This window comes from Desulfallas sp. Bu1-1 (assembly GCF_015594625.1).
In the GTDB taxonomy this organism is placed as follows: Bacteria; Bacillota; Desulfotomaculia; order Desulfotomaculales; family Desulfallaceae; genus JADNRQ01.
In genome coordinates this window covers 57,672-115,342 of sequence record NZ_JADNRQ010000004.1, presented here as the reverse complement: position 1 = coordinate 115,342, position 57,671 = coordinate 57,672, and the positions used below count along the sequence as shown (strand labels likewise).

Sequence of the window (57,671 nt, the reverse complement as noted above, 5' to 3'; positions counted from 1 at the left end):
GTGGCATACAGGCTGCGTAAACCATTCGGCAGGAATGTGACCAGCTTAAAACCCAAGTTCTTTTCCGATACCAGCTTATCGAATTTGTTGATAATGTCGGGGTCCGTAGCTACTTTATACAAGTGGTCCGCATCATTAAACAGGTAAGAAGTACTTAGCAGCCCCATCTGAGGCACGTGGCTGGAAGCATTTGATGTTGACGAAATGCAAAAATCAAGTGTACCCATTTTCAGGCTGTCCAGCATAGTTGATTCTTCACCCAGCTGAGCATTGGGGAACACGTCAATTTTAACCCGGCCATCAGTTCTTTTGTTCACTTCCTCGGCAAACCATACCGCCGCCTGGTGATAAGCATGTTCCGATGCCTGGTCATGTCCAAACTTTAAGACAAATTCGGGTTTATCACCGCCGCTGTTATCAGATTGCCCCGAGCCGCCATTGCTGCAAGCTACCAAACCAACTATTAAGAGCGAAACCAAAAGACCCAGCAACAATATCCTGCTCTTTTTGTTAAACATTTTTTTCCCTCCTTAGTTTAATGAGAATTATGAAGTCTACAACCTGTATTATGAAACCTGAAAAAGGGTCTTGGCATATCACCTCCAAACCACATGGAATTAACCCCCAATTAGGGTTAAAATCACATGATAGCTTCAAAATTATTAAAAATATGGATAATGTTTTTATCTATCGGTGAAAAGAGTTTTCTATCTTTAAAAACAATTGATACTTTAACTGGCCTCCGTTACCAGCACCTTCATGTAAGTTTTACCTTCCGCCACAACCTCATCGTGCTGGTTAACACAGTAAGCTTTAAAAATACAGCGCCTTTTTTCTTCTTCTTTTTCCGCCAATTCCAATTTGGCCGTAATGGTGTCGCCAATAAAAACCGGTTTGACAAATTTTATGTCATAACGATAGGAAACTGCCCCCGGCGGCGGAAACCTTCTGGCCATATAACCCATTACAGTTGAGATCAGCCCCACACTTAAGGCGCCCTGTGCGATCCGCGTCCCGTACTGAGTTTTTTTGGCAAACTCTTCATCCAGGTGCACACCATAGAAATCACCGACAATACCGGCAAAACCATAGACATCATACTCGGAGATAGTTTTGGTAAATGTCTCGGTTTCACCTATGTTAATGTAACTTAACGGGCTTTTATTTTCGGACATTATACTCACCTCGCTGAAAAGAGTTTCCGTGCCAGAATCATCCTTTGAATCTGGTTTGTTCCTTCATATATCTGAGTCAACTTGGCGTCACGGAAAAGCCGTTCCACCACGTAATCCCGGGTATAACCGTAGCCGCCGTGAATCTGAACCGCATCGGTGGCAGCCCGCATCGCCAGGTCGGTTGCCAGGAGTTTCGCCTGGGAGGCAGCTGTTGAATAATCCATACCGTTGTCCTTTTGCCAGGCTGCTTTATGGATCAACAAGCGAGTGCTGCTGATTCCAGCGTCAATATCAGCAAGCATAAACTGTACCCCCTGGAAATCAGCAATGGGCCGGCCAAATTGCTCACGCTGCCCGGCATAAACAATCGATTCCTCCAGTGCCCGCCTGGCTATTCCCAGGGCCAGTGTAGCAATCACTACCCTTCCTGTGTTCAGGGAAAGCATCGCCAGCTTAAATCCACCGTTTTCAGTTCCAATCAGTCTCTCCGCCGGCACAACACAGTCTTCCAGGACAAATTCACAGGTCCCCAAACCACGTATACCTAGTAACTGCTCTTTTTTACCCTTGCTAAAACCGGGCGTATCGGTGTCGACTAGAAATACGCTTATTCCTCTACTTCCTTTTTCCTTATCGGTTTTGGCGAAAATTAATGCCATATCGGCCATGGCCCCGGCCGTAACAAAAACTTTTTGACCATTCAGGACATATTCATCCCCCACACGGCGCGCCGTTGTCTGCAGTGCCGCCGCATCGGACCCGGCCATGGGCTCGGTAATCGCTATGGAACAAATTTTTTCTCCATTTAGTAAGGGAGGGATATACTTTTTCTTCTGTTCTTCGGTGCCAAAACGATATAAAAATTCGGCCATTTGCATGGTTAAAAGGTTTAAGTTGGCTGTAGCCGCAGAGGCAACCGCCAGCTCTTCCAGGGCCAAACAGTATGACACCATGTCAGCTTCCGGCCCGCCATATTCCGCCGGGATAGTCATGCAAAGCAAGCCAACTTCCGCCATCTTTTGATATAGCTCATCAGGGAATACATCTTCCGCATCAATTTGAGCAGCAAGAGGCTCAACCTCGTTCCGGGCAAAATCCCTTGCCATTGATTGAATCATTTTTTGCTCTTCAGTTAAAGTAAATTGCATAAGTATTACCTCCGGTTCTACATTATAAAACTACGTTTTATCATTTAAGCAAACAAGTCAATATTTTTCAAATGCACAACCAAACCCTCTAGAAATAAACTTTGCAGCTTCCTTAATCTGATCACTATACCGTAAGCATTCCCGGTTACACCGATTCACGGAACCGGTGGTGCTCAGTGCAGGTTGTTTTTTCTATAAACACCACCTCACATTTTACTTGTTTCACCCATTTGGTTTTGAATTACAAAACCGGGTTTTATTATTTTCACAAAATGCTTCTTACCTATTTCCGCTTAATCATGAGTGTCTTAATACCTTCTTGGGTGACTGTACCATCCTGCTTGATTAATTGAATTAAAACTTTAATAATTCCCCGATCTGGTTTGCTTTTACTTGGCCTTTTCTCGACGACTTTCACTCTGGCATGAATGGTGTCACCAAAAAAAACCGGTGCTTTAAATTGCCAGGATTCGATACCTAGAAACGCAATTCCAGTCCCTTCAAGAACCCCGGTGCGAAACAAAAGCCCATGTGATATCGCCAATCCCAAAAGACCATGAACAATCCTTTCCCCAAACTGGCTTTCTTTCATATATTCCCTGCTGGTGTGCAATTCATTATAGTCGCCGCTCATGGCAGCAAACATTACAACGTCGGTTTCCGTAATGGTCCGGCTGGGAGTTATATACTCATCTCCAACCTCCCACTCGTCAAAAAATTTTCCGGTCATGTTTATCCTCCCAACTTTTTATAGTTTATGTACCTGTTAAGTAGATGCTATGTTAAACTCTGCCTTACATCAGGCAGCAATAAAGACGCAGCTATGGCAGCTACCGGCAGCAGGCAAATTATTCCCATTGCTGAAACCAAACCCCAATGGTCTGCAATCACCCCCAACACGGTCACCCCTACACTGCCCATACCCACCGAAAACCCAAGGGTAAGTCCCGATGCCAATCCAAGGCTTTGGGGCATAAGATACTGCCCGAAAACAACGCCCGGACCGAAATTAGCCGCCAAACTGGCCCCGGATAATGCTGCGAAAACTGGTACGGGCCAGCCTTCAACCCAGAGAAAGGGAGCAGTGGTAAGCAGCGCTACAACCATGGAACCAATAAACAGGGATCGCGGACCCCATCGATCGGCAATTGGGCCACCTATAATAGTTCCTACAGCTCCGGCCACCAGATAAATACTTAATATACCCCCGGCGTAACCTTCGGAAACCCCCTTAACCAGCGTAAAATAAAAGGGAAGGTAGCTTAACATCACGGACTGGATCCAAGAGCGGATAGAAATATAAAATAACAGTAAAAACAATGGCAATAAATTAATTGTTTTTACATTTTGACTTTGCACCTTTGAAGCAAACGAGCCCCCGTTGCCATTGGTGGCGGAATTTATCACGGGCAAAAGGACCAGGAACAGCAAGCCGATTAAAAGTCCCGGAAATACCAGGCCCCAAGTTGACTTTAACCCGGCAATTCCAAGGACAAAGATGGCAAGCGCGGGACCAATTCCGAGGCCAAGATTACCGCCGAAGGAAAATATAGCCATACCCAGACCCTTTTGTTGTTGAGGGCTGTAACGGTTGGTAAATTTCGATCCTGCGGGATGATAGATTGCAACCCCCAAACCGCTCATTAACACAACAAACAACAACCAGTTATAGGAGGGGACCAGCCCCGTCAACGACAGGCCGGCGCCCGATAATATCAAACCCGTTGGTATCAACCAGGGAATGGAAAAACGGTCGCTTAAAACTCCAAACAAGGGCTGCACAATGGCCGAACTCAACGTAAACGCTAATGAAACCAGGCCTACCTGGAAATAACTTAAATTAAAATTTTCAGCCAGGCGCGGCATGAGAATGGAAAGAGCACCCTGGCAGAGGTCCACCACAGCGTGCCCGAGGCTGAAAAGCCAAATCAGGAAGTTAGTCATTAACGTGTTCCTCTCTGAAATTTACCTGTGGAATCCACCCCAAAAGGCTTACCGGCGTTGATTTGTCAACAATGACGAAATTTAGGGTCCCTTTTTTCCAGAAAGGCATTGATGCCTTCCCGCATATCCCAGGTTACAAATACCTTTTCATACTCTTCAACTTCCAGTTCTTTCCCCTTGGCCGGGTCCACGGCACCGGCATTCACGCACCGCTTAATTGCCTTTAACGATTGCCACGGAAGGTTAAGGAGTTGCTTGACCCAGAGTAAAACCTCATGATCCAGGTTTGCTTCAGGAACAACCTTGTTCACCAAGCCCAGCTTTTCTGCTTCTTTGGCCGTAATCTGGTTCCCCAACAAAAGCAGTTCCTTCGCTTTGCTGACCCCAACCAAACGCAACAGTCTTTGAGTCCCGCCTGAACAGGGGAACCCCCCCACCTTTACTTCCGGGAAACCAAAAACCGCATCCTCAGAAGCAATCCGCAAGTCACAGGGCATCATTAATTCACACCCGCCACCCAACACGTAACCGCGCAAAACGGCTATAGTTACCTGGGGCAAAGATTCAAGAAGGTCATGTAATTGTTGTTCAAAAATGACCTTGGCCCTCCCGCCGGCTACACCCCGTTCAAGGGGAAATTCCCGCAAATTTGACCCTACCGAAAAAGCTCTTGAACCTTCCCCCTTGATTATAAGCACCCTTACATCCTCATTCTCTTTAACCTTTTCGAACAAACGCATTAGTTCTATCCGAATAGTTTCGTCCAAAATATTCAACGGAGGATTGTCAATAATTATAGTGGCCACGGATTCATTTTGTTCATATTTAACCACCGGCTAAACATCTCCCTAAATATTATTTTGTTCTTGGTGCCCGTTTTACATTGTAAAACCAGGTTTTATTAATTAAAAAGTAAATATCAGCTTAACATTTCAAATGAACATCCCAACCTTCTTGAAATCGACCGTGCAGTTTCCTTGACCTGATTCACCATTTCCGAAATCCGTTCCCGGGTAAGCCGGTTAACGGAACCGGTTATGCTCAGAGCGGCAATCACCTGGCCCCTGTAATCCCTGATGGGAGCAGCTACGCAACGGATGCCGATCTCATGCTCTTCATCATCGATAGCAAAGCCGCATTTGCGAACCTCTTCCAAATGCTTTAAAAATTGATTTACATCCACAATAGTGCGCTCCGTTTTTGCCGCCAGCCCCTTCTTACTGATAATAAAACGCACTTCATCATTAGCAAGGGAAGATAATAGCACTTTCCCCACAGCCGTACAATGGGCGGGTGCCCGTTTTCCAATCTGGGAATACATGGGTATGGAGCTGGTACCTTCCACTTTTTCGATGTATACAACTTCGTAATCATTAATAATAGCCAGGTGAATAGCCTCTCCGGTGGTATTTGCAAGACGCCGCATGTACGGAACTGCTTCTTTCCATACATCAATACCACTAAGCATCTGATTGCTTAGTTCCAAAACTTTGATACCTAGTTTATAGCGCATCGTATGGGGCTCTTGCTGAACATAGCCCCTGGTTCCCAGGGTGGCCAACAACCTGTGGACAGTACTTTTATGAAGGCCCACCTGCTCGCTGATTTCATTGATACTCATGCTACCACCGCTATCGCCCAACGCCTCCAATATTGTTAAAGCGCGTTCTACAGACTGGACAATCCTTTCGGAAGATTTATGGGCCTTCACTTAGAAATCATCTCCGTTTTATAATATAAAACCGAGTTTTACATTGTATGTAATTCTTCAATCAACCCCAAAATCCTCCTTTAATTTTAATTTTTTTTGATAAATTTTTTTAAAAAATCCTTTGCTTCTTAATCAAGTTGATTTAATAATCCGCTACCAACCCTACCTTTACATGGCCAGTAATAAACTTGAAATTAAATGGGCCCACTGGCAATTGCTGATTACCTGGCCGTTTTGACCGTAATTTGCCGCCCGTCGGTGCTGAACATAACCGCTCCGTCCCGGTCGGTGCGGAAAATTTCCGCGCCGGTGTACAGCAAAGCATCCAGAGTCTCTTGGGCCGGGTGGCCGAACCGGTTTCTTTCCCCCACCTGGATTACGGCATATTCCGGTGACACAGCGCTAAAAAAACAGGGTTCAAAAAAGCGGCTGCCATGGTGCGGAACCTTTAGAATATCGGCCTCCAGTTCCAGGCCGGCCGCCAGCATTGCCCGCTGGGCCTCTTCCTCCACGTCACCGGTCAGGAGGAATGAAATGTCTCCATAATCCAGGCGTAACACCACCGAGGCATTGTTTAAATCCTCCCCCGCCGGTGACCGGCCGTCCGGGCCCAAAACCAGCACCTCCACGCGCCGGTCAATTTGCAGCGACTGGCCGGCCTCCACCCGGTAGACGGGTACGCGCGAAAAAGCATGGCCGGACAACAACTCTTCCAACCCGGGAGCGGGCGACGTTACCACCGCTCCCACATCCAGTTTCTCCACGACGGCCGGCACTCCGCCCGCATGGTCACCGTGGGGGTGGGTGATCACCAGCACATCAAGCTTGTTGATCCCCAGGCGGCGCAGGTAGGGCACCACTGTTGCGTCCCCCACCACCCTGCCTCCTTCCAGGTCTCCCATCTTTCCGCCGGCGTCAACCAGCATGGTTCGACCGCCGGGGAACCTCACCAGGATGCTGTCGCCCTGGCCCACGTCGATGAAGTGCACTTCCATTCGTCCCCCGGTTCCGCTCCAGGGCCATAATATAAGCAATAACAGCAGCGCACCCACGGCAGCCGGGGCGATTCTTTTTGTCCTTTCGGCTCCGGGCAGGCCGGCATTACCTTTCAGCATTTCCACCAGTAAAATTAAACCGGCATACCAGAAGAACGCGGCGTACCAGGGCGGGGTCGCCAGGTAAACCGATCCGCCCGGCAGGCGGTTGATCAAGTTCGCCAGCCCGAGGAAAAAATCAATCAACAGTCCCGTGCCGGCATTTACCATCCCCCCCAGCGGCGTGAAAACAATTCCGGCGGTGCAGCCCGTAAAACCAAACAGCATGATCAAACCCACCAGGGGCACCAGCAATAAATTGGCCAGCGGAGCCACCGGCGCCAGCAGGTTGAAATAGTAGACCAGCAGCGGAAGTGTACCCAGTTGAGCCGCAACGGTTACCTGCAGGGGCAAAGCCAGCCACCCGGGAAGCGCCCACCGCCCGTGTAACAATTCCCCCAGCGGCGGGCCCAGGTAAAGAATGCCCCATGTGGCGGCAAAGGATAGTTGAAAACCTGTTTCATACAAAATTGCGGGCCTGGCGATTAAAATCAGCAATGCCGCCAGGGCCAGGGCGCTGGGCCAGTCCCTTTCCCGGCCCAGCTGCGTCGCCGCCAGCACAACCATGGCCATGATACTGGCCCGCAATACCGCCGGTCCCGCACCGGTCATGACTGCGTAAAATATTAAAACCGGCAAGGCTACAAAGGGTATAACCCGGCGCGGCACATTCAGCGCGCCGGCCAACAACAACACCCCGGCCAGTACATAACCGACATGCAGCCCGCTGACACTTAAAACATGCGCCACACCCGTTCTGTTAAAAACCTCCTGTATATCGTCATCCAACCCGCCCCTGCCGCCAAACAACAACCCGCTCAACACCGCCGTTTGCCGGTCATCCAGGGTTCTTTCGGCCTCATGGATCAACCTTTGCTTGACCCGCAGGGCCAAGCGCACCGCCGCGTTGCCACCGCCGGTTCCCACCAGCCGCACATCCTCCGGCCTTTTCACCTTCATCAGCGCATTAATGCCGCGCCGCTCCAGGTATGCCCGGTAATCAAACGCGCCGAAATTTCCCGGGGCCCGGGGCAGGTACAAAACTCCCCGCGCCAGCAGGCGATCGCCATAGCTATAAACCGGCCCGTTTCCCTCAACTTTTACCTGCACCAGGCCCCTGGTTTCCACCCGCCGGTCGCCCAAAATTACAGCTCCCGCCGCCAGGCGGTAAACGACATCGCCCGTTCGCACCTGCGGTTCTGTGGCCACCATGCCATCCAGCGTAATGAAATGCCCCGCAAAGCGTTCCGGCCCCTCCGGAGTTCCGGCGGCATCCAGGCTCGCCACAGCCCAGCCCAGCACAAAAAAGAGCAAAATAAAAACCCGGGGGCTATCCGGCCGGGCTGCAATATAACAGCCAATGGCAATGCAAAAAATTACCAGGGCCAGGAGCAAAACAACCCCGGAGTCAAGTTTGGCAAACGGGCTGAAAACAATACCCAGAATAAAGCTTATGGTAATGGCAACCAGGGGCCTGTTCATCGATCCTCCACCAGCCGGGATGGTTTATTTTGCTAACCTGCTGGTTAAATGATAGCATCGTTGCCAGTAAAAATAAACCCGGGGAATAGTAGCGCCAGGCTCCGGGGTGGTGGAGCGGACGCAAAAAAAAACGGAACATTTGCTGCTCCGCTTTCACCCCAAAACCAGTATTAAGCACGTCATAAGCTTTTCTTTACTCGGCATCCTTGAACTTGACCATCGGGCACTTTTTGCATACATGCAGGCCGGGCCATTCCTGGCCGGGTGAACCCACCATGGACGGGCCGCCGTACTTGGCGGTGCGGCGAACCAGCTGCCTGGCTACAATGCCGATATCCCCGCCGGGAATAAACAGGTTGAGCTCTCCCTTTTCAGTCTTACCCGAGGTGTAACTGCCGGCGCACATGGTGTTCATATTGGGCTTTTGCTCGTTATAGCACCAAACCATGCCGCCGCAAACCGCCGAGTTGACGGTGTGATTGAACTGCAAGGTAGGAACTTTCTTGCCTCCAATGTAATCGTTTAAAATGTGGTAAGCCTGGAGAGCGTTGGTGACCATGAAAACAACGTCCGGGTCAACCGGGGTCTTGGCCAGCGGCGCGGTCATGAAACCCTTGAGTTTGCCCAGCGGAAGCACCGGTTTGGCCAGCAAACACTCCTTGGCAAAGTCCCAGTCGGCAGTATATTTGACGTGGCCGTCAACTTCCTCGTCGCTGGCCGCGCGCAAGCCCAGGCAGGTTTTGGCGTTACCGCACATCAAATTATCCCCGTTGGCCTTAACGATATAATTATTCATCCGGGAAGCCAGAGCGATTTGGCAGACGGTCATTTTGGGTCCGGGAACCTTTTCAGCCTTGAAATTGTTGTACTCATCCTCGTCCCAGAAGAATTTCACGGCCACGGGATGGTAATCAAGCTTGTAAAGGTACTCCAGCGCATCGGCCATCTCGGCGTAGGTCAATTGATCCTTTTCCGCCAGCTCGTAAACATTTAACAGCATTCTGATCCCCCTTAAGTTTAATAATAAAAACTAAATATGTAAAAATATTTTGGTTAATGGATTAGACCCAGTTATGTTATAAATAATTTTTAGTTATGGATAAAATATCAGATATTCGACGGCCTTAATGTCAGCACAGCGACACCCAAAATGTCAAACTAGCGACAAATAGAATGTCATTCATATGACAAAAGACCTGGAATCCGGCAAAAATAAAAAACCCTGATTCACACCCGAAAGCCCGGTCCGGAGGTGAAAATCAGGATAAAAGATAACCTGGTAACCCTGTTGTTGCCTGTCAATTAACGCAAATCATCCCTTTCAACTGTTCAAATCTTTTTTCGCCGATGCCGGAAACATTCATGATGTCCTCGATCGTAACAAACGGGCCGTTTTGATTCCTGTAATCGATAATCCGCTGGGCCAGGGACGGCCCGATGCCGGGCAGTTGTTCCAATTCGGCCGGCCCCGCCGTGTTGATATTGATCAGCCCCAAAGTTCCTCCCCCGCTGCTGGTTCCCGCAGCCTGCAAGGCCGGAGCGGGCACCGGACCCATAACGGCACCCCCCGGCACAGCACCCGCAGCCTGCTGGTTTTTCATTTCTTCCATGCTGTAAACAACAATCTGCTTTCCGTCTTCCAGCGGAGCGGCCAGGTTCAAGTAATCAAGGGCGGAATCCCCGGTAGCGCCCGCCATATTTATCGCATCCACAACCCTGGAACCGGGGGGGAGGCGATACACTCCGGGTTTTTGCACCGCCCCGGCCACATGCACAACGATCTCCTTCAACTCCTCTTTCCCCCGGGGCGCGGCCGCTTCGCTTTCCTGCCCCGTTCCGCCGGTCACCAGCGACTCCCCGCCGGCCGGAGCAGCTCCCCGTAACATGGCATATTTATAACCGGCCCCGAACAAGATCACTGCCACCACAATTAAAAGGACCAGCTGGTGTTTTCTTTCCAGTTGAAACATAAATCCACCTTCCCATATCAATATATGGAAAAATTCTACCCGGCCCGCCAAATATCCTTTTTTCCCGCCCCCGAAACATGGCCTTGACACACATAGGAATAACTGCATTCCCGTAGAAAATAATAATAACCAAATTTTATCACCGAAAGGAAGGAATGCCACATGGCCCTGTTCAGATGCCTGTTGTTTGCGCCCGGTACCGATCGCAAGAAAATAGACAAGGCCTATACCCTGCATGCCGACGCCGTAATTCTCGACCTGGAGGACGCGGTGGCCGCCGGTGAAAAGGACAGCGCCAGGCGACTGGTCAGCGAGGTGATCGGTGCCCCGGTGTTGCCTCCCACCTTTGTCCGGGTCAATGGCGTCACCACCAGCCATATCCTGGCCGACCTGCAGGCAGTGGTGCGACCGGGTATAGCCGGAATCATGCTGGCCAAAGCGGAAACCGCGGAGGAAGTGCGCCGGGTGGACTGGCTCACCGGCCTGCTGGAGGAAGAGCGGAACATGCCCCGCGGCGCCCTGGAACTGGTTCCCTTTATTGAAAGCGTCCGGGGGATCGAAAACGCCCACGAAGTGGCTGCCGCCTGCCCGCGGGTAAAAAGGCTGGCCTTTGGCGGAAACGACTACACGGCGGACACATGGACCACTTATTCCGAGGAAGGAACCGAACTTTTTTACGCCCGCGCCAAGCTGATCGCCGCATCCCGGATAGCCGGCATCGAACCGCCGCTTGATACCGTCTGCCCTTTCATTAAAAATTTGACCGCCTTGCGGGAGGATGCCCTGCGGGCCAAAAAAATGGGTTTCCAGGGCAAAATGGTGATTCACCCGGCCCAAATCGGGCCGGTGCTGGAAATTTTCAGCCCCACCCAAGAAGAAGTCGCTGCCGCGCAAAAAATAGTGGCCGCTTTTGAAGAAGCGCAAGCCAAAGGTACCGGGGTCATTCAGTTGGACGGGAAAATGGTGGAGTACCCCATCGTCAACCGGGCCCGGCAAATCCTGGCCGCCGCGGGGAAAATAAAGGAACAGCCGCCTGGTAATATAGCCGGGACTTGAAAAAGCACGGGCCGGAGTGCCCGTGCTTCAATTGAATAATTGATTTCGCTGCAAAAACCGGTACTTGTATCAGGCGCTCCGGCGGTTTCTTCCGTTCGTTTCACAATTTTACTCTTGAGGCCGGTAAAACTTGTAATTAACGCTTGCAACTTACTGCCTAACTACTTCTTCACGCCCTAAGGGGTCATGACTCTTGGGATATGACGGGCTAGGGACCGCATCCAGTGCTTCACTCACTCCAGAAATCCGCCGGATCGCCTGACACTATGGTGTTTTTGTAGTTAAATCAATAATTAAATAAAGAACTGAATAATATAACGCAACGCCAAGAATAGAATTAACGACGCCATGATGACCTTGACAATGTTCTCTTTCAGGTATTTCTGGATATACGCGCCACAGTACGTGCCCAAAAGACCGCCCACTCCGAACAGCGCCCCCAGCGCCCAGTCCGGCGCCACGCTGGTTGCCGCGCCCACGGCGGTCATAGCCAGGATGGAATAAAATACCACTCCGGCGATGGAAGTTAGAAAAGTGCCGGCCAGGGCCGCTCCGGCCACCGTATATACCGGCAACCCCAGAATGGAAACGCAAAACGGCGCAATGATGGCGCCCCCGCCGATGCCGTAAATTCCCCCAATCAGCCCCACCACCAGCGCCAGCGTAAAAATAGTCATGGTGCCGAAGGAATAAGTTTCACCCCAAAACTCGTACTCAATCCTGCGGAGCGTAAAACTTTTGGTTTTTACGATTGCATCGGCCGGCAAACCGGCGGCAACTTTTTTATTGCTTTCGGCCTTGATTTGGGCCACCCGTTCCTTGAACTTTTGCTCCAAGGCCTTGTTCTGGGCCTTTTTGTTTTTGGAGCCGCCGGTAAGCTCGGTGACCAGTTTAAGCCCGAGATACAGCAATACGCCGCCCATGAACAGCTTAAACGACCTCGGGTCGGGTAAGTAGGCTAGCCGCACCCACGACCCCAAAAAAACTCCCGGCAGCGTTCCGATGATAACAACCCATGCCAGCGGCCAGGCCATGCGCCCCTCCTTGATGAACCGGTAGATGCCGCCCGGAATGGCCACGATATTGTAAATCAAGTTGGTCGGGCTAACCGAAGGGCTGGTATAGTGCAACACGCTCACCTGAAAGGGCAGGAGCAAAAACGCGCCGGAAACCCCGGCTGATGCGGTAATTGAGGATACAATAAAAGCCACCAGTGGAGGAATGATAGGGTTCACTTCCACTCCCGAAACCGGAAAATACAATGCTATTCACCCCTTTTCATCTCGCGCCGGCTCGCCCGCCTTAACAAGGGATTAGACCGTTTTGTTCCAGAATCTCTTCCCCCCGGGGACCGGTAAGGATATCGATAAACTCCTGGGCCAATTCCTTTTGGTTGGAATTTTTCGGTATGGCCACGGCAAATTCAATGGGCGCCCCGGTAATTTCTGTTTCCAGGCCGGGATAATTCCCCTCGATAATCACTTTTGCCCGGGCGTAAAAACCGGCGAAACGGGGGTCGCTTAAATTTATTTCCGGGGGAAACAGGATATATTGCAAGTTCATTTGTTTGGCCACGGACAGGTACTCGAAGCCGTAGTCAATTTTCCCTTCCATTAAAGCAACGGCTAAATCCAGGGATTTGGGATACAGGTTGCTCCAGTTGTTTTCCAGTAAATTATACAAACCCGGCCGCCGGTAATAATCCTCCGCCAGCTGCCACAACATCAGTGTCCGGTAACCGCATGGGTCCAGGCGGTGATCGGAGCGCGCGTATTTGATGCTGTTATTACCCAGCAAAACGTCCATCCAGTTTTGTTCATTAATTTTATGACTATCCGTGGAAAATTCATCAAAGGCCAAAACCATTTGGTCAGTGGCAAAAACAAAGGAGGTATCCACGAACTTGGGGATTAAAATATCATTGAAAACCTTGTAATCCGCCAGAGCGATTACATCCACCACTTTGCCTTCCGCCACGGCCCTGGCGCAGGCGCGGGAACCGGCGTAATCCAGTTCGACTTTCAGTCCCGGGTATTTTTCCCAAAGGATGTGAATGCATTCTTTAATGGGCTTCCGTAAAGCGCCGGCGTGCAGTATCTTTAACGCATCCGGATCAGTTTTCATCAAATCCCCCCCCTTTCCGCCAATTTTTTATACTGGTCCAAAAAATCTTCTATTTGCTTTTTTTGGTGCTCCAGTTTATGTACAGCTTCTTGCAGGGCTGCCACACCCTTCCCGGTTATTTCATATTGTCTCCTGGCTGGTCCGGACTCCGACGCTTCCCATTTGGATAAAACAAACCCTTCCTTTTCCATGCGCCTTAAATTTCGGTAAATAGTCCCGGGCTCCACCATTTCGGTTGGGTCCAGGGCATTATAATTTTGAATCAATTCGTACCCGTGCGAAGGCTTTTTGTAAATAAGCAAAAGTAATGTGGGTTGGATCATTTTATCCAGGGAAATGCCGGCACCATCTTCAATTTTACCTGCGGTCATATTAACCTCCCGGATTCAAGCACCACTGTAAAAATAATAGATACATTGGTTTGAACCAACCTATGTGCACTCTGCACATAGGTTGGTTGCATATATACTAACACATCTTGGCAAGACGGGCAATATTGTTCCCGGCTTAAAACCATGATAAATTTTTCATTGCGCTACTGTTAAACTGGTATAATTATATAAAATGCATTTTATTGACCGAGAGGATAAAGGCATTAAGCGGTAAAGATCAGGTGAAGGAGGTTTGAAGCCCGGTGATCATTGTTGATATCCCCGGTAAAGGGCGGCTCAACCTGAAACATATCGTGCTTGATTACAACGGCACCATGGCCAAAGACGGCATGCTGCTGCCCGGAGTGGAAGAAAAACTGAACCTGCTTGGTGAGAGCATTGAGGTACATATTTTAACCGCTGACACCTTTGGCAAATGCCAAAGTGAATGCAAGGGGATCAAAGGTTCCGTCCGGATTCTGTCCCAGCCGGTCGGATCAAAAGAAAAGGAAGCCTTTGTGGAAAGTTTGGGTGCGGAAAACGTGGTGACGGTGGGCAACGGCACGAACGACAGCTTGATGCTGGCCCGTGCGGCCCTGGGAATCGTGGTCCTGGGCCCGGAAGGAACCTCAGTGCAAGCACTGAAAAACGCCGACGTGGTGGTCAAGGATATCAACGAAGGCCTGGATTTGCTTCTCCACCCCGGGCGCCTGACCGCCACCCTGAGGTTATAAGATGCGGATTTCCGGAGTGAGTGGAGACTGGATGCGTTCCCCAATACAAGTACCGGGTAATATTTTTCAGAGCAGGTAAATGGCCAGCCAGGCCAGCAGCAAGCCAACAGCCACACTTGAAAAAACGTAAAAAACCCCTGTCCAAGGTCTGTTTCGCCTGGCCAGTGTGAAACTCTCATACATGAACGTCGAGAAGGTGGTGAAAGACCCCATAAAGCCCAGGCCCAGCGCCATGCGAACACTACCGTTGAATAAAGAGGCGGCGAAATAGGGATGGGCCGCCAGCAGCCCCAGGGCAAAGCTGCCCAGCACATTGACGATAAAGGTGCCCAGGGGAAAATCTCCACGCCAGAACCTGGTCACCACTCTCCCCACCATATAACGCCCGGCGGCGCCCAGAAACCCGCCTGCGCCCACCGCCAACAAGTCAATCATTTCTCCTTCCCTCCCCGGCAAGCCCGGCCCATCTTTCGCCCCAACCGGTAGCCAGGATTAACAGCCCGGCGGAGTAGCCGGCCCAGGTCAACATGTACCCGCCTGCCAGAGTCAAGGTCAGGTAGGCCGGCCCCAGTAGCGCGGATGATTGAGTAAGGGAGATGCTCTCCACGCTGATTGTGGAGAATGTCGTAAATGATCCGATAAAACCAGTGGAAACGGCAAGTACAATATAAGAATGGCCACTGAATTTGTTAAGGACCAGTGTCAAAAAAAAGGCCAAAAGAAAACAGCCCGCCAGGTTTACGGCCAGCGTGCCCCAGGGAAGCACCCCCTTATCGTTCAATAACAGGCTCGCGCCGTAACGGGCCAGCGCGCCGAAAACCCCTCCCAGGCCAACCATGAAATATCGCATTATAAACCACCCAAAGCCCTTTAATTGTTATTTAACCGTAACCACCGGGCAATGCGCAATCTGGATCACCTTGGAGCTTACGCTTCCCAGCAGCATTCCTTTTATATTGCCGTGCCCCCGCGTGCCCATGACAATCAGGTCGTACCGGTTCTCACCGGCATAACCGGCTATGCTCCGGGCGACATCCCCCTGGAGCACGACCCTGTCCAGTGCCACGCCCTCGCGCCCAAACAACTCTTCGGTGCCCTCCAGCAACCGGCTGGCTTTCATTTCCAGAGCGGCGTAAAAATCGGCATCGGGCACGCCGAGATAACGGGCTTCCTCCCTGGTGAAGGAAACCACGGTGATAGCCGTACACCGGGCTCCCGGTATGCTTTTCACCAAATCCAGGGCAAACCCGGCTGCCCGGAGCGCGTTTTCCGACCCGTCAACGGCCAGCAATATTTTTTGTACCAAACTGAATCCCTCCAGCCGAAAACTCCACGCCGGTTATTTCATTGAATTAACTCCAATAGCGGTCCAACAACGACACCCAAAACCCCATATGATATCCAGGTCCCCAATAAAAGAGTTTATCTATTCTTAGATAATCTGTAAAGGGAAAATGCCCTACATTGTTCAAAATCGTTAATTTCGCACCGTTAAGTATAAAACCCGCATCCATTGCGTAAAATGTTTTCAGCGGACTGAAGCTCTTCAAAAATTTGCAAAACTCGTCATTTGTATGTAAAATACTTTCCCGGCACAAGGAGGAAGCCGTATATGAAGGAAAAGCGGAACGGGAACCGCAAACCGAAAGTAGCCCCGGGTTCGGAAGATATTTTACAACAAAAAGCCACCCGGGAGGAAATCCGCAAGGGGGACTTCACCCGGGTGACCAGGCTTTCTTATGATGAAACGGATTGATTTTAGTTAGATAATTTTAATTCCAAAGGCGGCCAGGATGTAGCCCAAGCCGATGTAAGTAAGCACCACGGCCAGGAAGACTTTCAGGTACTGGCCCTTGATATACTTGGACAGCACGGGGCCGAGGTAGGAACCAATAATCACGCCGATAACCTCAAAGCCCAGCATGGCAAAGTCCAGGTTGCTGCCCATGCGGACGTAGTTGGCAATACTGGTGGCCGAGGAAACCAGGATGGAAAGCACGGAGGTGCCGGCCACGATAAACATGGGGAAACCGAGCATGCTGCTCAAATAAGGCACCAGCAGGAAACCGCCGCCAACACCCAGCGCCGCTGAAATGATGGCCACGACCAGACCTGCCATGAACGGTGATATGGCGTTATACTTGAAAGTTTCACCGGCAAAGGTAAAGGTGTTGTTGATGCCGATTTCACTGAACTTGACGCCGATTTCCTTGAGTTCATTCATTTTACCGGCGGCTTTCAGCTCTTTAACCTTGTCTTCAAAGGCCTTGTTCGCCTTTTTTACGGACTGCTGCTTGGCCTGCGCGCCGGGCAGCATTTCGGTCCAGATTTTCACCGCGATAAACAGCGTGATGACTCCAAAAAACGGCTTGTAGCTTTTCATGTCGGGCAGGTAAGTGTGAGAAAGATACGAACCAATCAGAGCGCCCACAATGCCGCCCAGGCCCAGGGCGATGGCCGCGGGCACCACCAGGCGGCGCTCCTTGAAGTAAAGAGGGGAAGAAATAATCGGGCTGATCAGCGTCAATACCTGGTTCATAGGCTTAACTATGTTAGCATTTTTCAGGCCGAAAATGGTAATGTGACCCACACCGGCCAGAATGCCGCCGGCGGCGCCAACCGTGGAAAATACATAACCTACAAATAACGACCACAAAATCAGCAAAATTGGATTAACCGTTACTCCCGCAACTGAAAATTCCATACACTTTACCTCCTTAATTCAGACAATCAGAGTACCGCATCGTCCTCTTTTTGTAACGCTTATATAAAATATGGAGCAACATTACCAGCACAGGATACACCAGAACCACGGCAACTTCATTGCCCAGTACGGGTATACTGACAGGTAAGTAAATGAACCTGATCCGGGAAGTTATAATGGCCAGGATAAATAAATGCGGCACCAAAAAGCGCAAACCGTCAAAAAACACATAGGTGAGGTATTTCATCAACAACTCGTTTGACTCGGTTTGCAAGTTTCTATAAATTTGATGATTGCCAATTTCCAGCGCTATTTTGGATAATTCCTGCAGTTCCTGGATCCTGTTTTGCAACTGCTCCTGTTTTTCACGATTCGGGTGAAACCACCGGTCAAGCATCGTTTTAAAACCGCTCATTTACATCACCTGCTTTCCGCCCGTAATTAACAATAAAGTATGCTCATTGAAGCGCTAAACAGCTGGTCCGCTATCTATCACCTCCCGGAAGAGTTATTGGTTTTACCCGGGAAACTGAGTTAAAAAACATATCTTGTCGCCGGCTGGTAAAACCCGTTTTTAACAATCACGAATCATAATTCTTAACATAAGATTAGCAAATAATTGACAGCTTTTATGTCTCCAGCTTGACAAAAAAAAGTCGTCTCCACGACAAAAAGGTGTCATCTGCATGACACCTTTTCTTGATTCATGGATAAGTTTATGAAATATATCGCTCCAACCGCACCCGGTCCAGTATTTTAATATACCCTCCATCGATCTCGATGCAGCGTTCCTCCCGCATGGCGCTGAGCACCGAGGTTACCGTTTGCCTGGTCGCCCCGATCATGGCGGCCAGGTCTTCATGGGTAAAGCGGGGTTTGATTGTTATCCCGCCGTCCGCCTGGCAGCCGCAGCTCTCTCCAATCTTTAACAGCAGGCGGGCCAGGCGCCCCGAAACCTGCCGGCAGACGATTTCATGCACACCCGCTTCGGCGTCCCGCATGCGCAGGGCTAATAACTTGGCTATCTTGATGGCCAGGTACGGTTCGCCTTCCAGCATCTCCGTAAACTTCTCCCGGTAAACCATCACCAGCTTCACACCGGTTATTGCCCCGGCATAACAGGTCCGGGCCGTGCCATGCAATACTTCGGCCAATCCCATCAGTTCGCCCGGCTTGCGGATGGACCCGACCGTTATATATTTGCCGTCCCCGGCAATGCGAAAAATCTTGACCCAGCCGCTTTCAATCAAGTAGACCCGGTCCGCCGGGTCACCACTGCAAAATATATATTCCCCCTGTGCATAGTGCCTGGTCACACCGGCCTGCCGGATAATTTCCCTTTCATAATTTTCCAAAATAACTGGATCATGCGGAGTCAATAAAATTCCTCCCTTTCGGGCTATTGTCCATTACATTAACATTAAGCTATTTTAAACTAATATCCCGCACCCGGCAGTCCGGCAAGCGACAGCATCAATGTCCGATAAAATACAAAGACCGGCAAGTTCGCCGGTCCTTTTATACCACCCATTTGGCCAGTTTGTCAGGGTTAACGATCCTGATCGTCCTGCCCTCGTACACAATGCTTTTTTCCTGCTTAAACGTGTTGAGCAGTGAAGTCACCGTCTGGCGTGAAGTTCCCACCATGTTGGCTATTTCCTCGTGGGTCAACTGCAGGTTAATTTTAATGCCACCCTTGGTGTGCTCACCCATCCGTTCGCCCATTTTCATAAGCATTAGAGCCAGCCTGCCCGGCGCCTGCCAGCAAACCATTTCATGAATGATGGCTTCGGCCTCACGCATCCTGGCGCCCAGCAGTTTGGCCACCTTAATGGCCAGAAACGGGTGCTGGGCCATTAATTCCTCGAAATTGCTCTTAGTCATTACCACCATGGTCACGTTATTGATGGCGCCGGCAAAACAGGTTCGCTCAACACCTAAAATGGTTTCCGCCAGGCCCATCATTTCACCCGGGCTACGGATACTGCCCACGGTAACTCTCCTGCCGTCGGCTGAAAGCCTGTAAATCTTGACCCAGCCGCTCTCAATCAGATACACCCGGTCGGAGATATCCCCGGCGGCAAAAATGACATGGCCCTTGGGGTAATGAACCGTGGACCCGGCTTGCCTGATCAACATTTTTTCGGTATCGTCCAGCACCGGGTCAGCCCTGAGGATACCGGTATTGCCAGAGGTGAACTCCGATATGTCAAAATTGAAATTATTGTTATTCATATTTGAACACCTCTTTCATGACAAATAAAACCAATTAGTTAATATGTTAATAATCTACTAATACCTATTTTATAATTGTTTAAATTTTTTAGCAAGTCATACCTTGAGATCGATCATCATGGCTAAAAACAGTAAAAACAGATAGGGGCTGGATAATTTATATAAAAACCACGCCTTGTTCCGATCAGGGGCAAATAGCAGATACACGTTTCCCGCCGTAACGGCGACGCCGCAGATAATGGCTGTAGCCAGGTACAAACCGCCCATCACACCGGTAAAGTAAATGCCGATGGAAAGGGCGAACATGGCCAGCACGGTCATCAAAATGTATAACAGCGTTTTACGCGTGTCACAGACCACCGGCAACATGGGCACGCCCACGTTGCGGTAATCGTCCTTATAGAATATGGCCAGGTTCCAAATATGATTGGGTATCCAGAGCACCACCAGTAAAAAAATCAGTAGCGGCAATACTTCCACCCCGCCGGTGACCGCCGTCCAGCCGAACAGCGCCGGCAAACCGCCGCTGAACCCCCCCAGAATAATATTCCAGGCGGTCTTCCGTTTGAACAACAGGCTGTAAATGCCCACATATCCCAGCATGCCGAGGAATATGCACAAAAACGAAGCTATGTTGAGGGTTGCCGCTATTCCCAGGGCCGCAAAAAATTGAGCCAGTCCCCACACCAGCGCTTTCACCGGCGGCGCTATCCTGCCGGAAGGAATGGGGCGATGCCTTGTCCTTTCCATAATGGCGTCAATGTCCCGGTCCACGTAGCAACTGACCGCATTAACTCCGGAACAAGCCAGGGTAATGGCCAGCAATGATTTGATCAACACGGTCGTAGACATTCCATATTCGGCGGCCGCGATAAACATGGTGACCAGTGCGGTGAACACCAACAGGAACACCGACCTTGGCTTGGTCACTTCAATATAGTTTTTCGCAGAGTCAAGCCACGTTTTTAAAACGGAACCTGTCCCGAATCCGACCGGATTTCCGTACATCGTATTCCCTCCGGAATTACCTTAAACATTATTTATATATAACCAGTTATTATAATAACATAAAATCAAAAAGACGCAGTATATTTTAACATAAAATACAACAATGGTCCAAGTGGATTATACTTCCTCCCATTAAAACACGGTGCCCGGCTCGAAAATCTAAAAGTCCGGGTTCTCCCCCCCGCCCAGGCAGAACGCGGCCCGTTTGCGATAATGGCTTGCCATGCGGCCGAAATTTTCAATTTCTTCCGGTGTCAGCTCCCGCACCACTTTGGCCGGGGACCCCATGACCAGGCAATTGGGCGGAATTTCCTTGCCCTGCGGCACCAGCGACCCGGCGCCCACCACAGTGTTGGCGCCGATTTTTGCCCCGGACATGACTATGGCACCCATCCCGATTACAGCCCCGTCACCCACGTGACAACCGTGCAGTATCGCACCGTGCCCCACCGTCACATTGTCACCGATGACCAAAGGAAAGCCGCCGTCCTCATGCAGCACCGAGCCATCCTGAATATTGGTGCCACTGCCGATTTTTACATCATCAACATCGCCGCGGATCACTACATTATACCAAACGCTGCTGTGAGCGCCTATCTCGACCCGCCCAATGATCCGGGCACCGGGCGCCACAAAAACGGTTTCATGCAAAACCGGCTTGATTTCCCCAAAAGCATATAAATTTTGATCAGACATTAAAGAACCTCCTTAACCCGAATAATAACCGGATCGGTCTATTCCACCGATTCCACTTCGGCCACAATGCGCCGGAATATCTCCTTGACAGGCAGGACCTCCTTGATTTTAAATACATTTTGCCCGCAGAAAACCAGACCCTCGTCAACGCGCCCGGTACGCGAATTTTCCAGGGCATCCATAATGCAATACTTCTTGGAGCAAGATTTCAGGCAACCGCGGCATTTTTCCGGCTCCGGCTGGCCGCCCCGCTGTATTTTTTCCACAAACCGGTTGCGCAGGGCTCGCCCGGGCATGCCCACGGGACTTTCCACCACCACCACGTCTTCGGGCCTGGCCCTGAGGTACATCTCTTTAAAGGCCCGGGAAACAGCGCATTCCTGGCTGAGCACAAACCGGGTGGCCATTTGCACGCCGTCGGCGCCAAGCTTGAGCATCCGGGCAACCCCGAACCCGTCAACAATACCCCCGGCGGCGATAACGGGTATTTTCACCATTTTCTTGATTTCCGGCAGGATCTCACAAATTGACCGGTGGGTGCCCAAGTGTCCCCCGGCCTCGGCCCCCTCGGCCACTACCGCAGCCGCGCCGTATTTTTCCGCGATGGCGGCAAGCTTACCCGAAGAGACAATGGACACCACGGGAACCCCTGCCTCGCGCGCCCAACCGAAAATATCCCTGGAAAAACCCGCCCCGGAAAAGATAACGTCGACCTTTTCTTCCAGCGCCGTACGCACCATGGTGGCAAAATTACGAATGGCAAACATTATGTTAACCCCGATAATGCCGTTCGAAAGGCCGCGCGCCTTATTTATTTCCACCCGCAACTCGTCCGGTTCCATCCCGGTGGCCCCGATAACCCCGATCCCCCCGGCGTCCGCCACGGCGGCGGCCAGCGGCGCAGTGGACACCCGCAAAGCCATGCCGCCCTGGATAATGGGAAACCTGGGCAATAAATTACCAATGCTTATTTGCGGCAACCTCAAGTTTAAAATTCTCCCTTCATTTCCTTTTTCGACATATCTTTCATCCTAATAGATTATTTTATAAAGCGCAACAGGAAAGCGATTTTTAATTAATACTGCAAAAAATTCAATAAATGTAAGCAAATATCCTCTTTTTTTTCCTGCATGGAAGGTATTTCGTGAAAAAATATTGAATATTTAATTAACAAAATTTCAATATAAAGTCGGTGATATGATTATGGCCAAGGAACTGGCTATCAGGCCGCAAAAGTGCATCGGTTGCAGTACCTGCGCCCTTACCTGTTCGCTGGTGCACCGGGGCGTTTTTGATCCGGGACAGTCTAATATTCGTATTTACCGGGATGACTTTGCCGGTATATTTGAACTGCGGTTTTCCTCAACCTGCACCCGCTGCGGGCAATGCGCCCGGGTTTGCCCGTCGGGAGCGTTGCAATTACTTGAAATCCCCGGCGATGATGCACCCGCCGCGGAAGGGCAGGTGAGCGCTCAGTGACAAAAAGCTATGGCTATGCAGGCAAAATCCTGGATATCGACTTGACCACGGGTAAAATCGGGACCGTCGTGCATGATGATAATTACCGGCGTCGTTACCTTTCCGGCGCCGGCTTCAACGCCAGGGTTTTATACGACGAAATCCCGGTTGGCGCCGACCCGCTGGGACCCGAAAATATTCTGGCTTTCAACGTGGGAGTGCTGGTGGGCACCAACATCCCCACCGCCAGCCGGTCCGAGGTTTCAGCCAAATCCCCGGCCACCGGGCTTTTCGGCACCGCCAATTCCGGCAACTTTTGGGGCAGCGAGTTAAAATTTGCGGGTTACGACGGTATCATCATCCGGGGCAGAGCTTCCCGGCCCGTGACCATATTTATTCATAACGATGCGGTAAAGATTATTTCCGCCGCCCATCTTTGGGGCAAGGACGCCTGGAATACCATTGTCACCCTGCGCCGGGAACTGGGCGACCCGGAGATCCAGGTGGCCGCCATCGGACCGGCCGGTGAAAACTTGGTTCGCTTCGCCAGCATTGAAAACGGCCCTTACGATGCCTGGGCGCGTACCGGCCTGGGCGCCGTGATGGGCTCCAAGAACCTGAAAGCAATTGCCGTCAGGGGCACCGGGTCAATCGCGGTGGCGCGCATCAAGGAATTCAGGGAAACTGTTACCGCCACCCGCCGGGCCATCTATAGCTCACCTTTTTACGGACCCTTCGAGCGGTTCGGCACCATGCTGGTTACCCTGCCCTACCAGGAATTCGGGATCCTACCGGGCCGGAACTTCCAAACCGGAGTCATCGACGGCTGGGTAGAAACCCGCAGCCGCAAGCTGGTGCCCCGGTACAGCAACCGCGGGGTGGCCTGCATCGCCTGCCCCATTGCCTGCGCCCACTGGGTTGTGGTAAAGGAAGGCCCGTACAGCGGCCTGAAGATGAAGGACATGGAAGTAACACCGGTGATCGGGTTCGGCGCCGGGTGCGATATCGACAACCTGCCCGCCATCGCTAAAATCACGGAGATATGCCAGCGCCTGGGGCTGGACATGGTGTCCGCCGCGGCCGCCGTGGCCATGGCCATGGAGTTGTACCAGAAAGGTGAATTAAGCGAAAGCGACCTGGGTTACCCGCTGCCCTGGGGCGACGAAAACGCCACCTTTCGGCTCCTGGAAGACATCGCCCACCGGCGCGGCGCCGGCGACGCCCTGGCCGAGGGTACCCCCCGGGCGGCCGCCCGCATGACGGGCAGCGATAAAAAGGCCATCCACGTAAAAGGGCTGGAGTGCTTCTTGATGGACCCGCGGGGCCGCTGGTCCACCTGGACCCTGGGTTATATCACCAACATCCGGGGGGGCGACCACCTGCGCACCCGCAATCCGGTGGAAAATTTACGTTACAATGAAAATTCCGTGCCTTACCGCACCGAAAAGTTCGCCTTCCCCGAGGCCATGTACCGCAACCTGGATATGCCTGAACAATTAAAACAGGAAATTTTTGACCCGGAAACCAAGGATACGGACATCCCCAAAATGAGCAAGTGGTCGGAAGATTTAATTTCACTTTACAACGCCACGGGGATGTGCATCAGGCCCCCGGTGCTGCACACCGTAGGCCCCACCCTGATCGCCGGGCTGTATTCCTCCCTTACGGGCATCGACATCACCCCGGAGGAAACCATCCAGGCCGGGGAAAGGGCATGGAACCTGCAGAAGCTGTTCAACATCAAGCACGGCGAAAAACCGGAGGACAGCGATTACCCCGCCCGGTTTTACGAGGAGCCCGTGGGCGCCGGCCCGGCCGCCGGGCGCAAGCTCGACCGGGTCAAGGTAAAAGAAACTCTGGCGGAATATTACCGCGCCCGGGGCTGGGACCCGCAGACCGGGCACCCCACCCGGGAAAAGCTGGCCGAGCTTGGGTTGGACGACCAGAACAGCAACTTCAGTCAATAAGCCACAATAACGATAAATGTGCACAAAGCCGGCTTCACCATACCACCCCGCTTTTAACATATGCCCGGTCCGTTATAAGTTAATCAACAACGGCACCAAAAACGGCACCAGGGCGGATAGAATTGTTCCATTTACCACGGCAATCACGGTAGTGTCGGCGTCAGTGGTCCTGGCAATCAGCGGCAGGGTGGTATCCATCGTGGTGGCCCCGCCGGGGGAAACGGCTACCAGTTTGCCCGCGCGCACCGCCAGTACAGGTATCAACACAAAGGCGATTAATTCCCGGCTGACATTGGTCAGAAAAGCCAGCGCCCCGGTTTCCACGTTGTAGATTTTGGCCAGCAGCACTCCGGATAAGCTGTACCACCCGAACCCAGCTCCGATGGCGGATGATTCGTTAACGGGCATCCCCAGGATCAGCCCGCCGGCCACCGCGCCGGCCAGGCTGCCCGCCGCCACCAGGACGGGCACCAGGAAAACTTTCCACCCCAGGGCCCGCAAGCGTGCCCATGTCTGGCGCTGGCTGCCCAGGTCAATGCCCACCCCCACCAGCATCACGCACAGTGCCAGAGTTGTAGCGGTGTCAAGATACCCCATCATTTCGGCGGGCAATAACCAGTAGCCCAGCAGTGCGCCGGTTATAATGGCGCCAACCACCATCATCGTCACTGCCGCACCCTCCTTCGCCAGCCGGCCATCCTTTCCTCCAGTCCCCGGCAAATAAAATCCCGGGCCAGGTATACCAGCGCCACGCTGCCCAGCACGCTGCACCCGGCCAAAACCACAGCCTGCAACCCCATTTCACTCAGGTCCGCCAGCACCTTTTCATTGCTTCCCAGTTGGGCGCCCATGGAAGCAAGCAAAATAAACAGCCCAGCCATGGTAATGGTATGCGCCGCCTTGACGCCCCTGGGGGAAAGCGGGTGAATATATCCGATAGCAATACCAATGCCAAGGCTGACAAAAATGAGCGTCATTTGCATTTCTCCCTGCGTTTAGATATAAATTATGATTTTTAACGGCGTTAAGACCAAATTCATACCGCTAAAACTGCATGTATTTTTGAGGGCACAGGGCCATCCCCACTATGCCGGGTCCCACGTGGGTGCCCACCACGGCACCCATCTGAGTATACATCATTTCGGCGCAATCAAGTTTTTCCTGCACCAGTTCCCGCAGGCTTTGCAGTCCCTCCGGGTCGTTGCCGTGGGTCAGGAACACGAACAATGGCCCGGCGTCCCGGTAATTTTCCTGCACCAGCTGAACCAGCCTGTTGATGGCTTTTTTCCGGCCCCGCACCTTTTCGTAGGGGTGGATTAAGCCGTCCCGGATGGTTAAAACCGGTTTTACGTTGAGCACTGTGCCCAAAAAAGCCTGGGCCTTGCCGATTCGACCACCCCGCTGCAGGTAGTCCAGGGTATCCACCATGAAATAAACCCGGTGGTCGGCCATGATGTTGCGCACCACCGCCGCAACCTCTGCCCGGGATAGTCCCGCCGCGGCGGCCCGGGCCGCCCCCAGCACCATCATGCCCAGCAGTATGCTGACGCCCCGGGAATCAATAACCTCCAGTCCCTGGTAACCCAACATGGATTTGGCCAGTTGGGCGGACTGGATGGTCCCGCTCATCAGCGAGGAAATATGAATTGACACGATATCCGCACCTTGTTCGAGCCAGGGCCGGTAATGCTCGGCGAACTCGGTGGGGGAAGGTTGGGAAGTGGTGGGCAGTTCCTTGCTGGTCGCCAGTTTCTCAAAAAAAGCACGAGGTTGCAGGTCAACTCCATCCAGGTAGCATTCCGGCCCGAAAAACACCTTCAGCGGCACCACGGTGATGCCATATCGCTTCAATTGTTCCGCCGGCAAATCAGCCGTGCTGTCGGTAACAATATGCACCTTGGCCATCGTTACAACACCTGCCTTATTCAACGGATATGATAAAATGGTACAGGGGCTGGCCGCCGTAATGCAGTTCGAAATCCAGCCCGTCAAACGCCTCCACCAGCCCGTTCATCACTTCCCGGGCTTCCGCACCCGTCATGCCGGCCCCGTAATACAGGGTCACCAGGCTGGATTCCTCGTCCAGCATGACCCGGATCAATCTGGCAACCACTTCATCCAGGCTACCGCCGGACGCCACCAATCTATCTTCCGCCATACCGATGAAATCGCCCCTGGTGATGGACCTGCCTTCAACCACTGTATCGCGCACCGCCCGGGTTACCTCACCAGTTTTCACATCGCCCAGGGCACCCTCCATCCTGGACAGGTTGTCCTCCGGGCCGGCGTAAGGGTTATAAGACAGCATAGCGGCAAATGCCTGGGGTATGCTCACCGACGGCACCACCCGCACATCCTTTACGGCCAGCGAAGCCGCCTGCCGGGCCGCCATCAAAATATTTTTGTTGTTGGGCAGCAATATTACCGTTTCCGCGTTAACTTCGTTTATCGCCTTGACCAGGTCTTCAGCCGAGGGGTTCATGGTCTGGCCTCCCTCGACAACTACGTCCACGCCCATGCTCTCCAAGATGGTGGTAATGCCCTCGCCGGCGCCCACAGCCACCACTCCCTGTGGTTTGCTTTCAGCGCCGTTGCCGGGCGATCCCCGGAATTCCTGGTGCTGCTCCTCCATATTGTTCACCTGCACATTGTGCAGCCCCCCGTATTTCAGCCCGCATTCCAGTACCAGGCCCGGGTGGTTGGAGTGAATGTGTACCTTGGCGGTCCGGTCGTCCCCCACCACCAGCAGGCAGTCGCCGTAGGGTAACAACTCCTGCCGCAGCGTGTCCAGGGGGATGTTCCTGCCCATCAAGATGAACTCCGTGCAGTAGGTAAACTCTATGTCGGCGGTGAATTCCCTGGCCCGCCCGCCGGCAAATTCCTTTTGCTGACTTACCGCCAGGTCGAACAACTCGATATTGCGCCGGGCGGCCGCATCCTTGAGGGCGCGGATAATGCCTTCAAGGATCGCCACCAGGCCCTTGCCGCCGGCGTCCACCACGCCCGCCTCCCGGAGCACCGGAAGCAGTTCGGGGGTTTCATCCAGGGCCTGCCGGGCCGCGCGGTACGCCAGCAGGATTATCCGCACCGGATCTTTGCTCCTGGCCGAAGCCAGCTCAATTGCTTCCGCCGTTTTGCGGCATACCGTCAGGATGGTTCCCTCCACCGGGTTGCCCACGGCACGGTACGCCGCGTCGGCACCCCTGCGAAAAGCCTGGGCGAAATCAGCGGCGCCCGCCCGGTCCTTTCCCGCCAAAGCTTCGGCAAAACCACTGAAAATCTGGGAAAGAATCACTCCCGAATTGCCCCTGGCGCCCAGCAGGCAGCCCCGGGCCGCGGCCGCGGCAACGTCACTGATTTTACCGTTCTCCACCTGCCGGGCTTCCCTGACCCCCGCCAGCATGGTGAGATACATATTGGTTCCGGTATCCCCGTCTGGCACCGGAAACACATTCAGGGCGTCAATTTCCGCCTTGCTCTCGGCCAGCTGGTTGGCGGCGCCCACCAGCATGTATTTTAGCTGCTCACCGTCAAAAGAAAATATATACAAATAGATGCATCCCCCTTGTCAATAGCTATCGCCGCAGGTAAAATACCTCCATATTAATTCGTCATTTTTACCAGTGCACCTTTTTCATTTTAGATAATCTTGCGGGGGGGATCAGGTTGGCCTTGACTTCAGATGTTGTTGTGATCGGAGCGGGTGTTATCGGCCTGAGTACAGCTTATCACCTGACCCGGAAAAATAAAAATTTACGCATTATCGTTGTGGAAAAGGAAAAATTCCACGGCGCGGGTTCCACGGCCCAGTGCACCGGCGGCATCAGACACCAGTTTACCAACCCGTTGAACATCCAATTAACCCAAATAAGTTATCCATATTTTTTACGCTTTGCGGCTGAAATGCAATATCCCATTTATTTTCGCAAACGGGGCTATCTGTTCGTCACAACTCAAGAATCGCGCATGCAATCCCTGGCGGAAATAGTACATCAATTGGAAAGCCGGGACATACCGGCCGAGTTGATTGACCCCGAAGAAATAGCAAGTCGCTATCCCTTCATTAAAACTGGTGACCTGCTGGGCGGCAGCTACTGTCCATTGGACGCCTACGCCGATCCATACGGGGTAATGGAGGGCTATTACAGGCAATGCCGCCGGATGAACGTTGAAGTGATTTGCAACACTGGAGTGGAATCAATTATCACCCGAAACGGCGAAGTAAAAGGGGTGCGGGCAAAACAGGTTGAAATCAGCGCCCCGGTGGTGATCAATGCCGCCGGACCCCACTTGCACCTGGTGGCCCGAACCGCCGGCATCCACCTGCCCGCCGCCCCGTACCGCCGGCAGGTATATGTTTGCGCCCCATTGCAACAAATACCTGCCGGTATCCCGCTTGTTGTCGACATGGACACGGGTTTTTACGTGCACGCCGAGAAAAACGGCATCTTGCTCCTGGGCGGCACCGACCGGGATAGTTCGCCCGGACTGGAACCGGTGGTGGACAGGTCCCGCCTGCTGCCCTTCATCGAGGCGGCCACCGCCAGGATTCCCATCCTGGAAGATGCGCAGGTTACCCGGATCTATACGGGAATCCGCTCCCTCACCCCGGACGGGCTGGGTATCCTGGGTGAAACCGGGGTTAAAGGGTTTTATTGCGCCGGCGGTTTCGGCGGCAACGGCTTCATGCACGCCCCCGCCATAGGACTGATCACCGCCTGCCTGGTGCTGGGGGAAAAGCCCCCCCTGGACGTAACGCCGCTTTCCCCCGGGCGGTTTATCAACAGCCGGCCCGGCGAAAATGCGCTCTTTTAAACTTGACCACCGGTCAAAATAACCAGCGAAATTAAAGATAAAAAAAAGCCCCGGTCAAGGGCTTATAGGGAAGGGATGTAATGTATCAGTAGGGCATCTGCCGCGTCTCCATAACTCCCATGCCGGCACCCACGCCCGGGGCCATGGCCGGCCTGGTCTGCCAGTTGGTGGTACCAGCGGGACGCACCAGGTACCAGTTGCGGTCGTGCATCAGGTTGAAAATCTGGCGCTGCAGGTTGATCTCGTCGTTGTTAAGCTGGATTAATGTATTGCGGATCCTGTCGTTGGCCGACTCAAGCACGGCCTGGTGGTAGCTACTGGAAATATACTTGGTATCCAAAAGCAGGTCGCTCAATATATCCCTGTCGCTGAACTGCATTCTCCGCACCTCCCGTTAATGCATTGAATATGCATTGAATTATTTGGCGATTAGTGTTGGGCCATCATGGATGAAAAACCGGCGTCCTGCAACATGCTGTTCAGGGTGCTGATGTGACGCTGACCCTTTTCGGCGATTTGCTGCAGGACGGCCTGAACCGCGGGGTCGCGGCTGACGCTCATATACAACTGCACCTTTTTGGCGCAAATATCTTCAGCCCGCAGTTGCTCCTCAATCATCAACCTCTCCATTTCCGTAAGCCTGCCCATGTGCATTACTTTTCACCTCCCCTGACAATTTTGATCTGAGGTTATTTTTTTGCCAGGCCGGCTATTTTATGTAAAAGAGCCCGTGGTAATAAATACAAAAACCCCCGGTTGTTTCCGAAGGCTCAAACCTGTTTAATTTTGGCTTCGTCAAGGTATTAATAGGAAGTTTTATGCGCAAAGGCTCAACTTCCAGTTATTGGCTGGTAGTTGAGCCTTAGCAATACCTACGTGTAAAAACCAAAGCGCAAAATTTTCGATTGTCCCAGAAGAGCGAAGTTGCGACAACTATAAGAGATATGAGGTTTTACACATTTTTCATCACTTTCAGGCCGCGTTGAACTGGTATGTGATTTGGCCGCCAGGTAAGGTGATTACATCAATCTTCACCTTCATTCCTACCTTGATTTCATTCATGGATAACTTGCTGCTCAGGCGCCCAAACACCTTTATCCCGTTAAAGTCCGCCAGGGCAAGGGTATACGGTACATCTCCCTCAAAGCCGGTAGGCGCATAGTTAACCACGGTAAAGCTAACCAGCGTCCCGCAGCCATTAAACCCTACCCACTCCATATCGCCGCCCAGGCATGAAGCACAGTCGGCCCGCGGCGGGAAGAACACCTTTTCACAGCATCGGCACCTGGTGGCTCTTAACTCACCCTGCTCAAGATAGTCCACAAACTCAGATACCTTGGTCTGGGATGTGAAGCTAATCCTGCCAAACTTTTCAAATCCCACTGGCCCTACCTCCCTAAAATTATTACATTGCCGTAAACGCCCACTCCTCCTATGTTATGGACCAGGCCGATTTCCGCCCCGGGCACCTGGATAGCCCCCGCTTCACCACGTAGTTGTAAAACTACTGTCCTCACCTGGGACCCTCCTGTGGCGCCGATAGGATGGCCTTTGGAAAGAAGCCCTCCGTCCACGTTAACCGGGATCTTACCTCCGATATAGGTCTGACCTTCGCGGATTAAGTCCATCCCCCGACCGGGTTCGGCAAAACCAAGGTCCTCGTATGCCATCAGTTCGGCAATGGTGAAGCAATCATGGACTTCGGCAACGTCAATATCCCCCGGCTTTAAGCCGGCCATCTCATAGGCCTGTTGAGCGGCTAACCTGGCGCAATTCAGTCCGGTCAAACTGCCGCGACCGGTAAGGGTCATGGATGCGGTGGCCGACCCGAGTCCCAAGATCCATACGGGTTTTTTGGAGATCTCTTTTGCCTTTCCGGCACCGGCCATAATTATGCAAGAGGCACCATCAGCATTGGCACAACAGTCAAAACGTTTTAGTGGAACGGCCACCGCCGATGCGCTTAAGACCTGCTCCAAATCAACTTCTTTGCGGTAAACCGCTTTGTCGTTGAGTACACCGTATTTTGAAGACTTGACTCTGATTAGGGCCAGGTCTTTTTCCGTTGAGCCGTATCTGGCGAAATGGGCCTGGGCATGCATGGCGTAATAGGCCGGCATCATTGTTCCAAATGGCGCCTCCCACATGATATCGGCCCCCCGGCCCATCCTTTCCTGGGAGTCCGCCGAGGAAATCTCGGACATCTTTTGAAATCCCAGCACTACTACCAGATCGTGCAAACCGGACTTGATCAGGGAATAGCCCAGCCTTATCCCGGTTGTGCTGGATGAGCACACGCTCTCCACCATGAAGGTTGGCTGCGGGTTTAAACCCAGGTATTCGGCGATAAGCCCCGCTGGACTGCGCTGCTTGTCGTACTCCGGCGCGGAGCAGATTATGGATGCCCCTACGTCGACGGCGCTGATGCCTGCATCTTTCATGGCTTCCCTAAATGCTTCAAAGGCCAATTCCCTTATTGATCCCCCATAACTTCTGACGAAGGCGCTCTGGCCAACACCTATTATAGCTACATCCTTTGGCATGTTACCACCTCTCTAATTAAATAAAAGCTATGTCATCACCATTCTCCGTCCATGCGCAGTATCTGCCCCGTTAATGTACCCATTGTTTTATTTTCTAATATCTCCTTCAGGATCTAAAGCTCGAAGATACAATAATTCTTCCCTGGATGGGAATGGCAATACCATTACATCATTGCTGACGGCCAAATCCCAACCACACCCGCTTCGCGCCTCTTGAATAACCATGTTCAGGCTCTTGCCCTCCGGCACAAAACAACCCGTTAATGTAAACGGCTCGTCGGCTCTATTTCGACGCATGATAGCTTTATCCGTGACAATTGTCCGAACCCTATCACCATTGGCTGTAACAAAGGAAACCTCGTTAACTAAACGCTTCGGGGAATGTGTAATTACAATTATTACTTCACCTGCAGCCGAAGCAACATCATTCGATCCACCGCCGCTTGTTAAGAAGATGTTTTTCTCCGGAATCTTAGTAGAATTGATATTGCCAAACTTATCAACCTGAGCCGCACTTAGGACACCAAGGCATGGACCAACTTCACTGCTAACCAGGCACCCTAGGACATCAACAAAATGGGTTTGCATTTTACTGGTAGGAATATTAGCATAGTTAAAAATATATGGATCTCCCAATCTAGGGTAGTAACCGTAAAACCCGGTTTCTGTTAATAATTCACACGGAAAAGATTGATCTTTCTGTAGATATTTAGCCAGCCAACTTGCTAAATGTGCCGATCCGATACCTGCTAGCAAAGAAGAAAAGTTACCAGTCGCAATTTTTTCACCAATAACCCGCGCCGCATTAATTATCAGCAATTCATTCGATGTAACAGGCTGATCGCTATCAATGTCCGGTATATCAACAGCAACAGCATTAGTGTTATTATTTGCAGCGCGTAATTTATTTAGCCTGCTATCCCCAATCATTTCTAAATAAGATTGGTGCGAATTATTCATCACCCATTGCTGCATCCACGCATCAAGACTTTCTGGGCTGGAAGCTGCTGCCCTAAATTGGCGACGAGCTTCATAATCTTCACAATAGCCTAAACCTTGTAAAGAAGGAATACCTTCAACAGACATCCCCTGGGGATGAGCGCCAAAAGGAACTACAGATACACTTCTAACCAAATGCCCGGGAACCTTTACATAATTACTTAATTTACGGATTTCTGATGTAGATACGATTTTTTCTACTGTAACGATAACTCCCTGTCGGGCAGCATAAGCTCCCCACATATTTTCACCAAAAGGAGGACCAATTACTGTATTGCCATACGCATCGGCCACAAGCCCATGAACTATTGCCAAGTCGGGGTTTAGAGCACGTATTATTACTGTTTCCTTACCTGAGAAAGGATCAGTAACCACCTTAAAGGAATCTTGATTCTCAGTCAAAAGTTCACTACCCAGCAAAGACTTCGTTGTGATATAAGGTAAGTGCAGTGCTCCAGCCAATAGCCCCAAGGCTAGCGTAAGATTAGTCCAACATTCATAGGTTATTTGACCGTTCTTAATAGCTTGTTGAATAAAACGGTTCGGCGCCGGCGCCGGGTAGGTATCCCCTATAAACCCCGCAATTACCTTGTCTACAAGCCCAGCCCATATCAACATAATTCCGTATTCCAATATTCCGGCCCCGGTCAGAGTAAAGTGCATTGGCTGCTGCCGAAACTGGCGTACGATTTCCATGGCAACTGCATGAGCCCTGGAATGAGCAAAAGCAAAATGCAAATTCATACCGGGCTTAATATACTTTCTAACAGCTTGTTCTAGGGGAATAACCTTGCTGTAACCCTCTTCGTCAGGTATCTCAGCAAAATGGCTATTCAACTAATACACCCCCACCTTTTATATAATTATTACTACAGTGGTAATAACGTTTTCGCTTTATGAATGGTGTTGCAATCTTCAAAAAAAGAGACTTAAGCCTTGTGGTCAGACCATATAAATAGCAAATAGTTGTCCACAAGGCTACACTAACTATAGTCTTGGTTGGGTTCTTCTTTGTGTATTAAAACCCTCGCCCGTTACCTGTGCAAAGCCTCAATTTTGTATCTCTGAGACAGACAAGCAGGGCTCTACAAGCCTGGAAAAGACTTGTCATCTAGCCAGCCATCGTCAATCCACCACTCACACTCAAAACCTGGCCTGTAATGTAATCTGCTAAACTTGAGGCAAAGAAAAGCACTGCACCGGCAATATCATCAGGTGAAGCAACCCGTTTTAGCGGAATGGCCCTTTCTAAAGCCTGCCGGATTTTCTCCGGTTGTCCTCTGTACAGTGGGGTATCCGTGGGGCCCGGGCAAACACAGTTGACCTTGATGTTAAACTTGGCTACTTCACGGGCCAGTGACTTGGTAAAGGCAATTACCCCGCCTTTGGCACCGGCATACACTGTTTCTCCACTACTACCGACCCTGCCTGCGTCACTGGCGATATTAATAATCTTACCGGCTTTGTTTTCCATCATGCCGTCAAGAACTGCACGCGAGCAATATACTACTGATTTATAGTTAATGTCGATTATTTTATCCCAATATTCCAGTGAGTTCTTCCAGAAAGGCTCGATGATATCCCAGCCCACAGTATTTACTAATACATCAATCCGGCCCAGGGTCTCCTGGGATTGCTTAACCATGGCCGTTACGGATTCAAAATCGGTAACATCTGTGGGAACTGCAACACATTTGCGACCAAGCTGTTCAATCTCTGCCCTGGTTACTTGCAGGGTTTCAGCGTTTTTGTCTGCTATACTCAGGTCAGCACCATAGGAAGCGAGCATTAAAGCAATGGCCTTGCCAATACCCTGACCCGCTCCGGTAACAATAATTTTGGTATTATCTAATCGCATTTGTTTTTCCCCCTTTGCCTAATACTACAGCGTAATTTAGAAGATGTATTAAGACGAAACCTGGTTTCTCCCAGGCTCACCCGAAAAAAGCTGAAGCTCCTATAATCCTAATGATAGTCAGGTTTAGAAGATGAATTTACGCTGTAGTACTAAAAGCCTTTGAAACTTGGCGTGCGTTTCTCAAGAAAGGCATTGAGACCTTCACCTGCGTCTTGTGTAATAAACAGCTTGCCTAACCCTTGCACGTCACATAATAAACTGGCGTCTCTGTCCCTTTCCTGAGCAGCGTTGACACACTTTTTGATTTCTGCTACTGCAACCGGCGCCTGCCGGGCCAAATCCTGGGCTAACTCCATGGCTGTATCCATCAAATTTTCCGCGGTGCAAACTTCTTCAACTAAACCCAAGCTCAGTGCTTCCTGGGCGGAAAGGGCGTTACCCTGCAGCATTAAACGGAGTGCTTTCGATCTGCCAACCAGCCGAACAATCTTTTGAATACCTCCGGCGCCTGGCAGTAGACCAAGTTTTATTTCCGGCAAGCCCATGGTAGCTGTTTCGGCTATAAACCGAAAGTCGCAAGCAAGAGCCAGCTCTGTGCCACCGCCCATGGAGTGACCGTTTATTACGGCAATTGTCGGCTTGGGCATGTCTTCCAAAATGGTATTGGCAAACTGGAGCCGCCGGTCAAAATCCAACATTTCACCCAGGTCCTTTGTTTCTGTAATTCCTTTCATCATGGCGATATCAGCGCCGGCTACAAAAACTTTTAATGCACTTGTGATTAAAACAACTCTTACTTCCGGGTCATTTTTTAAATCCAGGAATGCCGTGGTCAGTTCTTTGGCCAATTCATTATTTAAAGCGTTAACTGGAGGTCTATGCATCGTAACGCAGGCAATGTGATTTTTAATATTAACGGTTAAAAACTGAAATGCACTCATCAATGAGTCCTCCTGGTTCTATAAACAATAATTAATCAGAAAACTTAAAGACTTTACTGGCAGTTCCGTACAATAATTGCTCTTTTGCTTCCGGACGCAATCCAAGGTCGTCGATTTGCTTTAAGCAGGTTGGCCAGTTAAGGACGGGATAATCTGTACCAAACATTACTTTGCCAATTCCCCGTCTGGTATTAAGGTAGCTTACCAGGTTTTTGTCCCAATATTTGGGGCCATGGGCTGTGGTACCGATATAAATATTCGGGTGCTTCCAGGACATAGCTATTAGTTCTTCACACCACGGCCAGCCGGTATGCGCTGCTACTATCTTTAATTCTGGGAAAAAGAGGGCAATATCATCCAGCAGTATTGGTCGTCCCATTTCACTGGGCATTGCTTCCGCAGAATGTCCGATTTGCATTACAACGGGGACATCAAGTTCTACACATTTGGCATAAAAAGGGAAGTATCTTTTATCATTAACAGGTATGCCAAAACCATAAGTATGCAGGTGTGCGCCGACAAATCCAAATTCTTTTACAGCTCTTTCTAACTCGCGTACTCCATCCATTCTCTCTTCAGGATTAATTCCATGAAGTCCGTATAATCTTGTAGGATAGTCCTTTATGATGTTATAGATTTCCTCAGTTGTAAAGTTCCATTGCATAACCTGTCTCATGTAAGACTTAATTTTGCCTGAGGGGATAAGAACCTTATCTATCCCATATTTGTCCATATCCGCAATGAATTCTTCCGGGGTCCTTCCCTTAACGTCTAAACCCCACCATTTAACAACCTGCGCCTGCTCAGGATCATCAACATATGCTTTTTTCATAAGTTCTGGGGTAAACGGTTGATGCCAGTAATCAATTACTTTAGTCATAAGTATCCTCCTTTATTATTGATAAGTATTTTTCTTGCTTAATGACATTTTACTTCGCAAGAATCATACCAGGCTTACTGTTCAACAATAAATAGTTTATTGTGTGTGTTTAATGGCATATTATCAGCAAGGAACTGGAGTTTTAGTCTCTATAAACTGGTTGTAAAAAAATTATTTAAAAAACAATTGTCCGGCGTTCCGGATTACCGGACGCCTACTGTCCTATTTACTGTACACTAGATAGTTCTTTTTTTAAAAAAAGATATATCAGCTGCCAATATTGCTGGCTTCTTTTCTAAATGTTTACGATTACTACAAGGATATGGTATCAAAGGATAATGATTCAAAGTTTGTAGCCTAAATGGTATCACCGGGTTATTTACTCATAAGAGTAAAATCCCTTTTTCGTTTTCTTGCCCCATTCTCCCTTGATAAATTTCTCAACTACTAGCGGCGAGGGCTTGTCTTTGGGGTCGTGTGTTTCCCGGTAGCGCTCCATGGCTTTATAGTAAGCAAGATCGATTCCTGTTAAATCCATCAAACGGAAAGGTCCCATCGGATGTCCCAAGGCATTGGTTACCGCAATGTCGATCTCCTCGGGGCTCACAACCCCGATATCGGCCAGAAACAGCGCCTCGCGATTGATCGCCGTCAAGATCCTGTTAACCACAAAACCATAGATTTCTTTCTGTATTAAAATGCCGATTTTACCCATTTTTTTACATAAATCCATTGTTATTTTTGCGGTTTCCGCGGAAGTATGAGGTCCCTGGACAACCTCAACCAGTTTCATGACCAGGGCAGGATTAAAGAAGTGCATGTTACATACTTTATCTGGCCGTTTGGTGACATCGGCGATCTTCGAGCTGACGATATAAGAACTGTTGGTAGCCAAAATCGCATGGGGAGGAGCAATCCCATCCAAGTCTCTGAATAGCTTGCGTTTAATGTCAATTTTTTCAACCACTGCCTCAATCACAAAATCAGCATCTCCGGCAGCTTCCTCCAGACTCTGTGTAAAACGAAGATTCGCAATTGCCCCGTCGGCTTGTTCCTGCGTCAATTTTCCTTTTGCAACCCGCTCCGGCAAATATGTGCGGGCAAAGCCCTCCGCTTTGTTCAGCATCTCTTGGCTGATATCGGTGCAGGCGACCTGATACCCGGCCAAAGCAGCACACAAAGCAATCTGATGGCCCATGTTGCCGGCACCTATAACACATATTTTTTTAATGTCTTGAATTTTCATCGGAACACCCACTTTACATTTTTTACTATTTTTTAATAATGTTTCTTCCTATGATCAAGCGTTGTATCTGGTTCGAACCATCAAGGATTTGTATCGCCTTAGCATCACGCATCATACGCTCCACCGGATATTCCTGCATGTAGCCGTAGCCTCCCAGTATCTGTACAGCATCAGTAGTTACTTTCATCGCCACATCTGAAGCAAAACATTTTGCCATGGCCACCATAGCCAGTGTATCCCGGCTTATCCGTCCCGCTTCCCGGTCTACCCGGGCATTCGTCATCCGGACCAGGGATCTGGCTGCTTCCACAAGCATCGCCATATCTGCAATCATGAACTGAATTGCCTGAAATTCGGCAATTGGCCGTCCAAACTGTTCCCTCTGTTTAGCGTAAGGCACAGCGTAATCTAAAGCTCCCTGAGCGATCCCCAATGCAATAGACGCGGCCCCCCAGGCACGCATACTATTGGCCAGGAAATTTAGCGCATACCAGCCTTCCCCTTCTTTACCCAACCGGTTATCCTCGGATATAAAAGCATTCTCTAAAATCAAGTCAGCCGTAATCGAACCATGTAACCCCATTTTCTTTTCCACTTTGCCAAAACTAAGACCTTCGGTTTCCTTCTCTGCTATAAATACAGAAATCTCACGCTCCTGGCCCGTTCTTGCAAAAATAAGATATAAATCGGCCACTATTGCCAGTGTAATAAAGCACTTTCGTCCATTGAGCACATACCCACCTTCAACTTTACTGGCTAACGTTTTTAATGAGTGTGCATCCGATCCGGCATTGGGCTCGGTTAAACAAAATGCACAAAGCTTTGGACCTTTACTTAACCGTGAAAAAAAACGTTCTTTTTGTTCTTCGTTACCCAGTAAGTCAATAAGCCGAATTACCGAGTTTGTAGATAGAAGCATTGGGCCAACACACGCCAGAGCCCGGGCACATTCCTCAATCACCAAGGACATTGTAAGTGCATTGGCATGAAATCCACCATATTTTTCCGGTAAAGCCATCCCTAAGATGTTATTCTCATAGAGTATTTGGGCAATGTCCCAAGGAAACTCATCCGTTTGATCTATTTCCTGCGCCCGGGGCATAATTTTTTCGGTGGCTATTTTTCTTACAGTACTTTGAATCATTAATTGTTCTTCAGTAAGTTCAAACATGTGATTAAATCTCCTTTCTATGCAGTTAATTGATTAATCCAAAATCTTCAGTAAAATTACTATTTTAAGTAACCTTCCTGTTGCAGCTTGTTCTTAATATCCTCACGCAACAAATATTTTTGAATTTTACCAGAGGCGGTCCGCGGGAGGCTTTCCACTATTTCTATGCGCTCGGGATATTTAAACTTGGCCACATTCTTCTCTTCAAAAAAAGCTACTATCTCTTCCAATGTTGGTTCCTTATCAGCATTATGTGGTACTATATAGGCACATGTCCGCTCACCCAGTCTTTCATCGGGCATAGCCACCACACCCGCCTCGCGTACTTTGGGGTGCTGCAGCAATATATCTTCAACTTCGCTGCTGCTGATATTCTCTCCACCGCGGATGATAATGTCTTTCTTTCTGCCCGTAATCCTGATATAACCGTCATCATCCATGGTGCACAGGTCGCCACTGTAGAACCACCCTTCATCATCCATAAAACGTGCTGTCAATTCGGGCTCCTTAAGGTAACCCACAAAGACATTTGGCCCACGGGACGCTTCCTCTCCCTCAACTCCTGCCGGAACCGTCCGCCGCGATTCGTCAACTACCCGCACTTCCACACTCGGCACGGCCACACCATCTGTGTTAATGGTTCTCTCAGGGGGGTCATCCGGGCGTACGAATGCGTGCGGTACGCTCTCGGTAGAACCATATCCACTCAGTATTTTAAAACCTTCTTTTAAAGCTTCTTCAACCATATGCCTGGGTATCGGCGCCCCGGCGCACACAAAGAGACGCAGTGAAGAGATATCGTATTTCTTTTTTTGTAATTCACGTAGTATATCGTAAACAAAAGGTGTGGCTCCCATACTACAGGTACATCTTTCATTCTCGATTAGCTCGAGGCTCTTATCCGGTTTAAATATGTCCTGAAGGACACTTTTAGCACCAAACATAAATGGCATGGTCACACCGTGGTGAAAACCAGTGGCATGGGCCACTGGGGCGGGCATTAACATAACGTCGAAACAGTTGAAATTCAACCTGGCAGCAAAAGCCCTTTCAGCGGCAATAATGTTATTATGGGTAAACATCACACCCTTCGGAAAGCCCTCTGTTCCAGAGGTAAAAAGAACAGCTGCCAGATCGTCCGCACTACGCATACTGTTACCGGCCAGCGGGGAAAACTCCTTTATCACCCTACCTAAAGTAATGCCCACATTAACCTTCTTTTCTTTTTCGACCATGACCACTTCCCTCAGGCTAGGGATTTGTGGCGCCAGCGAACGGACCATTGCTGGATAGTCATAATTTCTAAACTCAGCCGGGATAAACAATACCTTGGATTCACATTTATTTAGAATGTACGATAATTCCTCGGCGCGATAATTTGGCAGGATGGGGTTAGCAACTGCCCCTGCTTTCAGACAGGCCGCATAAATAACGGTAAATTCAGCCCAACCGGGTAATTGGAAAGATACAAAATCACCTGGCGCCACCCCCGCCTCTTTGAGAAAAGCAGCTACCCTGCCAGCGGCGTCATCAAGTTCAGCGTAGGTATAGCATGTTCCCTGTAGATCTACCACCGCTACCTTTTCTGGGGCGCTTAACACCGCCATCTTCCAATAATCGGCCAGAGTAGCGTCACCCCAGTACCCTTTTTTACGATATTCACTCTTTCGGTGTTCAATAAATTTAATCCCAAAAGTCAATCCTTATCCCCCCCTTAACAGCTATTTTTAGCCTTGCTTACCGGGCGACCTTTAATGTGTGACTGAATGCTCCCCAAAAGACCCCCATCGACCAGAACAGCCTGACCGGTTATGTACGATGCTTCTTCGGATACGAGAAAGGCAACGACATTGGCGATCTCGGTGGGTTTGCCAATTCTTTTCATAGGTATGAGGGCGGCCCGTGCAGCATGGATTTCCGGGTCGGCGATAAGATATTCATTCAGCGGTGTTCGTATAATACCCGGACAAACAGCATTCACCCGCACGTTAAACTGTGCCCATTCAAGAGCCATCTGTCTTGTAAGCATGATCACTCCTGCTTTGCTACTGCTGTATGCTCCCATTCCTTCATATGGCTCCATTCCCGACATGGAAGATATATTAACAATTGATCCCCCCTTATTTTTAAGAGTCTTTACAGCAATCTGGCTGCACAAGAAAATTCCTTTCAGGTTTACATCAATAACCCTGTCCCATTGATCCTCTTTAAGACTTTCCAATCTTCCGGGCATCGTAATTCCAGCATTATTTACCAGAATATCAAGTTCCCCAATTTCTTTATTAACCCGTGCAAAAGCTTCCTCCAACATTACCCTGTCCGTTACGTCCACCTGATAGAAAAAAACTGTCCCCTGTTTTTCTAATTGCTGAAGTGTCTCATCCGACGCCTTTTTCCGACAAAAAACCCCTACCCGGGCACCTTCACGTACAAACCTCTCAACGATTGCCTGCCCGATACCCCGGCGGCCGCCGGTGACTACTGCCACCTTACCCTTGAGCAATCCACCATCACCCCGTCATTACTTTCTGCAATACATTACGCATAACTTCCTTGGGAGGTTTTACACCGGTCCATAACTCAAATGCAAGGGCCCCCTGCTCAATCAGCATACCAATTCCGTTCATCACCAAACACTCGTGGGCCAGAGCTCGCTGCAACAACTCTGTTGTACGATTAAACACCACGTCACAAACTATCAGACCCCTGCGAAAAACGGAATCATCCAGTGGGATTTCATCATTCCCGGGATGCATACCTACAGAAGTAGCATTCACCAGGACGTCGGCCTCCTCGATGCTTTTACGCAAAGAATCTCTTGTTAAAGGAATGCCCCGGGCAACGCAACCGGTTGTTTCCATAATATTGTCCGCGAGAATTTGCCCCTGCTCAACCGTTCGATTAGCCACAAAGATCTTCTTGGCCCCGCGCAACCCCAAACAAACGCCAATCGCCCGTGCCGCACCTCCTGCGCCAATAATTACATACACCTTATCCGCTACCGGGGTTCCAGTTTCGTTTTTAAAAGACTCAATAAAACCGGCACCGTCCGTATTATAGCCTACTAGTTGACCTTCCTCTGCGACTACTACATTAACCGCCCCAATAATCTTAGCTTCCTCATCAACCTTGTCCAAGAATTGCATTACTGACGACTTATGCGGTATAGTAACGCTTAATCCCTTAATACCCAGCGCTTTAATTCCCTTTATAGCGTCCGACAGATAATGCTTTTCAACCTTGTAGGCCACATAAACGCACCTCATACCTAATTCAGCAAACACAGTATTATACATAATCGGAGATAACGAATGTTCTACCGGGCAACCGATTACTGCAAATATTTTTACATCTGCGCCTATTAACATACGCCTCACTCCCGAGCATCTCGCTACATACCTTGGCTTGCAACACCTGGCATTGTTCTTCTTTTCCCTGAAAGAACGATGATCTCTGCTGCGCTCGATGGCTACATCATTTTAACCATCCCCTCCAACCAGAAACGTTTTCACATTAGGCTTCTTTGTGGAATTGAGTTTCATAATCCAGATCTCTCTGACTATTTAGAACATAACTAAAAGCAAGAATTATACCAAAAACAAAAAAAATTAAAGTCTTTTATTTGACTTTTTTACCCAAGTTTGAAGTTTCGATAAGGAAATGTTTACATAATTAACAATTTATGGAGTTTTTTACTCCTGGGGTTACCTGGCCACAAATCCTTTCATAAATTTTAGGTAAGAAACACACCGAACTCAAAGGAGTATTAATACAAAGCAGCTATTATTTCCTTTGTATATATGTCTTTTTTTTCTTAAAAAGAAAAAATGTCCTGTTAATCATACATTTCATTATGATTAGCCAGACACATGTACGATTTTGTATACACATCCATTTCGTCTATCTCGGTCGCGTTGGTTTTACCACTGGTTAAAAAACTACGGAGCAAGTAATACCCGCAGTCCCTTTCTTTGGTCAATTAAAGAAAAAGCTCTTTCCCAATCCTTTAGAGATAGGGTATGGGTTGCCATCGGCTCCACATTTAAACCACCTTCCAAAAGTTTACAGGCCTGCTGCCACGTCTTAAGTTTATACGCCCTATTTCCGATCAGACTTATTTCTTTCAATGATACTTCAGTCATCATGATCTCGCTTGGTTTCGCTGGAAAACCAGTTATCCCTATCCTTCCACGTTTAGCTACCAATTTCATTGCCTGTGACACAGCTGAAGGACGTCCGGCAGCATCAAACACCATATCTGCTCCCCTGCCGCCGGTAATATCTTTTACTATGCTCACAGGATCCTGTTCTTCAATATTAATAGTCTCAGCCCCTAAGGATTTAGCTAATTGCAATCTGTCTTTATGAACCCCTAAACCGGTTACAATTACCCGACTAATACCAATAGCTTTTAGAACCATAAGTATTAGTAACCCAATCGCCCCCGCTCCAATAACGACAGCAACCTCTCCTAATCCAGGCTTCACTCTTTCCACAGCATGAATGGCCACGCAAAGGGGTTCCATTAATGCCCCGGATATAAAACTTACACTATCCGGAAGTTTAATTACGTTCTGGGCTTTAACAGCTATAAATTGGGCAAATGCTCCATTGAGATTTATCCCCAAAAATTGCCGATTATCGCATATATTAATAAGGCCTTCGGCACAATAACTACATTGCCCACAATAGTAGATGGGATTTACAGTGACACGTTCCCCGGTTTTAATTCCTTGCACTGCGCTACCCACCTGGGCAACGACTCCAGCGAATTCGTGACCCAGGATTCGAGGGGAATCAATCTGATAAGTATTTGCAATCGCTTCGCCCCAGTGATAAAAAGAACGGTCTGTTCCGCAAATCCCACAAACCTTTACTTCAATTAAAACTTGATCAGGGCTAATCGAAGGAATTGGGACAGATGCAAATTTCATATGCCCTGGAGCCCCTTTACACTTCAACACAGCATTCATCATGACTTAACTTAAGCCTCCTTTCTTCTAGGTGAGCTACCAGCATTTCCTTCGAGTTTAGCGTGATTTTTTTTACTTATTACATTATTTTCAAAATAATGACAAAGACAAATGCTCTAATTTATGTCCAACAATTGGTTCCCCATTATTTATATTGCTAATAGATTGGCAGGAATTTTCATGCCCAATATGAGCTCTTTAATCAAAAACTGTTATGCCACTTAAAAATGCACCATCAACAAGCAATGACGTCCCATTAACATAATCAGACCAATCACTAGCCAGAAAAACCGCAGCTTTAGCAATGTCCTCCGGTGTACCTACTCTGCCCTGCGGAATTTTGGGCAGTAATTTCGCAAGTATTTCTGGTTGTTCCATCAGGCTTCTATTTAATTCCGTCTTTATAACACCTGGACATATACTATTAACCCTTATTCCATATTTCGCCACTTCCATAGCGAGACTCCTTGTAAAATTCACCACTCCGGCTTTGCTAGCGGCATAGGCAGCATTTTTGTAACCAGTCAAACTGGCTAATGAACCAATATTGATTATACATCCACCCTGCTGCCGGATCATAACAGGTACAACATACTTTGACATCAGAAAAGTACCTGTCAAATTTACTCTGATAACATTAGTCCAGTCAGCGTACGTATGCTCGACCGCTGATTTTCTAACGATAATTCCCGCGTTGTTGACTAGTATATCTATCCTCCCATATTCCTTTGCAACATTTTCTACCAAGTCTTGCACAGAATTTTCGTCACCGACGTCACATATTTTCAGCACCGAATTAGGAATTTCATTTACCACGTTGCCACAATTACTATTTATATCCGCAATAACCACCCTTGCACCAACTTCGGCCATGGCCTTGGCGGTACTTTTGCCTATACCGGACCCCCCACCGGTTACTATGGCAACCTTATTTTCTAATAGCATATATATACCTCCCTCGTATAATAGTTCTCGGAAAAACACCTTCCCTCCAAACCGGACAACCCTCACTGGACAACCAGTAAGATGAATTCTGAGTCCTCCTTTTTTTAATCATCTGTATCAGAAAACTTAAAGACTTTGCTGGCAGTTCCGTTCAATAATTGCTCTTTTGCTTCCGGGCGCAATCCTAACTCTTCGATTTGCTTTAAGCAGGTTGGCCAGTTAAGGACGGGAAAATCCGGTATGTGCCGCAACTATCTTTAATTTCGGGAAGAAGAGGGCAATATCATCCAGAAGTATCATGGTTTCGGTTTTGTTTCGTTTGTTTCGATTTTTATTGCGTGCAAAAGTGGTGCCAAATAAAAAGCCGAGTGGCAGTACCTTCCGATCACTGACTCGGCCTTATATTTATACGAGTTCACTCAGGTCCGGGCGGCTGCATAACTCGGCCCTTCGGGCCTTAAACAGATTCGCCGTTTATCCTACGCCTCGCTCGCTTTATTAATGGACCTCGTATGTTCGCTCCAGGTACACCACTCGGCTTTAGCTATAATTAAGTATAATTTCCTAATCAATAAAAAACCCGCCAAGTAAGCGGGAGTTTTATTAAAAAATTGTCACCTTCTATTTTATATGTCCGCAATACCTAACACTACGTGCATGCTCAATCGGACACTTGTATGATACCTCGTATATATTCATCTATTCTAAGCCATGTTTTCTTAATATTTCATATAGCGCCGAACAGCTAATCCCAGATTTCGGGCAGAAGCCATAAACGGCATCTACAGCAAGTGACGGCAGGAGAACCTATTCTGGCTGTATAAATATTTATAAGCATTTTATCATGAGGATGTGAAAATTATGTGTCACGAGCCGAAATTCTTTATTTGCAAACATTGCGGCAACCTAGTAGTAATGATAGAAAAAGCCGGTGCCAAAATCATTTGCTGCGACCAGCCTATGAATGAGCTGGTTCCAAATACTGTGGACACTTCCAGCGAAAAACACCTGCCTGTAATTACCTTTACAGGCGGTTTCTCAGCTAATGCTGCCACAGTTAGCATTGGCAATATTCCCCATCCTATGACGGAAGAACACCATATTGAGTGGGTCTATCTCCAGACCGTACAAGGCGGGCAATTTAAATACCTGGCGGTAGGACAAGATCCCGTGGTCACTTTTGCCCTAGCCGATAAGGATGCCTATTCTTTTTGCGACCGACCAATCTGTAAAATGGGAAGAGAACACTGTATGTTTAAATGTAAGCGGGGCTTTGCAGCATATGCTTATTGCAACCTTCATGGTTTGTGGAAAACTCATATGCAATAGTTTTTAGTTGTTAGTTGAAATAAACATGTTTCCTGAAATTTATTTCAAAAAAATCTCCTCATCATAATAATTCCTTATCATAATAATATCTATATATTTAATTGCTGAAACCGGGAGTGGCCACCCTTTACATGGAGCATCTCGGCATGTGTCTCCAGAAAGCTAGCGGGAAGGCTACACTATGCTTGGGCCTTTCGCCCAAACAGGTTAACACAGGCCGCGCTCCATATAAAGGGCTTCGCAAACGGCCAAAAAATTATTCGATACCAATGGTTAAGCTGTCAATGTATGGCAAATGTTAGAACTTGAATATTATAATTGATCTTGGTATTGCCATAATTAACCGATTAGGAAATTTGTTTGTATCTTAAGAAATTTGTTTGTATCTTAAGAAATTTATTTGTATCTTAAATTTTTAAAAAATGTGTCTTGACAATGCGTTCCGACTTGAACAGGACTACTTAATAATACCATTATTAGGAATAAGACCCCTGGCGATAGTTAGACGTTGAACTGTACGAGGACCCTCTTCAAACCATAGAGCTCTAGCATCACGGTACATTCTCTCTACTGGGCCATACGGATTGTCTTCGAAGTATCCGATACCGCCAAAAATCTCCAAACAAGAGTCTGAAACCTCACGTACAGTGTCAATACCAAACAGTTTGCACATGGACGCTTTCATCTCAATGTCCTCGCCACGGTCATATTGTCTAGCACAATCCCACAGCATCATACGGAGTGCGTGAACTTTGGTGCCCATGTCAGCAATCATTTGTTGAATGGCCTGGCGGGAAATTAAAGGTTTACCAAAAGTAATTCTATCTTTTGCTCTGGCAATAGCCAACTCAAGAAATCTTTGAGACAGACCTAAACAATTAACGCCGATTGACGCACGGGAAATAGCAAGAGCCTCCTTGAAAATATCAAGACCGTCACCCTCTTTGCCCAAGATGTTCGTCGCAGGAATTTCGCAGTTTTCCATAATCACATGTCCATGGCCGGCTCCGCGGCAACCCATCATATGAGGCATTGGCTCTACGCGGATACCAGGCCTGTCACCTTCGACAATAAACGCGCTGAGACCGCCTTTTTTTCTTTTGGATTCATCAGTTACTGCGAGGATGTAGAAAGCGTCGGTAATGTCTGTAAAGGAGATCAAGGTCTTTCTACCGTTCAAAATATACTTATCACCTTTTTTTACAGCCGTTGTACGAATGTCCGCACCAGAGCCACAATCAGGCTCTGTCAATGAAAAGGTAATAAAGTACTCTTCGGTTGCCATCTTAGGTAACCATTTTGCTTTCATTTCTTCATTACCGTGGTCATGAAGGATATGCCAGTCAAGGCCGTTCACATTATGCAGGAACATTCTGATGCTTCCAGGTCCACGGCTGATCTCTTCGAGAACTTGGAAATACTGTTCAACATTAAGTCCCATGCCGCCATATTGCTCAGGAAGGCGTAATCTGAATAGATCATTTGCCCGGCAAATGTCCCACAATTTTTCAGGGAATACATGAGTCTTTTCCATTTCTGGAACCAAAGCTTCAAACTCGGTTTCTACAATCTTACGGACCTTAAGCCTTAAGTCCATTAACTCTTGATCTGTCAATAACATAAAATTAATCCCCCTCCATATTTGGTGTGTTATTAGATCTCAACTTGATAAGTACCGAGCAGCCTGCCAGACAGGCAACGAGCTTAAATTTACCTTCTTCGTTCTTCCTAAACAGGTTGTCGAACCACCTCCTCCAACCAAAAACATTAGCGAATACCCTTTGAAACATAAATTAAATTTATTGAGTCTAACATAGTCAAGATGTGACCATTAACCCAATAAATACATATATTATCATTTCCGAAAAAACTATGGGGCAAGTAATACCCGTAAACCCTGCCTTTGGTCAATTAAATTAAAAGCACTTTCCCAATCCTTTAGAGGTAACGTATGGGTTGCTATTGGCTCCACATTTAAACCACCTTCTAACAATTTACATGCCTGTAGCCACGTTTTAAGTTCATAAGCCCTATTTCCGATGATAGTTATTTCTTTCAATGATACTTCAGTCATCATGATCTCACTTGGTATCGACGGCAAACCGGTTACCCCTATCTTTCCATGCTTGGCTACCATTTTCATTGCCTGTGGCACTACTGAAGGATGTCCGGCAGCATCAAACACCATATCTGCTCCCCTGCCGCCGGTAATATCTTTTACTATGCTCACAGGATCCTGTTCTTCAATATTAATAGTCTCAGCCCCTAAGGATTTAGCTAATTGTAATCTGTCCTTATCAACACTTAAACCGGTTACAATTACTCGGTTAACACCAATAGCTTTTAGAACCATAAGTATTAGTAGCCCAATCGCTCCCGCCCCAATAACGACAGCAACCTCTCCTAATCCAGGTTTCACTCTTTCAACAGCATGAATGGCTACGCAAAGGGGCTCCATTAATGCCCCCGATTCAAAACTTACACTATCTGGAAGTTTAATTACGTTCTGCGCTCTAACAGCTATAAATTGTGCAAATCCTCCATCAAAATCCGTACCTAAAAATGGTCGATTGTCACATACATTGATAATACCTTCAGCACAATAACTACATTGCCCACAATAGAGAATGGGGTTTACAGTGACACGATCCCCGGTTTTAATTCCTTGCACCTCGCTACCTACTTCGGAAACTACTCCAGCGAATTCGTGACCCAGGATTCGAGGAAAGTCAATCTTATAAGCTTTGGCAATCGCTTCGTTCCAGTGATATAAAGAATGATCTGTTCCGCAAATCCCACAAAATTTTACTTCAATTAAAACTTGATCAGGGCTAATCGAAGGAATTGGGACAGATGCAAATTTCATATGTCCCGGGGCCCCTTTATACTTCAGAACAGCATTCATCATAACTTAACCTAGCCTCCTCTTTGCCTTGCTTCAGTTCTTTAAAAAATTTGTTAAAAAAACAATGCCATTATCTAAATAAAGTCCGTATCGCTTTGCCTGCTGTTCGCAAGTTTACTCGATCAAATCACACCTGCCTCCGAAAGGGCTTTTATTTTTTTATCTGAGTATTTTAGAAGACCTCGATAAATTTCATCATTGTGCTGTCCTAGTGTCGGCGGAGGTGCGTAGACCCTTCCAGGGGTTAAAGATAACTTGGGAGTAACACCAGAAACCCTAAACTTACCAACAGAAGGATATTCTACTTCTACAAACATTTCTCGAGCTTTTATCTGTGGATCTTCCAGCAATGTGTCTACGTCATTCACTCTGCTACAGGGTACTCCAGCCTCGGCTAGTATGGAAACGACCTCATCTACCGTCCTTTCTGCTACCCAGGCCTGAGTAATTGCATCGACCTCATCAACGTTTTCAACCCTTGCCGATGGTGTCACAAATTTCGGATCATCTATTAGTTCTTTCCGTCCCATAACCCGAACCAGCCTATGCCACAGAACATTGCTGGTTACCCCTATGACCACATACCCATCCTTTGCAGAATAGCAGTTATAGGGCGCCACCCATGCAATACGGCTGCCATCCCTTTTCGGTTTCAGTCCCAAGAGGTCATAATTAGGCACCACGTTCTCCAGAATCGCAGCGACATTATCAACCAAAGCGCAGTCAACATGTTGCCCTAATCCGGTCTTTTGCTTATAATATAGTGCTGATAGAGTTCCGTAGACTGCGTACACCCCTCCCAAAAAATCAGCTAATGCATTGCCTACCCGCAGGGGTGGGCCTCCTGGCATGCCGGTAAGACTCATTAACCCACCCATAGCCTGGGCAACTATATCTAACCCGGGCCTTGAGCTATATGGCCCGGATTGTCCGTAACCGGAAATTGAGGTCATTATAATACCTGGATTAACCTCTTTTAATTGGTTATAACCAATATTCCACTTGTCCATTGTTCCCGGACGGTTATTTTCAATTACAATATCGGATATTTTAGCCAAATCCCTGAACACTTGCTGACCTTCCGGTGTTCGCAGGTCTAATGTAATACTTTTTTTATTCCGGTTTGTGGCAAGAAAGCAAGTTCCCTCTCCATTGACTACTGGAAAGGAATGGCGATTTTCATCCCCAAAACCCGGAAGTTCTACGTGTATAACTTCCGCTCCCATATCTGCTAGCAACATTTCTGCATATGGTCCAGCCAACAACCTGGTTGCCCCTAATACCCTTACTCCCGATAAAGCCATCTCCATGATTTATCACCCTTTAATAATTCAATGATTGTTCTGTGCGATTAAAGCCAAGTAGTTAAAACCAGATGATTAATAACAAGACCACCCACCATCCAAAACCAAGGTGTGACCAGTAGTGTATGATGCTTGGGGAATACAGAAATAAAGCACAGCAGCTGCCACCTCCTCCGGTGTTCCCATCTTGTGTAAAGGGGTGCGCTCAAGAATAAAATTGGTTTTGTCAGGGTCAGCCAACAAACCTGCAACCATATCAGTAGGAACGTACCCGGGCGCCACGGCATTAACGTTAATATTATACTGAGCAAGATCTACGGCCAGTGCTTTTGTCAAAGCCATCACAGCACCTTTCGACGTGCAATAAGGAGTAATTCCCGGCAGGGCATTGGTGCCCCTTATCGACGTGATATTGACTATTCTACCACCGCCATTTTTAGCCATAACCCTTGCAGCGGCCTGAGAAACAAAAAATACCGCCGTCAGATTTACCCCAAGAATTTTTTCCCAATCTTGCCTTGACACATCAAGGGCGCTTGTCCTTGGAATTGCCATACCCGCATTGTTTACTAAGATGTCAATTCGTTCGAAAGCTTCACATGACGCTGCAATTAAGTTATCTATATCTTCCTGGCAGGTGACATCGGTACGAACAGCAAGGCTCTCACCGCCGTTGGCCTTGATTTCTTCACAAACTCTTAATAACTTTTCTTTGTTGCGACTGGCAACCACTACTTTTGCTCCCGCTCCAGCCAAAGCCAAGGCTATCGCGCGTCCAATCCCTGTCCCTCCACCGGTTACTACCGCTACCTGACCCTGTAAAGGTAAAACACCAAACCAATTTCCCGTCATTGGATTATCCACCCTCCATCTACGATAATTGTACTTCCGGCTACAAAACGTTACTCATTCGATGCTAGATATAAATAACGGCCCCAACTAAACCAAAAGAACTAGCTATTCTACTGACTAATTCATACTCCTCCGACGATTCCCAGTTTAGCGAACGCCTCGATATCATCCCTTTTGAACCCAATTCGTTCCAAAATCTCCCCAGTATGCTGTCCTAATTCTGGCGGAGGTGACACTGATTGAAGCGAAGTAGGAATTCCAGATAGCTTTAACGGTAATCCAGTTTGCAATATCTTCCCGACGACAGGAAAATCCACGTAATCCATTATTCCGCTATTTGCTGCCAAGATGTCTTTTATGGCATCCCCCATATTCTTGACCGGGGTTACACAAATGTCCTTGTCCTTAAGCCACTCTAACCATTCCTCCTGAGTTTTGCTAGCCACCAAGTCGCACATCTTTTCCCAGGCTTCCTGATCTTCGTGGCGCCGTAAAAATTGTTTGGGGATTAGTTCCTCCATGCCTGTTTTCTCACAAAACTCCTGCCAAAACTTCGTTTCTACCATACCAAATGCCATTAACTGGTTGTCTTTTGTCTTATAGATGTTGTAGCAAAGCGCGGGGTATTCCAGTGTCTCTTGGGAAATGTAATTTCCTTGAAAATGGAATCTGCTATATAACAGGCTAAGCCACCACAAAAATGAATCAAACATCGCTACATCAACGTACTGACCTTCTCCAGTCGCTTCACGGTGAAATAAAGCTATAGCGATACCCAGAGCAGCAACCATAGCGGTTGCCACGTCAGCTAAATGCACCGGAGAAAGCTTGCCTCCATTTAATGATAAATAACCGCTTAACGCCTGCAAATTTACGTCATGGATAGCTTTTAAGCTTGCAGGGTTGTTTTGACCAAAACCCGATAAGGAACAGTAAATTATTTTGGGGTTTATTTTCTTGATTTCAGAGTAGTCGATGTTCAACCGTTGTGTAACTCCAGGGCGAAAATTTTCAATTATTACATCCGCCTCTTCAGCCAACCGTTTAAATATCCGCTGCCCGTCGTTGCTTTTGAGGTTAAGGGATAAGCTTTTTTTGTTGCGACATAAGGCTGCAAAGTAGTAACTAACGCCATGCAATTTTGGCGGATCCAACCTGCAAAAATCGCCCTTTGTTATCTCTTCAACTTTTATCACTTCCGCTCCAAGATCCGCAAATACCTGTGTAGCGTAGGCCCCTGGTAAATACCTTGTTAAGTCGAGAACTTTAATTCCGGAAAATGAATTTTCGCTCATCTTATAACCCCCTAAATCCTCTAAATGCTATTCTATTTATTTGACCATCCACCAGCCCCCTGAGTTATACGCTCTCCCATGTCTATATCCCCTGCAGTAGCTGGCCCCTTTCACTATAATTTCTTCCTAAAAGAATGAATTTTTGAAATTATTCGCCTGCTATCCCAGGTAAATTGTTAACTATAAACATTCCTTCTGGCCATTTATACTTGGCAACTACGTAAGCTTCCAAATATTTTTAATATTCGCTACGGATGACTGTTCCGCAGAAATCAATACCATAGTGACCTCAACTTTTTTAGCCTTTGCAACCAAAAACTCTTTGAGGTCCTGTCCTAAAGTGAATTTAAAATCCAAGGTTTTTAAATCAGAATATACGCCAGTATCTCTCTATAATAAAATCTTATTTTTTGCTCCTTATATTTTGTACAGTGCAAAAACCATACCAAATCTACTGTGCAATAACAAAAAGAACGTTTATTACAGGTTCCACTGTAACAAACGTGTTTGATCGTAGTGGTTTAGTAGTAAGGGACTTGAGTGTTTTAATCCCTATAAACAGGTTTTCGAAAAATGTTTTTCATGAACGAATGTCCAATGCAATCCGGATTGCCGTACATATGTCCTGTTTTTCATACACCAACCTATAGTTTTTTTCTAGCAAGTTCGCAAACAAAGGCCATAGGGCCTTTGCAAGCCCGCTGAATGTCAACATATTCATCGTCCTTAACCGTTGTAACCGCATCTTCCAATGTTATTAATTTATTTTGTATTTTCATTTTAGCTTCCTAATCATTAGGCCTGAATATGACAATACAAAGTTTGCAAACCTCACCATTAATAATCTTTATATCAGCTAATTCTGTTGTTAACCCCTGGGTCTGTTCAATTAAATACATAATAAGATTAGCACATGGACATGCGAGCGGTTCTTCTACTCCATTTTCCAACAACTTACTTTCCATACCAAGGTGAAGGCATCCATGAATTTCAACATCAAGAACCTCAGAAAAGTCTTGTCTTTGGTTATAAGACATGCTTAGTATAATACCATGACCTTCCAAGTATGTTTTAACATTTTGCATAGCCGTCAAACAATTTTCAGACTTATGTATAAAGCTGTTTTCATTTAATTTAATATATCTATCTATTCCAATAAGAGTGGTCCTATACCGGGCGCCCCTACCCCTCTCGTCCCAAAAACTTTTAAGAGTATCTGCTAATATATCATTTAAATAATTAATTTGCTTTTGAAGAAAAGTATTATTCACAACCCTCACCGCCAATAAAGTATTTTATACCGTATTTTTCCTTATAAACCATTTGTTCTAGCGGTTTTCTAGGCCTTGGTTTGTGTTTTGTTCTTGGCTTACCAAAAGCTATTATACTAATAACTTTATACTCATTTGGAATTTCAAAAAAGTTCTTTAACATTACCTCGTCTCTTATATCCAAAGTAGACGCATTTACCCAACACCCACCCAAACCCATAGCATGTGCCATAATAAGCATATTCTCTATAGCTGCAGAACAATCATAAGGTGTATTCAAAACATTTTTTAAGCCGATTACAATAATTAAAACCGGTGCCTCGGCTACAAAAGCGGATACATCACCTGAAGTAAGTTTCTTAAATACTCTTTTTCGTTTTTGTATGTCAGTTAGGCTTTCGAAACGCTCCTGCATTTTCCTGGTGACATATTCGCCTGTAAAGTGTCTCCCACTACCCCTTTTACATAATTGACCTAAAATTTTTTTATTTTCCTCGGATTTCACAATTATAAAAGACCATGGTTGGGCGTTTTCCCCTGATGGCGCTCTCCTTCCAGCCTCAAGAATTGCAATTATCTCCTCTTCCGTAATCATTTCAGGTAAGTACCTGCGAACACTAACCCTCGTATTAATAACATCTGCAACTACCTTTCCTATGTCCAAATCCTACAACCTCCTATCTCATATTTTGCAATAAAGCTTTAAATAGCTCTTACTAACTGCCTTTTTTAAAGCAGGGTAGGCCCTGGCACAATGACCTTAGGTACGGTCTATCAGTTTCACCCCGTTTCCTCTGGGAATACCTCACTAGCATAACCATAACCAGAATGCCAGACCGATCAGACCCCTAAAATCACATGGTTTCATAGATTTTCATCCAAAATAGTGTTACGTAGTTAAAACTTTCCATAATAGACCGGTAGCCTTGACAGCCCTAAGTGCTGTGGTGTCGTTTAATTACCGACGGACGGCTCCAAAAACATATAAAAGATTATCCGCCTCGTCGGTGATATATTGCACCACAGCTCTTTTAACGGGCTGTCAAGGCTACCCTGCGGTGCCTGGTACCTAACCCGGGGTTACCTCAGGGGCTCACCAAAAACATGTTCAAACTTTTATAATATTTATACACTGGCTTGACTTTTACCAGTTACTGCATGTGCGTACTCATTTGCTTTATCTGTAACATGTTTAAAATACTGTGGTATATACTGAGCATGGTACCTTTGCTGTGAATCCGTTGGAACCTTCTTGGTAAGCGGACTTATCACAAATAAGAGGATCATTGTAATGAACCATCCAGCTACCGCTCCATGCAAGCCAAAAGGAGCAGGTACTTTTCCTAGAACAAATATGGCAGCAAAAATTGTACCTACAATAGCTGATATTATTGATGCTGCTGGGGTTATCCAAGCTAATTTTGGGAAGCATGGGGGTGCAATAAAGCACCAAAACAGTATACCAGCTAAAAACGCAGATATCCCTACGAGAGATACAATTGAGTCAGGTTGCAGAGCAGCTGCAAATGCACAAATGCCCCCCACTACTAAAACAAATATTCTACTAAACTTTACTTCTTCTTCTTTTGTTATAGCTTGCTTTCTAAATCTCTCGTAAAAATCTTTATAGAATATATTACTAGTTGCTATTAAAGCCGAATTTGAAGTGCTAAGACTAGCAGCGGCAACGGCTACTCCGTACAGTACCCCTAAAATTGGGAATGTTTGAAATATTGCAGTTGCTGGTACCATATCCAATTTTACGTCCATTGCCGGGTAAATAACAAGCAGCATCAAACCCACCATGGGCATTAAGAACCAGCAAACTAAGTTAGTAAGACCAATACCAATACCGACACCTCTACGACATTCTCTTTCCGATTTGGGAGTGATAGCCCTGGTAAAAAACATAGGCAAGCCCATGTAACACATACCCCAAGCAAAAGCGTAAGTTATAGCATATACTGGTTTCCATGTACCAAGCGCCCCTGGGAATGTTATATGCTCCGGCATATTAAGCAAGACACCGGGAAACCCAGCGTGTATTGCTAGTGGCGTGAATAAAGCGAAAGTACCTATAGCTACAGTGAAAAAAATGCCACATTGTAATGCATCGGTCCAAATTACCGCTCTTAATCCTCCAATATACGTATATAATACAACGATAAACAAGGCAATAATAACGCCAATTGTAACTGGTATTCCAGAGAGTATATTAAATAATAATCCTACTGCCATTAGCTGTGCAACAATATAACCAATTTGAGCCAGTACTGAAATAATTCCTATAATATATGTTTGTGCATCTTTAAATTTAAAATAATCTCGCGCCAGATCACCAATGGTTTGAATTGGAACCTGTCTACTAAAAAACCACACCCTGGGCGTATAGAAAACCCACCATAAAGTATATATAGTTGACCAAATCCAACCCAACCAAAGAAAAGATAATCCGTGACCATAGATATATCCTATTGCCCCCATCATTGTAAATGAGCTGGATATAGTGGCAAAAGTAGTTAAACCTTGCAGGGTTAGATTAACTCCTTTTCCAGCCAAGTAATAATCTGTGCTATCCGCAAATCCCCTTCTATGAGAAATATAGCCTAACAGAACGTTAGCAGCAAGAAAAACTGCCATAGCTATTGCAAAACTCACTTTTATCCCACCTTTCTAGTTAATTTTTTACTTTTTAAAACAAAAATACATAGCTATACCAAAAGACAGTAAAATACAAGGAATGTTCCATACCAGAATTTCCGGACAGCTATTCGGGAAAGTACCACTTGGAAGTGCAACAGGGATAAAGCATAAACCGATTGCAATCGCAGCTATCAAAACTAATACCAAATTGCGACCCCGAACCTCCATTTTATTTCACCTCCTTTATGCTAATTTTTAAAGTGCCGGAGAATTTGAATCACCCTCTGTGCCCAGGAAATATCCTATGGTCTATTGTGAAACCGAGAAGAAAAACCTGACCAACAAATTCCGCTGTCCTAAGACCTGTGGTCAACAGGTGCAATGCATAATCATACCAAACCCGGTAGTTTATTAGTCCCAGGTCACCGGATGTTACTAGGTTTTTGATAATACTGGTGGTCTGCCACTAAGGTTCTTTAAATCCTTCCTTTAAGTCTCCTAAATCTGAAATCATTAATTTTTCTGAAAATATTAATTAACCTGTAAACGGTATTTAATCTAAACAATAGAATAAATCTGAATAATCAATAACTTTGCCGACAGTCCCATATACAAATAGGCAATATCATCCAATAGTATCGTGGTTTCGGTTTTATTACACGCAAAAATGGTGCCAAATAAAAAATCCGCCCAATGAGCGGAAATTAATTAAAAAATATATACCTCCTGTTTATATGTCCGAAACACACAACACTTTATGTCTGTTCAATCGGACACTTGTATGGTTTAGCGTAATATACTTTTTTATTCTAAGCCATATTTTC

The 57,671-nt window shown here is 47.9% G+C and carries 59 protein-coding genes (2 of these 59 cut by a window edge); 7 read left to right on the top strand and 52 right to left on the bottom strand.

All coding sequences use genetic code 11. The features are described 5' to 3' along the window. The 10 genes from IT084_RS06125 to IT084_RS06080 all read right to left on the bottom strand — a co-directional run. Window positions 1-518, bottom strand: the 5' end (the start) of a protein-coding gene (locus tag IT084_RS06125; protein ID WP_195711971.1) for a TRAP transporter substrate-binding protein. Its footprint begins 523 nt before the window's first position; the window shows 518 of its 1,041 coding nt (coding positions 1-518); its start codon is at window positions 516-518; its stop codon lies beyond the left edge, outside the window. A 213-nt stretch (window positions 519-731) separates the two neighbouring features. Beyond that, entirely contained in the window at window positions 732-1,175 is a 444-nt protein-coding gene (locus IT084_RS06120) for a MaoC family dehydratase (protein WP_195711970.1), read from the bottom strand. A gap of 5 nt (window positions 1,176-1,180) precedes the next feature. After that, on the bottom strand, window positions 1,181-2,323 hold the full coding sequence (locus IT084_RS06115) for an acyl-CoA dehydrogenase family protein (RefSeq protein WP_195711969.1): 1,143 nt from the start codon (window positions 2,321-2,323) through the stop codon (window positions 1,181-1,183). Between the two features lie 283 nt (window positions 2,324-2,606). Further along, entirely contained in the window at window positions 2,607-3,053 is a 447-nt protein-coding gene (locus IT084_RS06110) for a MaoC/PaaZ C-terminal domain-containing protein (RefSeq protein ID WP_195711968.1), read from the bottom strand. Window positions 3,054-3,100: 47 nt separating this feature from the next. Then, window positions 3,101-4,267 (bottom strand): MFS transporter, encoded by a 1,167-nt coding sequence (locus tag IT084_RS06105; protein WP_195711967.1) that lies wholly within the window; start codon window positions 4,265-4,267, stop codon window positions 3,101-3,103. Window positions 4,268-4,332: 65 nt separating this feature from the next. Beyond that, entirely contained in the window at window positions 4,333-5,100 is a 768-nt protein-coding gene (locus tag IT084_RS06100) for an enoyl-CoA hydratase/isomerase family protein (RefSeq protein WP_195711966.1), read from the bottom strand. A gap of 86 nt (window positions 5,101-5,186) precedes the next feature. Further along, complete coding sequence (locus tag IT084_RS18820) at window positions 5,187-5,978, bottom strand: IclR family transcriptional regulator (RefSeq protein ID WP_313885432.1); 792 nt, start codon at window positions 5,976-5,978, stop codon at window positions 5,187-5,189. A 221-nt stretch (window positions 5,979-6,199) separates the two neighbouring features. Continuing rightward, window positions 6,200-8,554 (bottom strand): DNA internalization-related competence protein ComEC/Rec2, encoded by a 2,355-nt coding sequence (locus tag IT084_RS06090; protein ID WP_195711965.1) that lies wholly within the window; start codon window positions 8,552-8,554, stop codon window positions 6,200-6,202. A 193-nt stretch (window positions 8,555-8,747) separates the two neighbouring features. After that, window positions 8,748-9,554: a DUF169 domain-containing protein gene (locus IT084_RS06085; RefSeq protein ID WP_195711964.1), complete on the bottom strand. Its 807-nt coding sequence runs from the start codon at window positions 9,552-9,554 to the stop codon at window positions 8,748-8,750. 298 nt (window positions 9,555-9,852) lie between these two features. After that, window positions 9,853-10,524: a ComEA family DNA-binding protein gene (locus IT084_RS06080; RefSeq protein ID WP_195711963.1), complete on the bottom strand. Its 672-nt coding sequence runs from the start codon at window positions 10,522-10,524 to the stop codon at window positions 9,853-9,855. Between the two features lie 162 nt (window positions 10,525-10,686). Here IT084_RS06080 and IT084_RS06075 point away from each other — a divergent pair, with 162 nt between their 5' ends. Then, window positions 10,687-11,580: a CoA ester lyase gene (locus IT084_RS06075; RefSeq protein ID WP_195711962.1), complete on the top strand. Its 894-nt coding sequence runs from the start codon at window positions 10,687-10,689 to the stop codon at window positions 11,578-11,580. Window positions 11,581-11,873: 293 nt separating this feature from the next. Here the strand turns inward: IT084_RS06075 and IT084_RS06070 are convergent, their stop codons facing one another. From IT084_RS06070 to IT084_RS06060, 3 genes are read right to left on the bottom strand one after another with little or no spacing between them, the layout of a single operon-like run. After that, on the bottom strand, window positions 11,874-12,842 hold the full coding sequence (locus IT084_RS06070) for a sulfite exporter TauE/SafE family protein (RefSeq protein ID WP_195711961.1): 969 nt from the start codon (window positions 12,840-12,842) through the stop codon (window positions 11,874-11,876). A gap of 40 nt (window positions 12,843-12,882) precedes the next feature. Continuing rightward, a complete protein-coding gene (locus IT084_RS06065; protein WP_195711960.1) occupies window positions 12,883-13,704 on the bottom strand; it encodes an extracellular solute-binding protein in 822 nt (273 codons plus the stop codon). Continuing rightward, complete coding sequence (locus IT084_RS06060; RefSeq protein WP_195711959.1) at window positions 13,704-14,075, bottom strand: PadR family transcriptional regulator; 372 nt, start codon at window positions 14,073-14,075, stop codon at window positions 13,704-13,706. Before IT084_RS06060 ends, IT084_RS06065 begins: the two co-directional genes overlap by 1 nt. Before the next feature lie 263 nt (window positions 14,076-14,338). Between IT084_RS06060 and IT084_RS06055 the strand changes: the two genes are divergently transcribed. After that, window positions 14,339-14,809, top strand: coding sequence for an HAD family hydrolase (locus IT084_RS06055; protein WP_195711958.1), 471 nt, complete (start codon window positions 14,339-14,341; stop codon window positions 14,807-14,809). A 66-nt stretch (window positions 14,810-14,875) separates the two neighbouring features. Here the strand turns inward: IT084_RS06055 and crcB are convergent, their stop codons facing one another. The 3 genes from crcB to IT084_RS06040 are packed head-to-tail and all read right to left on the bottom strand — an operon-like array spanning window position 14,876 to window position 16,115. Beyond that, entirely contained in the window at window positions 14,876-15,244 is a 369-nt protein-coding gene (gene crcB / locus IT084_RS06050; RefSeq protein ID WP_195711957.1) for a fluoride efflux transporter CrcB, read from the bottom strand. After that, window positions 15,237-15,659, bottom strand: coding sequence for a CrcB family protein (locus tag IT084_RS06045; RefSeq protein WP_195711956.1), 423 nt, complete (start codon window positions 15,657-15,659; stop codon window positions 15,237-15,239). The genes crcB and IT084_RS06045 overlap by 8 nt, the downstream gene beginning before the upstream one ends. 27 nt (window positions 15,660-15,686) lie before the next feature. Continuing rightward, entirely contained in the window at window positions 15,687-16,115 is a 429-nt protein-coding gene (locus IT084_RS06040) for a universal stress protein (protein ID WP_195711955.1), read from the bottom strand. 306 nt (window positions 16,116-16,421) lie between these two features. Here IT084_RS06040 and IT084_RS06035 point away from each other — a divergent pair, with 306 nt between their 5' ends. Then, window positions 16,422-16,565, top strand: a complete 144-nt coding sequence (locus tag IT084_RS06035) for a hypothetical protein (RefSeq protein ID WP_195711954.1) — start codon at window positions 16,422-16,424, stop codon at window positions 16,563-16,565. A 6-nt stretch (window positions 16,566-16,571) separates the two neighbouring features. On the opposite strand, the gene IT084_RS06030 is transcribed toward IT084_RS06035, so the two are convergent. From IT084_RS06030 to IT084_RS06000, 7 genes are all read right to left on the bottom strand, one after another. Further along, complete coding sequence (locus tag IT084_RS06030; protein WP_195711953.1) at window positions 16,572-17,513, bottom strand: sulfite exporter TauE/SafE family protein; 942 nt, start codon at window positions 17,511-17,513, stop codon at window positions 16,572-16,574. Window positions 17,514-17,526: 13 nt separating this feature from the next. Further along, complete coding sequence (locus IT084_RS06025; RefSeq protein ID WP_195711952.1) at window positions 17,527-17,928, bottom strand: hypothetical protein; 402 nt, start codon at window positions 17,926-17,928, stop codon at window positions 17,527-17,529. A 301-nt stretch (window positions 17,929-18,229) separates the two neighbouring features. Beyond that, window positions 18,230-18,892 (bottom strand): Crp/Fnr family transcriptional regulator, encoded by a 663-nt coding sequence (locus IT084_RS06020; RefSeq protein WP_195711951.1) that lies wholly within the window; start codon window positions 18,890-18,892, stop codon window positions 18,230-18,232. Window positions 18,893-19,031: 139 nt separating this feature from the next. Continuing rightward, window positions 19,032-19,652 carry a Crp/Fnr family transcriptional regulator gene (locus IT084_RS06015; protein WP_195712068.1) on the bottom strand — a complete coding sequence of 207 codons (621 nt, stop codon included), beginning with the start codon at window positions 19,650-19,652 and terminating at the stop codon, window positions 19,032-19,034. A gap of 192 nt (window positions 19,653-19,844) precedes the next feature. After that, window positions 19,845-20,756 carry a heme o synthase gene (gene cyoE / locus IT084_RS06010; protein WP_195711950.1) on the bottom strand — a complete coding sequence of 304 codons (912 nt, stop codon included), beginning with the start codon at window positions 20,754-20,756 and terminating at the stop codon, window positions 19,845-19,847. A gap of 159 nt (window positions 20,757-20,915) precedes the next feature. Beyond that, window positions 20,916-21,452, bottom strand: coding sequence for a gamma carbonic anhydrase family protein (locus tag IT084_RS06005; RefSeq protein WP_195711949.1), 537 nt, complete (start codon window positions 21,450-21,452; stop codon window positions 20,916-20,918). 38 nt (window positions 21,453-21,490) lie between these two features. Next, window positions 21,491-22,438, bottom strand: a complete 948-nt coding sequence (locus IT084_RS06000) for a nitronate monooxygenase family protein (protein ID WP_195711948.1) — start codon at window positions 22,436-22,438, stop codon at window positions 21,491-21,493. Between the two features lie 217 nt (window positions 22,439-22,655). Here IT084_RS06000 and IT084_RS05995 point away from each other — a divergent pair, with 217 nt between their 5' ends. Together IT084_RS05995 and IT084_RS05990 are read left to right on the top strand one after the other, a co-directional pair. Next, complete coding sequence (locus IT084_RS05995; protein WP_195711947.1) at window positions 22,656-22,931, top strand: 4Fe-4S binding protein; 276 nt, start codon at window positions 22,656-22,658, stop codon at window positions 22,929-22,931. Then, the gene (locus IT084_RS05990; protein ID WP_195711946.1) at window positions 22,928-24,877 is read left to right on the top strand and encodes an aldehyde ferredoxin oxidoreductase family protein; all 1,950 of its coding nucleotides are present in this window, start codon (window positions 22,928-22,930) and stop codon (window positions 24,875-24,877) included. The genes IT084_RS05995 and IT084_RS05990 overlap by 4 nt, the downstream gene beginning before the upstream one ends. A gap of 72 nt (window positions 24,878-24,949) precedes the next feature. Here the strand turns inward: IT084_RS05990 and IT084_RS05985 are convergent, their stop codons facing one another. From IT084_RS05985 to IT084_RS05970, 4 genes are all read right to left on the bottom strand, one after another. Beyond that, a complete protein-coding gene (locus IT084_RS05985; protein ID WP_195712067.1) occupies window positions 24,950-25,540 on the bottom strand; it encodes a lysine exporter LysO family protein in 591 nt (196 codons plus the stop codon). A gap of 2 nt (window positions 25,541-25,542) precedes the next feature. Continuing rightward, the gene (locus tag IT084_RS05980; protein ID WP_195711945.1) at window positions 25,543-25,854 is read right to left on the bottom strand and encodes a LysO family transporter; all 312 of its coding nucleotides are present in this window, start codon (window positions 25,852-25,854) and stop codon (window positions 25,543-25,545) included. 67 nt (window positions 25,855-25,921) lie between these two features. Beyond that, on the bottom strand, window positions 25,922-26,782 hold the full coding sequence (locus IT084_RS05975; protein ID WP_195711944.1) for a DegV family protein: 861 nt from the start codon (window positions 26,780-26,782) through the stop codon (window positions 25,922-25,924). 16 nt (window positions 26,783-26,798) lie between these two features. Further along, window positions 26,799-28,427, bottom strand: coding sequence for a DAK2 domain-containing protein (locus tag IT084_RS05970; RefSeq protein ID WP_195711943.1), 1,629 nt, complete (start codon window positions 28,425-28,427; stop codon window positions 26,799-26,801). A 116-nt stretch (window positions 28,428-28,543) separates the two neighbouring features. Here IT084_RS05970 and IT084_RS05965 point away from each other — a divergent pair, with 116 nt between their 5' ends. After that, window positions 28,544-29,692, top strand: a complete 1,149-nt coding sequence (locus IT084_RS05965) for an FAD-binding oxidoreductase (RefSeq protein ID WP_195711942.1) — start codon at window positions 28,544-28,546, stop codon at window positions 29,690-29,692. 85 nt (window positions 29,693-29,777) lie between these two features. Here IT084_RS05965 and IT084_RS05960 read toward each other — a convergent pair whose 3' ends face one another. The 15 genes from IT084_RS05960 to IT084_RS05890 all read right to left on the bottom strand — a co-directional run bounded on the left by IT084_RS05960 (window position 29,778) and on the right by IT084_RS05890 (window position 45,248). After that, window positions 29,778-30,071, bottom strand: a complete 294-nt coding sequence (locus tag IT084_RS05960) for a spore coat protein (protein ID WP_195711941.1) — start codon at window positions 30,069-30,071, stop codon at window positions 29,778-29,780. A gap of 50 nt (window positions 30,072-30,121) precedes the next feature. Next, window positions 30,122-30,346, bottom strand: coding sequence for a hypothetical protein (locus IT084_RS05955; protein WP_195711940.1), 225 nt, complete (start codon window positions 30,344-30,346; stop codon window positions 30,122-30,124). Between the two features lie 318 nt (window positions 30,347-30,664). Further along, window positions 30,665-31,075, bottom strand: a complete 411-nt coding sequence (locus tag IT084_RS18815) for a Zn-ribbon domain-containing OB-fold protein (RefSeq protein WP_195711939.1) — start codon at window positions 31,073-31,075, stop codon at window positions 30,665-30,667. Between the two features lie 5 nt (window positions 31,076-31,080). After that, a complete protein-coding gene (locus tag IT084_RS05945) occupies window positions 31,081-32,235 on the bottom strand; it encodes a thiolase domain-containing protein (RefSeq protein WP_195711938.1) in 1,155 nt (384 codons plus the stop codon). An 87-nt stretch (window positions 32,236-32,322) separates the two neighbouring features. Beyond that, window positions 32,323-34,071: a CoA-transferase gene (locus tag IT084_RS05940; protein ID WP_195711937.1), complete on the bottom strand. Its 1,749-nt coding sequence runs from the start codon at window positions 34,069-34,071 to the stop codon at window positions 32,323-32,325. A gap of 274 nt (window positions 34,072-34,345) precedes the next feature. Further along, entirely contained in the window at window positions 34,346-35,092 is a 747-nt protein-coding gene (locus tag IT084_RS05935) for an SDR family NAD(P)-dependent oxidoreductase (protein WP_195711936.1), read from the bottom strand. Between the two features lie 149 nt (window positions 35,093-35,241). Next, window positions 35,242-36,033 (bottom strand): enoyl-CoA hydratase/isomerase family protein, encoded by a 792-nt coding sequence (locus tag IT084_RS05930; protein ID WP_195711935.1) that lies wholly within the window; start codon window positions 36,031-36,033, stop codon window positions 35,242-35,244. Between the two features lie 31 nt (window positions 36,034-36,064). Further along, window positions 36,065-36,913 carry an amidohydrolase family protein gene (locus tag IT084_RS05925; RefSeq protein ID WP_195711934.1) on the bottom strand — a complete coding sequence of 283 codons (849 nt, stop codon included), beginning with the start codon at window positions 36,911-36,913 and terminating at the stop codon, window positions 36,065-36,067. Between the two features lie 379 nt (window positions 36,914-37,292). Further along, window positions 37,293-38,159, bottom strand: a complete 867-nt coding sequence (locus IT084_RS05920; protein ID WP_195711933.1) for a 3-hydroxyacyl-CoA dehydrogenase family protein — start codon at window positions 38,157-38,159, stop codon at window positions 37,293-37,295. Between the two features lie 25 nt (window positions 38,160-38,184). Beyond that, complete coding sequence (locus IT084_RS05915; protein WP_195711932.1) at window positions 38,185-39,330, bottom strand: acyl-CoA dehydrogenase family protein; 1,146 nt, start codon at window positions 39,328-39,330, stop codon at window positions 38,185-38,187. A 59-nt stretch (window positions 39,331-39,389) separates the two neighbouring features. Continuing rightward, window positions 39,390-41,030, bottom strand: a complete 1,641-nt coding sequence (gene fadK, locus IT084_RS05910; protein ID WP_195711931.1) for a medium-chain fatty-acid--CoA ligase — start codon at window positions 41,028-41,030, stop codon at window positions 39,390-39,392. Between the two features lie 14 nt (window positions 41,031-41,044). Further along, window positions 41,045-41,833, bottom strand: coding sequence for an SDR family NAD(P)-dependent oxidoreductase (locus IT084_RS05905; RefSeq protein WP_195711930.1), 789 nt, complete (start codon window positions 41,831-41,833; stop codon window positions 41,045-41,047). A 7-nt stretch (window positions 41,834-41,840) separates the two neighbouring features. Next, window positions 41,841-42,698: a shikimate dehydrogenase gene (gene aroE / locus IT084_RS05900; RefSeq protein WP_195711929.1), complete on the bottom strand. Its 858-nt coding sequence runs from the start codon at window positions 42,696-42,698 to the stop codon at window positions 41,841-41,843. Between the two features lie 570 nt (window positions 42,699-43,268). Continuing rightward, window positions 43,269-44,306, bottom strand: coding sequence for a zinc-binding dehydrogenase (locus IT084_RS05895; RefSeq protein ID WP_195711928.1), 1,038 nt, complete (start codon window positions 44,304-44,306; stop codon window positions 43,269-43,271). A 195-nt stretch (window positions 44,307-44,501) separates the two neighbouring features. Continuing rightward, the gene (locus IT084_RS05890; protein ID WP_195711927.1) at window positions 44,502-45,248 is read right to left on the bottom strand and encodes an SDR family NAD(P)-dependent oxidoreductase; all 747 of its coding nucleotides are present in this window, start codon (window positions 45,246-45,248) and stop codon (window positions 44,502-44,504) included. A gap of 861 nt (window positions 45,249-46,109) precedes the next feature. On the opposite strand from IT084_RS05890, the gene IT084_RS05885 reads away from it, so the two are divergent. After that, window positions 46,110-46,577 carry a desulfoferrodoxin family protein gene (locus IT084_RS05885; protein ID WP_195711926.1) on the top strand — a complete coding sequence of 156 codons (468 nt, stop codon included), beginning with the start codon at window positions 46,110-46,112 and terminating at the stop codon, window positions 46,575-46,577. Window positions 46,578-47,034: 457 nt separating this feature from the next. On the opposite strand, the gene IT084_RS05880 is transcribed toward IT084_RS05885, so the two are convergent. From IT084_RS05880 to IT084_RS05835, 10 genes are all read right to left on the bottom strand, one after another. Further along, complete coding sequence (locus IT084_RS05880; RefSeq protein ID WP_195711925.1) at window positions 47,035-48,198, bottom strand: acyl-CoA dehydrogenase family protein; 1,164 nt, start codon at window positions 48,196-48,198, stop codon at window positions 47,035-47,037. A 249-nt stretch (window positions 48,199-48,447) separates the two neighbouring features. Next, a complete protein-coding gene (locus IT084_RS05875; protein WP_195711924.1) occupies window positions 48,448-49,485 on the bottom strand; it encodes a zinc-binding dehydrogenase in 1,038 nt (345 codons plus the stop codon). Window positions 49,486-49,604: 119 nt separating this feature from the next. Further along, the gene (locus tag IT084_RS05870; RefSeq protein WP_195711923.1) at window positions 49,605-50,792 is read right to left on the bottom strand and encodes a CaiB/BaiF CoA-transferase family protein; all 1,188 of its coding nucleotides are present in this window, start codon (window positions 50,790-50,792) and stop codon (window positions 49,605-49,607) included. 69 nt (window positions 50,793-50,861) lie between these two features. Continuing rightward, window positions 50,862-51,638: an SDR family NAD(P)-dependent oxidoreductase gene (locus IT084_RS05865; RefSeq protein ID WP_195711922.1), complete on the bottom strand. Its 777-nt coding sequence runs from the start codon at window positions 51,636-51,638 to the stop codon at window positions 50,862-50,864. 122 nt (window positions 51,639-51,760) lie between these two features. Beyond that, the gene (locus IT084_RS05860; protein WP_195711921.1) at window positions 51,761-52,933 is read right to left on the bottom strand and encodes a CaiB/BaiF CoA-transferase family protein; all 1,173 of its coding nucleotides are present in this window, start codon (window positions 52,931-52,933) and stop codon (window positions 51,761-51,763) included. A gap of 788 nt (window positions 52,934-53,721) precedes the next feature. Further along, window positions 53,722-54,204 (bottom strand): hypothetical protein, encoded by a 483-nt coding sequence (locus IT084_RS05855; protein WP_195711920.1) that lies wholly within the window; start codon window positions 54,202-54,204, stop codon window positions 53,722-53,724. Then, window positions 54,197-54,868 (bottom strand): nitroreductase family protein, encoded by a 672-nt coding sequence (locus IT084_RS05850; protein ID WP_195711919.1) that lies wholly within the window; start codon window positions 54,866-54,868, stop codon window positions 54,197-54,199. Before IT084_RS05850 ends, IT084_RS05855 begins: the two co-directional genes overlap by 8 nt. 461 nt (window positions 54,869-55,329) lie before the next feature. Then, a complete protein-coding gene (locus IT084_RS05845) occupies window positions 55,330-56,862 on the bottom strand; it encodes a sodium:solute symporter (RefSeq protein WP_195711918.1) in 1,533 nt (510 codons plus the stop codon). Window positions 56,863-56,889: 27 nt separating this feature from the next. Continuing rightward, window positions 56,890-57,075, bottom strand: coding sequence for a hypothetical protein (locus tag IT084_RS05840; protein ID WP_195711917.1), 186 nt, complete (start codon window positions 57,073-57,075; stop codon window positions 56,890-56,892). A 576-nt stretch (window positions 57,076-57,651) separates the two neighbouring features. After that, window positions 57,652-57,671 carry the end of a sigma-54-dependent Fis family transcriptional regulator gene (locus tag IT084_RS05835; protein WP_195711916.1) on the bottom strand. 2,110 nt of this gene lie beyond the right edge of the window, so only the last 20 of its 2,130 coding nucleotides appear in the window; its start codon lies beyond the right edge, outside the window; it ends in the stop codon at window positions 57,652-57,654.

What these genes read in the sequence shown, in the direction of transcription:
- IT084_RS06115 (WP_195711969.1), bottom strand. Translation starts at nt 2,323, where the DNA reads ATGCAATTTACTTTAACTGAAGAGCAAAAAATGATTCAATCAATGGCA.
- IT084_RS06030 (WP_195711953.1), bottom strand. Translation starts at nt 17,513, where the DNA reads ATGGAATTTTCAGTTGCGGGAGTAACGGTTAATCCAATTTTGCTGATT.
- IT084_RS05885 (WP_195711926.1), top strand. Translation starts at nt 46,110, where the DNA reads ATGTGTCACGAGCCGAAATTCTTTATTTGCAAACATTGCGGCAACCTA.
- IT084_RS05880 (WP_195711925.1), bottom strand. Translation starts at nt 48,198, where the DNA reads ATGTTATTGACAGATCAAGAGTTAATGGACTTAAGGCTTAAGGTCCGT.
- cyoE (WP_195711950.1), bottom strand. Translation starts at nt 20,756, where the DNA reads ATGTACGGAAATCCGGTCGGATTCGGGACAGGTTCCGTTTTAAAAACG.
- IT084_RS06105 (WP_195711967.1), bottom strand. Translation starts at nt 4,267, where the DNA reads ATGACTAACTTCCTGATTTGGCTTTTCAGCCTCGGGCACGCTGTGGTG.
- IT084_RS06065 (WP_195711960.1), bottom strand. Translation starts at nt 13,704, where the DNA reads ATGAAAACTGATCCGGATGCGTTAAAGATACTGCACGCCGGCGCTTTA.
- IT084_RS05975 (WP_195711944.1), bottom strand. Translation starts at nt 26,782, where the DNA reads ATGGCCAAGGTGCATATTGTTACCGACAGCACGGCTGATTTGCCGGCG.
- IT084_RS05920 (WP_195711933.1), bottom strand. Translation starts at nt 38,159, where the DNA reads ATGAAAATTCAAGACATTAAAAAAATATGTGTTATAGGTGCCGGCAAC.
- IT084_RS05945 (WP_195711938.1), bottom strand. Translation starts at nt 32,235, where the DNA reads ATGCCAAAGGATGTAGCTATAATAGGTGTTGGCCAGAGCGCCTTCGTC.
- IT084_RS05925 (WP_195711934.1), bottom strand. Translation starts at nt 36,913, where the DNA reads ATGACTAAAGTAATTGATTACTGGCATCAACCGTTTACCCCAGAACTT.
- IT084_RS05995 (WP_195711947.1), top strand. Translation starts at nt 22,656, where the DNA reads ATGGCCAAGGAACTGGCTATCAGGCCGCAAAAGTGCATCGGTTGCAGT.
- IT084_RS06090 (WP_195711965.1), bottom strand. Translation starts at nt 8,554, where the DNA reads ATGAACAGGCCCCTGGTTGCCATTACCATAAGCTTTATTCTGGGTATT.
- IT084_RS06110 (WP_195711968.1), bottom strand. Translation starts at nt 3,053, where the DNA reads ATGACCGGAAAATTTTTTGACGAGTGGGAGGTTGGAGATGAGTATATA.
- IT084_RS05930 (WP_195711935.1), bottom strand. Translation starts at nt 36,033, where the DNA reads ATGAGTGCATTTCAGTTTTTAACCGTTAATATTAAAAATCACATTGCC.
- IT084_RS05915 (WP_195711932.1), bottom strand. Translation starts at nt 39,330, where the DNA reads ATGTTTGAACTTACTGAAGAACAATTAATGATTCAAAGTACTGTAAGA.
- IT084_RS05860 (WP_195711921.1), bottom strand. Translation starts at nt 52,933, where the DNA reads ATGAGCGAAAATTCATTTTCCGGAATTAAAGTTCTCGACTTAACAAGG.
- IT084_RS05955 (WP_195711940.1), bottom strand. Translation starts at nt 30,346, where the DNA reads ATGCACATGGGCAGGCTTACGGAAATGGAGAGGTTGATGATTGAGGAG.
- IT084_RS05895 (WP_195711928.1), bottom strand. Translation starts at nt 44,306, where the DNA reads ATGATGAATGCTGTGTTGAAGTGTAAAGGGGCTCCAGGGCATATGAAA.
- IT084_RS06035 (WP_195711954.1), top strand. Translation starts at nt 16,422, where the DNA reads ATGAAGGAAAAGCGGAACGGGAACCGCAAACCGAAAGTAGCCCCGGGT.
- IT084_RS05870 (WP_195711923.1), bottom strand. Translation starts at nt 50,792, where the DNA reads ATGGAGATGGCTTTATCGGGAGTAAGGGTATTAGGGGCAACCAGGTTG.
- IT084_RS06025 (WP_195711952.1), bottom strand. Translation starts at nt 17,928, where the DNA reads ATGAGCGGTTTTAAAACGATGCTTGACCGGTGGTTTCACCCGAATCGT.
- IT084_RS06060 (WP_195711959.1), bottom strand. Translation starts at nt 14,075, where the DNA reads ATGACCGCAGGTAAAATTGAAGATGGTGCCGGCATTTCCCTGGATAAA.
- IT084_RS05840 (WP_195711917.1), bottom strand. Translation starts at nt 57,075, where the DNA reads ATGGAGGTTCGGGGTCGCAATTTGGTATTAGTTTTGATAGCTGCGATT.
- IT084_RS06120 (WP_195711970.1), bottom strand. Translation starts at nt 1,175, where the DNA reads ATGTCCGAAAATAAAAGCCCGTTAAGTTACATTAACATAGGTGAAACC.
- IT084_RS06085 (WP_195711964.1), bottom strand. Translation starts at nt 9,554, where the DNA reads ATGCTGTTAAATGTTTACGAGCTGGCGGAAAAGGATCAATTGACCTAC.
- IT084_RS05985 (WP_195712067.1), bottom strand. Translation starts at nt 25,540, where the DNA reads ATGATGGTGGTTGGCGCCATTATAACCGGCGCACTGCTGGGCTACTGG.
- IT084_RS06080 (WP_195711963.1), bottom strand. Translation starts at nt 10,524, where the DNA reads ATGTTTCAACTGGAAAGAAAACACCAGCTGGTCCTTTTAATTGTGGTG.
- IT084_RS05865 (WP_195711922.1), bottom strand. Translation starts at nt 51,638, where the DNA reads ATGACGGGAAATTGGTTTGGTGTTTTACCTTTACAGGGTCAGGTAGCG.
- IT084_RS05960 (WP_195711941.1), bottom strand. Translation starts at nt 30,071, where the DNA reads ATGCAGTTCAGCGACAGGGATATATTGAGCGACCTGCTTTTGGATACC.
- IT084_RS06005 (WP_195711949.1), bottom strand. Translation starts at nt 21,452, where the DNA reads ATGTCTGATCAAAATTTATATGCTTTTGGGGAAATCAAGCCGGTTTTG.
- aroE (WP_195711929.1), bottom strand. Translation starts at nt 42,698, where the DNA reads ATGTTAATAGGCGCAGATGTAAAAATATTTGCAGTAATCGGTTGCCCG.
- IT084_RS06045 (WP_195711956.1), bottom strand. Translation starts at nt 15,659, where the DNA reads ATGCGATATTTCATGGTTGGCCTGGGAGGGGTTTTCGGCGCGCTGGCC.
- crcB (WP_195711957.1), bottom strand. Translation starts at nt 15,244, where the DNA reads ATGATTGACTTGTTGGCGGTGGGCGCAGGCGGGTTTCTGGGCGCCGCC.
- IT084_RS05980 (WP_195711945.1), bottom strand. Translation starts at nt 25,854, where the DNA reads ATGACGCTCATTTTTGTCAGCCTTGGCATTGGTATTGCTATCGGATAT.
- IT084_RS05935 (WP_195711936.1), bottom strand. Translation starts at nt 35,092, where the DNA reads ATGCGATTAGATAATACCAAAATTATTGTTACCGGAGCGGGTCAGGGT.
- IT084_RS06075 (WP_195711962.1), top strand. Translation starts at nt 10,687, where the DNA reads ATGGCCCTGTTCAGATGCCTGTTGTTTGCGCCCGGTACCGATCGCAAG.
- IT084_RS06015 (WP_195712068.1), bottom strand. Translation starts at nt 19,652, where the DNA reads ATGTTGATCAGGCAAGCCGGGTCCACGGTTCATTACCCCAAGGGCCAT.
- IT084_RS05875 (WP_195711924.1), bottom strand. Translation starts at nt 49,485, where the DNA reads ATGATGAATGCTGTTCTGAAGTATAAAGGGGCCCCGGGACATATGAAA.
- IT084_RS05890 (WP_195711927.1), bottom strand. Translation starts at nt 45,248, where the DNA reads ATGCTATTAGAAAATAAGGTTGCCATAGTAACCGGTGGGGGGTCCGGT.